Here is a 56,899-nt window from a genome sequence, read left to right as displayed (position 1 = left end):
TCGATGGTGAACGGCACGTACCGGAACACCCGCCGGGTCACCGCGCCGCCCCCCGCTCCCTGCGCGTCACGTCCTTGACGTGCAGAAAGCCACCGGCCTTCTCGATTTCGCGCGCCACCTCGTCGTACTCCTGCGGAACGGACGAGATCATCGAGCGCCACGCCGTGAGCACCGCCCCGGCCTCGCCACTCCTGACGCACTCGACGGCCTGCCCCAGCCCGGCACGCCCGTACGGCGGGAGCAGCCCCGCGCGTTCCTCGATCACGTCCGTGATCTCCCACCCGAACGCCTCGGCGTACTCCGTGCACTCCTCCCGAGGCGCCGCGAAGTCCGTGCTGGGAGCGCCGCACAGGTAGATCACGCAGCGGAACCGCTCGATCCTCGCGGCCTCGGCCGGCACGTCGGCCTCGCCCGGGAAGACTCCCGCCGCCGCGTCGGCGAGTGCCTGACGCCTCCTCAGGTCACGTTCGGTTCGACGGACTCCGGTCCGTCCCTGCCTCTGTCCGCCCTCAGTGCTGACCATGCATCAATCGTGCCCGTGCGATCACACACAGTGAAGTGACGATGAGTGACATCGGTCGAGGTCGCGCGACACGCGCTCGTACGTTCCGTACGACTCACACCGTTCCGTACGACACACACCGTTCCGTACGACACACACCGTTCCGTACGACACACACCGTTCCGCACGACTCACGCGATCAACGGCATGCCGATCACTTCGCCGATCCTGCGGACGCGCGCCGTCGAGACCTTCGCGAGACGCTTCCCGATGACACCGGGCAACGCCTGATGCCTGACCCACTCCGGGGCGTCGAGGCCCACCTCGATCAGCGTGTCCCCCGCCTGATCGTGGAGTCCGGCCGCGCACTGGGCGAGGGCGACGTCGAGTTTGTAGCGGTTGCGGGCCACCTTCGACATGGACTTGGGGAGCTTCTTCATGTCGGGGTGGCTCGCGAGCTTGAGTGCGCGCCCGTAGTTCTTGAGCGCGACGTGAATTCCAACGGCTTCGGTCTTTGCCGCCGTTGGGCCGAAGCTGGTCCCGTACAGCTTCTCGTCCCGGCCGAGCCTCGCCGCCGCCGCGTGTGCCTGGGAAATGTAGTCGTCGGCCGCGTTCTCGTCCTCACGCCTCGACGCCGCCACGGCAGCGGAGATCATCAGGCGTCCGTACGCAAGCAGCTGCGGTCGCGACCCGTTGCTGAACGACGGTTCGATCGCCGTCGCCGCTCGCTCGGCCACGGCCACGGCACGGGGCAGTTTGGCTCCGCGGAGGTAGATCCACGACAGCGTGGACTCCAGCAGCGCGGTCAGCACAGGGTCGTCGACTTCCTTCGCCAGTTGCTTCGCGGAGGTGAGCGCGCTCAACGCAAGGTCACGTTGCCCGAATCCGTTGGAGCACGAGGCGGCCACCCGATACGTGCTCGCCAGAACCGATCCCAAACGCAGCCGCTCGCTGCCGGTGGCACCTGCGTACCTGACCTGTCCTTCCATGAGGACCTTCGAGGCGTAACTGCTCACCGTCGCCGTGTCGCTCGCCCAGTAGGCGTCCCACGCGCGGTTGCGGGCCTCGCTCAGTTCGTCGACGGTACTCGGGTCTTCGACGCCTTCCCACTCGCCGAGGGCGCTCTCGTGCACGGCATCGGACAGCCGGCGCAGCGCGGCACGGTCACCCTGGTCCATGCCCCGCCTCGGCGCCTGCTGACCCAGGATCACGGACACGTCCGTATTCAACGCATGGGCGAGTTTGAGCAGCGAACCGACGGACAGTTCACCCCGGCCCTGCTCGGCCTTCTGCACCAACGCGAGGGACAGCCCCGCAACATCGGCAAGACCCTGCTGTGTCAGATCAGAACCCCGCAGGTGCTTGATGCGCTCACCGTTCGTCAGGTCTGCCCAGTTGCTCACGGTCACCTACCCCAGTGCGAATGCTCAGGCTGCAGTACTTCGATGGTAGGTCCCGGCGGGCGGGACTCCGGAGGGAACGGAACAGACGCAGGGCCCTGGCGGACTCCGGCCAGCCTTCAGGGTGAACCTTCCTGCCTCACGTCGACGACAACGCACCCGAAGCCCCCTGCACCTTCATGTCGCCGCCCTAAACTCCAAGCCCCGTACGCGGAAATCGGTGACCGCTGGCCGGGACAGCCGTGTGGCTGAACTGGGCGCCGAGATCGACGCCCTGTGCACGACGTGACGAGAGGCGTTGGCATGTCGGTGACCGATGGGGCCCGGGTTTTCCGGGAGGCATGGATCGCGGGAGTGCGAAAGTACTTCCCCGGGGAACCGAAGCCGAGCTACGTGACCCCGTGGGACGACACTCCTCCCTGGGAGCGGGAAGCCGCGGCTGCCGTGTACGAGCAGGTTCGTCAGTTCCTCGACCTGAGCGGGCGCCATGCCGCGCGGCTGACGCGCGAGCAGAAAGGGCGCTTCGTCGCCACGTGCTGGACGGCCCAGATGTACAGGCACTTCGAGAACCCGAAGCCGGGCTACGTCGCCGACTGGCAGGATCTGCCGGACTGGCAGAAGGAGACCGACTCGGACATCTTCGCGGCCGTCGAGGACGCCACGAGCTGATCGGCCGGCCCGGCCCGCACCAGGTGCGCCGACGAGAGCGAGGCAGTCGCGGGCTTCGCCTCGTTGCACCGCGGGACCCTGACTCCGCTGCTCGACGGCGGGAGCGCTGGTTCTTGTTCGACGAGTGGGGGCGGGCGCTCCGGTGGTTCAGGAGGAGTGAGCAGTGACGGAGGCCTCGCCGAAGAAGCCGATCAGTTCCCGGCTCAGCTCCTCCGGGCGTTCCTCCGCCAAATAGTGGCCGGCTCCGGGGAATTTAACGAACCGGATGTCCCTGGCCCGGTGCTCGTTCGACGCGCGGGAGATGTCCAGGAACTCTCCGCCCGGTACCAGGACCGGCATGGTCAGCTCGGGAAAACGGGTCGCTTCCTGGATGTCCTGTGAGAGCGTCCGGTACCAGCCGGCGACCGCCCGGATCGCCTCGGGCGAGTCGTACGCCCGCGCGTACACGGCGCGGCTCTCCGCGTCGATGGCCGCCGGATCACCGGCGATCTTCTCGGCGTACCAGTCGATCAGGATGCGGTACCGGCCCGCGAGCAGGCGCTCGGGGAGGCCGTCGAGCTGGTTGAACCCGAAGTGCCATGCGTTGGTCTCCGCCGACGCGGGCAGCACCGGCAGGGCGGCCAGTACCGGGTCGGGTGCTCCCGGGTCCCACATCGCCAGCTTCGCCGTGCTCTGCGGATGGGTGGCGGCGAAGAAATACGCGATCCAGGAACCGACGTCCTCGCCCGCGATGTTGACCCGGTCGTAGCCGAGGTGCCGGACGAGTGCGTAGATGTCCTGGGCCATGTTGGCCTTGCCGTAACCCGACTCGGGTTTCTCCGAGTCGCCCATGCCCCGGTACTCGCAGACGATGACGCGGAAGTGCTCCGAGAGGGCGGGCATCATCTTCCGGTACTGCCACCAGGTGCGGGGCCACCCCGGGAGCAGCACCAGCGGGTCACCCGAACCGCCCGTCACATAGTGCAGCCGCACCCCGTTGACGTGCGCGTAGGCGTGTTCGAAACCGTCGAGCCCGGTCGACACGTTCGCTTCCTTTCTTCACGGCTGGAACCGGCGGCGCCGTGCGGTCGCGGCGCCGTACGGTCGCGGCGCCGTACGGTCGCGGCGCCGCGCGGGCAGGCGAGCAGGCGGGACGTCCCTCAGGACCCGGCAGGATCCGGCAGTTGCTCGGTGGCGTAGCGCACCATCAGCTCCGCCATGGGCGACGGCCGGAGTTCCTGGACGGAGGGGGCCACCCCGGGCGCGGCGGGCGTCGAGGAGGCGACCAGGAGTTCCTCTATGCCGCCGGGGGTGAAGAAGAAGATCATCCGCGCCGCGTGATACCCGCGGTTGATGAAGCGGTGCCTGGTGCCACGGGGCACGAAGAAGAACCCGCCCGCGCCCGCCGTGACCGGCTCGTCGCCGTTGAGGAACTCCAGCTCGCCGGAGAGCAGGTAGAAGGCTTCGTCATGGTCGTTGTGCACGTGCGGGTCCGGTCCGCCGCCCGGCGGGACGGTCGCTTCCAGCAGGGCGAGGGACCCGTTGGTCTCCTCGGCTCCGACCTTGAGGGTGTAGGTGTCCCCGGCGGCCCAGATGTTCCTGCCTCCTCCGGCGGGGACGTAGACGGCGTTCCTCTTCGTGTGGCGCGGGTCGGACGCATGCGGGTCCACCAAGCTCACGGCGCTTCCTCCTCGACGGACGACGAGTTTTGTAGCGATCGCTAGTAAACTATGGGTCGGGTGATGGCCCGTCAAGAGCGCGGGCGGGTGGATCCCCGGAAGGCGCACCGCAGTTGGGCTCGCACCCCCGTGTTACGGTCTGGGAATCCGCTGGAAAGGTAGTGAACCGCCATGCCAGGTGGCCGTCCGCGCAGCTACGACCCGGACAAGGCGCTGGACGCGGCCATGCTGGTCTTCTGGGCCCGGGGCTACGAGGGCACCTCCATGTCCGACCTCACGGCCTCCATGGGAATGAGCGCCCCCAGCGTCTACGGAGCCTTCGGCGACAAGGAAACGCTGTTCAAACGAGTCGTGGAGCACTACCTCGCCGGGCCCGGCGGATATCTGGAGGCAGCCCTGGAAGCGCCGACGGCCCCGGCGGTCGTACGCACCCTCCTGGACGCCGCCATCGACACGGTCGCCGGTGACCGCACCCCGCACGGCTGCCTCACCGTCCACGGCGCCCTCGCGGTGGGCCCTCGCTCGGAACCAGCCCAGCAACTGCTGGCCCGTATCGGCAGGAACAAGATCCGACTGCTCACCGACCGACTACAGGGGTTCCGCGACACGGGCGGCCTTCCCCCGCACTGCGACCCGGCCGCGCTGGCGCAACTCCTGATCACGGTCATCCAGGGGCTGGCCGTCCAGGCGGCCTCGGGAGCACCGCGGGAAGCGCTGCACCGCATCGCCGACCAGATGATGGCCCTGTTTCCCCACGAGGGCTGATCGGCCGACGGCGACCCGCGCCGTTCCGATGACCACGCCGTTCCGATGACCGCGCCGTTCCGATGACCGCGCCGTTCCGATGACCGCGCCGTTCCGATGACCGCGCCGTTCCGATGACCGGGCTCCCGATGACCGCGCCGTTCCGATGACCGGGCTGTCCCGGTGACCGGGCCGTCCCGGGCGGGCCGGTCCGAGAGCCCCGCGCCCGCACCCCGGCTCAGCGCCGAGGGGCCTCCACCAGCGCACCGTACCCGTCGAGCACCCGCAGCACCTCCGCCTCCCCCGCCGGCGGCAACTGCACCACCGTCTCCTCGATGCCGAGTTCCGCGTAGTGGGCGAGCTTGCCGGGGGTGGGCAGGACGGCGGACGGCACCACCTGGAGGGCGGCCGGGTCGCGTCCTGCGTCCGCCCACACCGCGCGCAGCACGGGCAGCGACTCGGCGAGGCCGCGCCCGCCGATCGGCAGCCAGCCGTCGGCGTACTCGGCGATGTGCGCGAACAGCTTGGGTCCCGCGGCCCCGCCGACCAGGGTGCGCGGGCCGGTCACCGGGCCGCGTGGCTTCTGCGCCGGTTTGGGGTGGGCGTGGCTGGCCCGGACGCCGGCGAACTCCCCCTCGTAGGCGGTGGGTTCGTCGGCCCACAGCGCCTGCATGAGCCGTACCCGGTCGCGGGCCAGTTCCCTGCGGGTGCGCCACTGCACGCCGTGGTCGGCGGCCTCCTCCACGTTCCAGCCGAAGCCGACGCCCAGGGTGAACCGGCCGCCGGAGAGGTGGTCCAGGGTCGCGATCTGCTTCGCGAGGCCGATCGGGTCGTGCTGCGCGACGAGCGTGATGCCGGTGCCGAGGCCCAGCCGGTCGGTCACCGCGGCGGCCTGCCCGAGCGCGACGAAGGGGTCGAGGGTGCGGCCGTACTCACGGGGCAGGTCGCCGCCCATCGGGTACGGGGTCGTGCGCTCGGTGGGGATGTGGGTGTGCTCGGGCAGATACAGCCCGGCGAAGCCGCGCTCCTCCAGTTCCCGGGCGAGGCGGACGGGCGCGATGGTCTCGTCCGTGAGGAAGATCGTGACGGCGATACGCATCCCCCATCTGTACCCGGACTGCCGTCAACTGTCCATACCGACCGGTCGGCATTCCGTCGCCCCCGTACCGGCACCGTCCACCTCGGAATGGCAGGGGCCCGACAACGATCGCTTCCCTTCCCTTGTCCCGTGGTTCACGACCGTGTACGAGAGTGACGCACACCCCCCATGTGCACGGTCCGATGTGGGTCCGATGTGCACGCCCCATGTGCACGGTCCGATGTGCACCCCCCATGTGCACGGTCCCACCCCCATGTGCACGACCCCGCACCACCACCCACGGCAGCCACCCGCGACACGAGCACGAGGGAGAGCAGCATGTGCGATGAGGACCACGGCGGCGGACACGGTCTGGGCCGGCGCGCCCTGTTCGTGACGGGAGCCGCGGCGGCGCTTACGTTGGGGAGCGTGAGTTTCGCCGCAGCGGACGGACAGCAGGAAGAGATCAGGACCGTGCGCGGCACCCTGCCGCCCGGCGCCCCCGACTTCGTCTACGTACCCGTCGAGGTGCCCTCGGGGGTGCGGGAGCTGAAGGTCTCCTACACCTACGAGAGACCGTCGGTGCCGGCCGGTGTCCAGGGCAACGCGCTCGACATCGGCCTGTTCGACCAGCGCGGCACCGACCTGGGGGGCGAGGGCTTCCGGGGTTGGTCGGGCGGCGCCCGCACGGAGTTCTTCGTCCGGGCGGACGACGCGACCCCGGGCTATCTCCCGGGCCCGGTCGGCAAGGGCACCTGGTACGTCGTCCTCGGCCCCTACACGGTGGCGCCGCAGGGCCTGGCCTACGAACTCACCGTCACGCTGACCTACGGCCCGCAGGGGCAGGCCGTGCGGCCGGTGTATCCGCCCGAGCGGGCCAAGGGGCGCGGCCGGGCCTGGTACCGGGGCGACTGCCATCTGCACTCCTGGTACTCCGACGGCCGCCGCACGCCCGCCGAGATCGCGGCGCTGGCCCGGTCCGCGGGCCTGGACTTCATCAACTCCTCGGACCACAACACGCACTCGGCGCACGCGCACTGGGCGGACGCGGCGGGCGACGACCTCCTGATCATGCTGGGCGAGGAGATCACCACGCGCAACGGCCACGTGGTGGCCCTCGGCACGGACCCGGGCACCTTCGTCGACTGGCGCTACCGGGCCAGGGAGAACCGGTTCGGCCGGTTCGCCCGGCAGATCCGCAAGTCCGGCGGCCTGGTCGTGCCGGCCCATCCGCACGCCACCTGCGTCGGCTGCGGCTGGAAGTTCGGCTTCGGCGAGGCGGACGCGGTGGAGGTGTGGAACGGCCCCTACACCCCCGACGACGAGGTCACGCTCGCCGAGTGGGACAACCAGTTGGTGGCGTCGGTGCGGGAGAACCGGCCGTGGCTGCCGGCGATGGGCAACAGCGACGCGCACCGCGACCCGGACCCGGTCGGCTCGCCCCAGACGGTCGTCCTCGCCGACGACCTGACCCGCGAGGCCATCCAGGAGGGCATCCGCGCGGGCCGCTCCTACGTCGCCGAGTCCAAGGCCGTCACGATGACGTTCACCGCCACCGGCGGACGGGCCCGGCAGGCGGGCATCGGCGAGCGGCTTGAGGTGGACCCGGACACGCCGGTGACGGTCCGTCTGGAGGTCTCCGGCGCACCGCGCTGCACGGTCCGCCTCGTCACCGACGAGGGTGTCCTGCTGACCAGCGACCCGCTGCCGGTGAGCGGTTCGGGGGTCGTGGAGTGGCGGACGACACCGTCGTACGCGGCGTACGTACGGGCCGAGTTGCGGCACGAGACGGCGGCGGGCCCGGTGCCCGGTGCGCTCGCGGGCTTCACGAACCCGATCTTCCTCGGCCGCCGCTGAGGTCATGGACCGGATGGCCCCGGGCCGCCGAGGTCACACGGGCCCGAGGGTCCCGGGCCGGCCGCCGCCGAGGTCACGGGTCCGACGGTCCCGGGCCGCCGCCGAGGTCGCGGGTCCAGCGCACCTCGCCGTCCTGCCGCTCGTCGGTCGGTTCCAGACCGGCGGCGGCAGCGACGGCGGCGGACGCGTGGTGCCCGGGGTGCACATGCGCGACGATCCTGCGCACCGGCCGCCCGGCGAGCCGGTCGACGAGTGCGCGGGCCGCCTCGGTGGCGATGCCCCGCCCCTGCCACGGCGTGCCCACCACCCAGGCGACCTCGGCGACCGCTCCCCCGTCGGCCGCAGCGGCGATCGTCGCCTGGACGGTGCCGGTGAGCCGGTCCTCGTCGCACAGCAGGACCACCCAGTTCAGCCAGGTGACGGCGGGGTCGGGGGAGCCGGCCGCCAGCCGCCGGTAGCGTGCGCGCAGCTCCGGCGGGGTGAGCGGGGTGCCGCCGGTGAAGGTGTGCAGGGCGGGGTCGGACAGCACCTCGGCCATCTCCCGCGCGTGTTCGACGAGCAGGGGACGCAACTCCAGCCGACGGGTGCGGATGGTCTCGGCCTCGACTCTCATGGGCGTACCTTCGCATGAGCGGTCGACGGCGCACCGTCCCCCGGCGCTCGCGGGCGTACCGTCCCTCCCACCACACCGATTCCGCAATCCCGCCGCCCTATCCGCCCTATCCGCCCTATCCGTCCCGCCGTCCCGCCGTCCCGCCGTCCCGCCGTCGTCAGGAGACCCCGATGTCCAGCCGTCCCGAGCTGAAGCACCGCATCGTCACCCGCTTCCAGCGTCATCTGGCCAATCCGCTCACCCGGCGACTTCCGTTGCAGACGGTGCTGGAGACGACGGGCCGCACCTCGGGCCTGCCCCGGCGGACGCCGGTGGGCGGGCGGCGCGTCGGCGACGCCTTCTGGCTGGTGTCGGAGTTCGGCCTGAAGTCCCAGTACGTGCGCAACATCCAGGCCGATCCCCGGGTCCGGGTCCGGATCAGGGGCCGCTGGCACACCGGCACCGCGTACCTCCTCCCGGACGACGACGCCCTGGCCCGGCTGCGCCGGCTGCCCCTGCTGAACAGCACCGCGGTCCGGGCCTTCGGCACCGATCTGCTCACCGTCCGGGTGGACCTGACGGCGTGAGCGGGCCGTACGCGAAGGGCCGTACGCGAAGGGCCGTACGCGAAGGGCCGTACGCGAAGGGCCGTACGCGAAGGGCCGTACGCGAAGGGCCGTACGCGAAGGGCCGTACGTGGGGCGGCCGGGCGTGCGCCGGTGGTTCACCCCGGCCAGACCAGCGCCTGGACCTCGCTGTAGGCGTGCAGGGCGTAGGAACCGACGTCCCGGCCCACTCCGCTCCGCTTGAAGCCCCCGAACGGCGCCTCCATGTTGCGGCCGACGGTGTTGATGCCGACCCCGCCGGCCCGCAGCCGCCGCGCCACCCGGAAGGCACGGGCCACATCGCCGGACCAGACGTAGTCGAGCAGGCCGTAGTCACTGTCGTTGGCCAGCCGGACGCCCTCCTCCTCGTCGTCGAAGGGGATCACGGACACCACCGGGCCGAAGATCTCCTCGCGGGCCGACCGCATGTCGTTCGTGCAGTCGGCCAGCAGGGTCGGCGCCACGTAGAAACCGTGCTCCAGCGGCGGCCGTTCGCCGCCCGCCACCACCGTCGCGCCCTCCTTGCGGGCCAGTTCGACATACGCCTCGACCCGGTCCCGGTGCGCGGCCGAGATCACCGGTCCCACCACCGTGTCCGGCGCCGCGGGGTCGCCCACCTTCAGCCGTGCCGCGTACGCCGCGAGCCCGGCGACCAGCCGGTCGTACACCCCGCGCTGCGCCAGTACCCGGGTCGGCGCGGTGCAGATCTGCCCGCTGTAGAAGGAGAACGTGGTGCCGATCCCGGCGACCGCCAAGGCGAGGTCCGCGTCGTCGAAGACGAGCGCCGCGCCCTTGCCGCCCAGCTCCATCAGCTGGCGTTTCATCGTGCGTCCGCACACCTCGGCGATGCGCTGCCCGACCGCGGTGGACCCGGTGAAGCTGACCATGTCGACGTCGGGCGACTCCACGACCGCCTCGCCGACGCCCACCGCGCGCCCCGAGACGACGTTCACCACTCCCGGCGGGGCGCCCGCCTCCTGGAGCGCGCGGGCCATCCGGTACACCGACAGCGGGTCCTGCGGGGCCGGTTTCACGACCACCGTGTTGCCCATCGCAAGCGCCGGGGCGACCTTTCCGGCCGGGTTCGCCCACGGGTTGTTGTAGGAGGTGATGCAGGCGACGACCCCGACCGGCTGCCGTACCGCGAGGGCGCCCAGCACGGCGGCGGGACCCATCGGGCCCGCCTCGTTGATCTGCGGTTCGATCGCCCACTCGGCCGGTTCGACGCGTGCGTAGCGGCGGAACCGGGCCGTCGCCACCGCGACCTGCATGCCGCGCGCCGTCCCGGTCGTGGCGCCGGTCTCCGCGCGGGCCAGGTCGGCGTACGGGACCAGCCGGCCGCGGATGAGGTCGGCGGCCCGCGCGAGCACGGCGGCCCGTTCCCGCGGCGGCGTCCGCGACCAGGGGCCGGCCGCCTCGCGGGCCGCCGCGCAGGCCGCCCGCGCCTGGTCCGCCGACGCCTCCGGGGCGAGGCCCACGGTCCGTTCCGTCGCCGGGTCGGTCACCGGGTAGTGGCCGGCGGCCGGTTCGGCCCACTCGCCGCCGACGAACAGCGGCTGCCGCTCGTCCGGGCCGCTCGTGCCGTGCCCACCGTCGCGGCTCACGACGTACTCACCGTCCCCTGCCCACCATCGCGGCCCACCGCGTACCCACCGTCCCGCTCCACGCCGTACTCACCGTCCCGGCTCACCGCGTACTCACCGTCCCGCCCCACGACACACCCGTCCCGACCCACCACGTGCGCACCGTCCCACCCCACGACGCACCCGTCCCGGCTCACCGCGTGCTCACCGTCTCGGTGTCGCGGCCCGAGCGCAGCACCCGGCCGGGCACCGCCCCGCTCACCGCGTCGTCGCGGATCGCCTCGACGCCGTTGACCCACACCGCGCGGATCCCGATCGCCCGGGAGTCCAGCCGCGGGCTGTCACCCGGCAGGTCGTGCACCAGGGTGGCCTGGCCCGCGTCGATCCGCTCCGGGTCGAACAGGACCAGGTCCGCGTGCCAGCCCTCGCGGATCCGGCCGCGCTCGCGCAGCCCGAACAGCCGCGCCGGGTCGTCCGTCAGCATCTTCACCGCCGTCTCCAGGCCGACCAGCCCGCGACCGCGCAGGCAGTCGCCGAGGAAGCGGGTGGTGTACGGGGCCCCGCACATGCGGTCCAGGTGGGCGCCCGCGTCGGAGCCGCCGAGCAGTACGTCCTCGTGCTGCCAGGTCTGTGCCCTGAGCGTCCAGGAGGCCGGGTCGTTGTCGGTGGGCATCGGCCACAGGACCGTCCGCAGGTCGTCGGCCGCGCAGATCTCCACCAGGCACTCGAAGGGTTCCTGGTCCCGTTCCCGGGCCAGGTCCTGGACCACCCGGCCGGTCAGCCCGCGGTTGTGTTCGCTGTAGGTGTCGCCGATGACGTACCGCCCGAAGTCCGTCAGCCGCCGGAAGACGCCCGCTTCCTTGGACCGGGCGCGGCGCAGCAGTTCCGCCCGCACCCCGGGGTCACGCAGCTTCGCGATCCGTTCGGGCACCGGCAGGCCGAGGATCCCGCCCCAGCCGGGGATCAGGTTCAGGGCGCAGAAGGTGCCCAGGGACATGTTCATCGGCGTGAGGATCGGCATGGTCAGCGCGACCACCCGGCCGCCCGCCTTCCGGGCCCGTTCGCTCGCGCTCAGCTGCCGCGGCACCCGTTCCGGGACGGCCGCGTCGATGGTCAGGACGTTCCAGTTCAGGGGCCGCCCGGCGGTCGCGCTCAGCTCCACGAACAGATCGATCTCGGCATCGCTGAACTGGTCGAGGCAGCCGGCCACGATCGCCTCGATCTGGGTGCCCTCGTGCTCCCCCACCGCCCGTGCCAGCGCGAGCAGTTCGGCGGGCCGGGCGTGCCGGGACGCCACCGGCCGGCCGTCGCCGTCGGAGTGCGAGGAGGACTGGGTGGTGGAGAAGCCCCAGGCGCCGGCGTCCATGGCCTCGTGGCACAGCCGGACCATCGCGGCCAGTTGGTCGTCGGTGGGCTGTCCGCCGACGGCGTCCGGGCCCATGACGTGGCGCCGCAGTGCGCAGTGGCCGACCATGAACCCGGCGTTGACCGCGATGCGGCCCTCCAGGGCGTCCAGGTACTCCCCGAAGGAGTGCCAGCTCCAGGGCGCGCCCTCCTCCAGCGCCACCAGGGACATGCCCTCCACCCGGGACATCATCCGCCGGGTGTAGTCGGCGTCCTTAGGGCGTCCGGGGTTCAGCGGCGCCAGGGTGAACCCGCAGTTGCCGGCGGCCACGGTGGTCACCCCGTGGTTCAGGGAGGGGGTCGCGTACGGGTCCCAGAAGAGTTGGGCGTCGTAGTGGGTGTGGGGGTCGACGAAGCCGGGGGTGAGGACCAGGCCGGTGGCGTCCTCGGTGCTGCGGGACTCCTCGGTGACGGTGCCGACGGCGGCGATCCGGCCGTCCCGTATGCCGACGTCGGCGGTGAATCCGGGCGCACCGGTCCCGTCCACGACGGTCGCGCCCTTGATGACGTGATCAAGCATGGGACCCTGCCTCCTTGATCTCCCGTGCGGCGGACACGCCCCCGTGGGGGCGCGGGGAACTGCGCGAGCAGCCACGACCCGCCCACAGCCCGGCGACGACACTCACCCGGCACCCCGAACCCGCACATCCATAGGGGCGCGGCGAACTGCGCGAGCAGCCACGACCCGCCCACAGCCCGGCGCCGACGCTCACCCGGCACCCCGATCCCGCGCATCCGACGTACCGGTCACCGCCCGGACCCCGGCGCACCGGCCCGCCCGAGCGGCGCGGAGAACTCCGGCCCGAGCAGCGCGGAGAACTACCGCCCGAGTGACGCGGAGAACTACCGCCCGACCGGCGCGGAGAACTCCGCGGGGAGAGGAACAGCGCGGGCACCCGCACCACCCCGCCGCCCGCGGCAGCGATCACGCCGCCGCCCGGAACCGCGACGTCCGGTGCACCGGGTCCGTGTCGATCTTCGGGATCACGTGCTCCCCGATCAGCCGGATCGTCTGGAGCGTCTCCTCCTTCGGCACCCCCACCGGCAGCCCGAAGCTGATCTGGTCCGCCCCCGCCTGCTCCCAGCGCTTGCACTGGCGCAGCACCTCGTCGGGGTCGCCGCAGATGAGCAGTTCCTCCTCGATGAGGACCTCGACGAGCTCGGCGGTGTACTCCGGCAGCGTCTGTGGCCACTCCGGGAAGCCCTCGGGCCGCGGGAAGGTGTCGTGGTAGCGGAAGACCAGTGAGGGCAGGTAGTGCAGCCCGCCGTGCACGGCGATCTCGATCGCCTCCGCGTGCGTGGGCGCGCAGATGGCGGTGGTCGTCACCATCACGTTGTCGTTCACGAAGTCCCCGACGGGTTCCGCGTTCACGATCGCCGTCTTGTACTGGTCCAGCACCCACTCCATGTCGGAGACCTTCTGGACGCTGAACCCGAGGACGCCGAGGCCCTTCTTCGCGGCCATGGCGTACGAGGGCGGGGAGCCGGCCGCGTACCACATCGCCGGGTGCGACTTCCCGTACGGCTTGGGGAGCACCTTCCTGGGCGGCAGCGACCAGTGTTTGCCCTGGAAGCCCTGGTACTCGTCCTGGAGCCACATCTTCGGGAACTCGGCGATGGTCTCCTCCCAGATCTCCTTCGTGTAGTTCATGTCGGTGATGCCGGGGATGAAGCCGAGGATCTCGTGGCTGCCGGCGCCCCGGCCGCTGCCGAACTCGAAGCGGTTGCCGGTGAGGTGGTCGAGCATGGCGACCTTCTCGGCCACCTTGACCGGATGGTTGACCTGGGCGAGCGGGTTGAAGATGCCCGAGCCGAGGTGGATGCGTTCGGTGGCGTGGGCCAGGTAGCCGAGGTAGACGTCGTTGGCGGACAGGTGCGAGTACTCCTCCAGGAAGTGGTGCTCGGACGCCCAGGCGTACTTGAAGCCGGACTTGTCCGCCTGGATGACGTACTCGGTCTCCTCCATCAGCGCCTTGTGCTCGGCGAGCGGGTCGGTCTCGGCGCGTTTGCCCACGTATCCCTGTACAAAGAGCCCGAATTCCAAGGAGGTTCACCGTCCCCTGTCGTCGTCCCTGTCATCCATTTCTGACGACCATTTCTGACGCGCCGTCAGATACGGCTTGCCGCCGACTGTGGCACCGGCGGCCCGGACCGTCAAGAGCTGACGGTCAGTCAGCCACGGCCGCAGGCGGGTGCTCAGATGACCGAGACCCCCGCCAGCCAGCCGCCGTCGACCACGAACGGCTGCCCGGTGACGTACGAGGAGTCCGCGGAGGTCAGGAACAGCGCCAGCCGCGCCACCTCCTCCGGGCGTCCGATCCGCCCCAGCGGCACGAGCTTGCGGTACAGCTCGTCCAGCGCCCGGCTCATCTGCTCCGCGTCGGCCGTCGGATCCAACTGCGCCGGGTTGGACATCGCCGTGTCGATCGCCCCGGGGCACACCGCGTTGACCCGGATCCCCCGGTGCGCCAGCTCCAGCGCCGCCACCCGGGTGAGCCCGAGGATGGCGTGCTTGGTGGCGGTGTACGTGCCCACCCCCGCCATCCCGGTCAGCGCCGCGTAGGACGCGGTGTTCACGATCGTGCCCCCGTCGTCCAGCACGGGCGCGACCGTCTTGATCCCGAGGAAGCAGCCGACCTGGTTGACCCGCAGGACCTGGAGGAACTCCTCAAGCGGCGTGTCCACCAGGGCGTTGAAGCGCAGGATGCCGGCGTTGTTGACCAGCCCGTCGAGGTGCCCGTACGCCTCCTTGGCCGCGGCCACCGCCGCCCGCCAGCCGTCCTCCTCGGCCACGTCCAGGTGGACGTACAGCGCGCCCAGTTCCTCGGCCACCGCCCGCCCCTGGTCGTCGAGGACGTCGGCGACGACGACCTGGGCGCCCTCCGCCCGGAAGAGACGGGCCTCCTGCTCGCCCTGCCCGCGTGCCGCGCCCGTGACGATGACGACACGCCCGTCCAGCTTGCCCATGCCTGCTCCTCCTGCTGTTAGAGGTGGGGGGCCACGTCCGCGCCGAACGCGGCCATCTGGTCGGTCAGTTCGGTACGGCTGCGGCAGCGGAACCGCACCTGGATCTGGTCCACGCCGATCGCCCGGTAGGCCCGCAGCGACTCGGCGAGGGCGTCCGGGGAGCCGCTGAGGGTACGGCGGCCGACCTTCCAGGCGGGCCGGCCGACGTACAGCGGTTCGGTGATGGCGCCGACGGTCAGCGGCGCCTCGATGCCCGCCTCGGCGCGCATCCGCCTGAGGCCGGCGATCAGGCCGGGCAGCCGGTCGCGCGGATCGCCCTGCGGCAGCCAGCCGTCGCCCTTGAGGGCGGCCCGGCGCACGGCGGGCGGCGAGGACCCGCCGACCCACAGGGGCACCCGTTCCTGGGCGGGCCGGGGCCGCTGCCCGAGCCCCTCGAAGTCGTAGAACTTCCCGTGGTGCACGGGGAACTCCTCGGGCCCGAGGGCGGCCCGCAGGGCGTCCACGCACTCGTCGAGCACGGCGCCCCGGCGCCGGAAGTCCGCGCCCAGCACCGCGAACTCCTCCGCCACGTGCCCGGCGCCGACGCCGAGGACCAGCCGTCCGCCGGAGAGGTGGTCGAGGGTCGCGTACTGCTTCGCGGTCAGCAGCGGGTGGCGCAGCCCCACGATCGCGACATGGCTGAGCAGCCGGGTGCGGGTGGTGACGGCGGCGAGGTGGGCGAGCGTGGCCACCGGGTCGTACCAGACCGTGCTCATCGCCGGGGCGAGTCGGCGCGGGATGGCGACGTGGTCGCAGGAGGCGATGTAGTCGAAGCCGGCCCGGTCCGCGGTGCGGGCGATCTCGACTAGGTCGGCGGGCCCGGCCCCGGCCTCCCAGCTCTCCGCGTAGAGGGTGCTCTGCGACTGCACGGGCAGTTGGATGCCGTAGGCGAGGCGTGCGGCGCTCACCGGGAACCCGCCCAGCGGCCGTCCGCCGTGAGCCCCAGCAGTTCGATGGCGTTGCCCCGTACGATCCGTTCGACGACGTCGGCCGACAGGTGCCCCATCTGGGCCTCGCCGACCTCGCGGGACTTCGGCCAGGTGGAGTCGGAGTGCGGGTAGTCGGTCTCGTACAGGACGTTGCCGACGCCGATCGAGTCGAGGTTGCGCAGCCCGAAGGCGTCGTCGAAGAAGCAGCCGTGGACGTGCTCGGCGAACAGCTCGGACGGCGGCCGGTGCACCTTGTCCGCCACCCCGCCCCAGCCGCGGTTCTCCTCCCACACCACGTCGGCGCGTTCCAGGATGTACGGGATCCAGCCGATCTGCCCCTCCGCGTACATCACCTTCAGGTTCGGGAAGCGCTCGAACTTGCCGCTCATCAGCCAGTCGACCATCGAGAAGCAGCAGTTGGCGAAGGTGATCGTGGAGCCGACGGCGGGCGGGGCGTCGGCGGAGGTGGACGGCATCCGGCTGCTGGAACCGATGTGCATCGCCACCACGGTGCCGGTCTCGTCGCAGGCGGCGAAGAACGGGTCCCAGTCCTCGGTGTGCACCGAGGGCAGGCCCAGGTGCGGGGGTATCTCGGAGAAGGCGACGGCCCGCACCCCGCGGGCCGCGTTGCGCCGCACCTCGTCGGCGGCGAGCCGGGCGTCCCACAGCGGGACGATGACGAGCGGGATCAACCGGCCGCGGGCGTCGGGCCCGCACCACTCCTCCACCATCCAGTCGTTGTAGGCGCGCACGCACAGCAGCGCGAGGTCCCGGTCGGCGGCCTCGGTGAAGGTCTGCCCGCAGAAGCGGGGGAAGGTGGGGAAGCAGAGCGCGGACTGGACGTGGTTGACGTCCATGTCGTCGAGCCGCTGCGGCACGTCGAACGAGCCCGCGCGCATCTGCTGGTACGTGATCACCTCCAGCTTGATGTCGTCCCTGCTGTAGCCGACGGCGGTGTCCAGGCGGGTCAGCGGCCGGTGCAGGTCCTCGTACACCCACCAGTCGCCGACCGGGCCCTCGTCGCCCGGGACGCCCATGACGGGCTTGAACCGGCCGCCGAGGAACGACATCTCCTTCAGCGGCGCGCGCACGATCCGCGGACCGGTGTCCAGGTACTTCCTGGGGAGCCGGTCCTGCCAGACACGGGCCGGCTCCACGGTGTGGTCGTCGACGGAGATGATCTCCGGGAAGGGGGCTGCGGCTTGGGTCTCCATGGGGTCACGGTAGCGCCGATCTGACGGTCCGTCAGCTATCGGGAGGGGACTACGGGGACTTCCGGCGGGCCGCCCTGAGGGGCCGCCCCGGCGGGGGCCACCCCGGCGGGGGGCCACCCCGGCGGAGCGGCGTGGCCGTCAGGGAGCCGGAGGAGCCGACGGAGACGGAGGAGACGGAGGAGACGGAGGAGCCGAGGGAACCGGAGGAGCCGAGGGAACCGATGCGTCCGCCGAGGCCGGGTCCAGGGGCCGTGCCGCTCGCGCGGTTTCGAGGATCTCGGCCAGTCTGAGAGTGTCGGCGAGGTACCGGTCGTAGGGGAAGTCCTGCCCCTGCAAGCCGCGCCGGAGGGTCTCGGCCAGGGGTTTCCCGCTGGAGTGGAAGAGGTCGCGGCCGGTGGCGGTGAGTTCGACGAGACGGCGCCGCGCGTGCTGCGGGTCACGGGTGATGCGGACCAGTCCGTCCTGTTCCAGCGGTCGCAGCGCCCGGCTGATCGCCGGATCGGAGACCCCCAGCGCCTGTGCGAGCCGGTGCTGCGTGGCCGGTTCCACGTCTTCCAGCGCGCCCAGCAGTCTGATCTGGCTGTAGGTGAGGCCGCCGTCCGGGGCGGTGTGCCGGCGGGCGAGATCGCCCAGCAGGGAGACCACCCGGTGCAGCAGATCTGAGAGTCCGTCGTCCATATGTGCAGCGTACCTCAATGTTGCGCGGTTAATATTAACCATGCAAGACTCTGAGTCATGGACACCACGACCACGACCACGACCATGACGACGGCCATGACCTCGACCGCCTACCTCGCACAGTCCGCCTTCCCCATGTTCTGGCTGCTGGTGGCAGCCGTCGGCGCACTGATCCGCACCCGGCACAGCCCCTCCCGCCGAGCCACGCTGGAGACCTGGCAGCGGTGGTGGGCGATCGGCGCGCTGGGATGCGGCAGCCTGTGGATGACGATCTCCTTCGTCACGATCCCGGACACGATGGCCACCGCGATCGGCTTCGGCCGGACGCCGTTCGAGTTCGAGATCGCCTTCGCCAACCTCGGGCTCGCCGTCATGGGCTGGCGCGCCGCCTCACCCTCGGCCTCGGCGAGGGAACGCATCACCATCGGCCTGGGGGCCGGAATGTTCCTCTGGGGCGCGGTGATCGGCCACGTCTTCCAGTGGTTCGCCCACGGTGACCACGCCCCGGGCAACACCGGGGGAGTCCTGGTCTACGACACGCTCATCCCGGCAGTCATGATCATCCTGGCCTGGCGCTCCCAGCGGGCCTCCGCGGTCGAGCGGGCCGCGGTCGCCGAGCCGGCCGCGGCACCCGCCCTCGGCTGAGCACGCCGGTTCCGCACTGCAAAGCCACGGGCCGCCGGCCTGCTCGTCGCGGCCGGCGCCGTGCCGCGGCTCACCGGCAGCGGCCCGCGCAGCGCCTACGACGCCTCCCCCGCTCCCCGGCCCACTGCCCACTGCCCACTGCCCACTGCCCCGACAACCCCGGCCAGTTGGCGGGCTGTTGCCCCGTTCGCCGATCCAGCTTTTTGAACCGGGTGGGCGGCTGATCCGTAGTAAAGGTGGAAGACCCGCCCGCCGAGGAGGCCCCATGCCGCGCCAACAGCCCGAGAACGTCGGCGCTCATTCCGATCAGCAGCGTGCGCTACTGCGTGATTACCCCCATCTGCAACAGGTATGGGAACAGTCTGTTGAGGCCGGGAAATCTGGTCACCACAGCGAAGTTGACGAAAACTACGTTCGCGAGCACGCATCGTATCTGGCGTCAATAACGGGCCAGATCCCCCATGAGCATTACGCCGATGTGAAAATTATACATGCGGCCGGCCTGCGTTTCGGCAGCCGTATGAATACCCAGTCTCCACAGAATGGCGCGGCGGCACAGCTCGCAGGAGAAATGGTGAATTACCCGCAGTCGAATCATTCGTCCGGCACGTCGGCATACTCGGCGGCACAAGCAGCACGGATGCCATCCTCCGCACCTCGCCCTCCGGCCCGTTAGCCAAAGCAATCAGACAGGACCCAACAGGGGCCCTCCTATCTGTCCCATCTGTCCTATCTGTGTGCAGGTCAGCGTACAGGTCCGAAAATTCCATATTGGAACTGTTTGTTCCCCGACTGCACCTGCTGCCGAGGCGTCCGGCGTGTCCGTAGCGACCACATGCGCGCCTTGGGACGCGCGGCAGCCGGGCAGGAGCCGTGCACAGTGCACCGGCTACCCGTGCGCCGGCTACCCGTGCGCCTGCCGGCCGTGCCTCGGCAGGAGGCCCACCAGGAGCAGCGTCAGGACGTCGAGGCAGGCGACGATGGCGAAGACCAGTTCCGCGGCGGCGAAGTGGGAATGGACCGTCGGGTGCCCGACCCGGGCGAAGAACACCGTGCCGAGGGCGGCGACACCGATGGCGCCGGCGAACTGCTGGACGGCGTTGAGCAGGCCCGCGCCGGTCCCGACCTCTTCCGCGGTGGCGTCGCCGATGATGAAGTCGGTCAGCGGGACGAACACCAGCCCGGAGCCGAAGCCGGTGAGCAGCAGCGCGGGCGCCAGCCTCCAGACGGTGATGTCGGTGCCCCAGTGGGCGACGGACCACCACAGGACCAGCAGGCCGACGACGGCGAGGGACAACCCCAGGTGCAGGGTGGCCCGGCCCAGTTTTCCGGCGAGTACGGCGCCCGCGAGCAGGACGGCGCCGGCGGTGCCGAGGGCCCAGGGGATCAACGTGAGGCCGGTACGCAACGGCGTCCAGTGCAGGCCCTGTTGCAGCAGCAGGTTGATGACGAGGACGAACGCGCTGAGCGACGCGTAGAACCCGGCCACGATCACCAGGCCGACGACGAAGCTGCGCTTGCGGAACAGCGTCGGTGCGATGACCGGGTGCCTGCTGCGCCGTTGGGAGACGACGAACAGGGCGAGCAGGACGGCCGAGGCGGCCATCATGACGTAGGTCCAGGCGGGCCAGCCGAGGTCGCGGCCCTGGATGAGCGGGACGATGAGCAGCGCGGAGGCCGCGGTGAGCAGGCCGACGCCGGTGAGGTCGAGGCGCGCGTCCGGGTCCTCGCCGCCGCGGCGGGGCAGGACGTACCGACCGAGGACGAGGGCGGCCACGCCGAACGGGACGTTGATCAGGAAGATGGAGCGCCACTGGCTGCCGAACAGGTTCAGGTGGAGCAGCCAGCCGGCCAGGATCGGCCCGGCCACCATGGTCAGGCCCATCAGCGGGCCGATCGGGGTCAGTGCCCTGCGCAGGTGCTGGGGCGGGAAGACGACCTTCACCAGGGCCAGCCCCTGCGGGATCATGACCGACCCGCACAGGCCCTGCACCGTGCGGGCGACGATCAGGAAGACCGCGTCGGGGGCGAGGCCGCAGGCCAGCGAGGCCAGGGTGAAGCCGGTCATGCCGAGCAGGAACAGCCGTCGGCGGCCTAGCAGATCGCCGAGCCGCCCCGAGGTGACCAGGCCGAGCGCGAAGGCCGCGGTGTAGGCGCTCAGCACCCACTGGACGGTCACCTCGCCGCCGCCGAGGTCGGCGCGGATGGACGGGCCGGCGAGGTTGGCGATGCTGGAGTCGATCAGATCCATGAGGTCGGCCAGGACCACGACGCAGAGGACGAGCCACGCGGAACGCGGCGGCCGTGCGCTGGATGGGCCGGATGGGCTGGACGGGCTGGACGGGCTGGACGGGCTGGACGGGCTGGTGGGCGCTTGTGAGGAGCGCTGGTCAATGGACACGAACACTGTTCTATGACAGATCACAGTTCTGAACAATGCGAACAGTGTTCGGTGTGAGCTAGAACACTGTTCGTCACTTCGCTAGACTGCCCGCATGTCACCGACTCCGCAGGAACGGCGCGCAGCGCGACACCAGCTCGGCACCGGTCCGGGCGGTCCGGGCACCTCCGCGGCCCGGCGTGGACCGTCCGGCGGGCGCAAGAAGCCGATCACGGTCGACGCCATCATCGGCGCGGCGTTCGGCATCGTGGCGAGCGAGGGGTACGAGGCCCTGACGATGCGGCGGGTGGCCACCGCGCTGGAGACCGGGCCCTCGTCGCTCTACGCCCATGTGGTCAACAAGGAGGACCTGGACGAACTGCTCATCGGCCGGCTGTGCGCCGAGATCGACCTGCCCGAGCCGGACCCCGCGCACTGGCGCCGGCAGGTCACCGGCGTCTGCACGCAGTTGCGCGACCAGTACCTGCGGTACCCGGGCATCTCCCGGGCCGCCTTCGCCGCCGCTCCGTCCAATCTGGACACGCTGCGCGTCGGCGAGGGGATGCTCGCCATCCTGCTCGCCGGGGGCGTCGGCCCGCAGGCCGCCGCCTGGGCGATCGACTCGCTGATGCTCTACGTCAACGCCTACAGCCTCGAAGCCTCCCTGGCGAACGAACGGCTCAGCCGCGAGGACGACGTGTGGGTCGTCGGCCGCGACGAACTGCTGCGCCGGTTCGCCGCGCTGCCCGACACCTTCCCCCACACCAAGCGCCACGCCGCCGAACTCACCGCCGGAACCACCCACGACCGCTTCGACTTCACCATCGGCCTGATGATCGACGGGCTGGGATGAGCCCACGCCCCAAACCCCGCACTGCCCGGACCCCACCCACGCCCCACCCACCGCCTCACCCGCGCCCCACCCGCGCAAAGAGAACGTGAAGAGATTGTGGACTCCCGCGCGCCCGCTGTGATCGCCGTCTCGCACGGCTGACGCATCCGCCCTGTACAAGGCAGACTGACGTAGTTGTTCGGGATGCCTAGGGGGACGAACGGATGGACGGTGGACCGCGGGTACCGGAGCAGCGGCGTCCCGGCTCCTTGGGTCAGGAGTCGGCGGTGCTGCGCTTCAGTGTGCTCGGTCCGGTGCGCGCCTGGCGCGAGGAGGAGCCGGTCAACACCGGCTCCCCGCAGCAGCGCGCCCTGCTCGCCGCCCTGTTGCTGCGCGAGGGCAGGACGGCGACCGCGCCGGAGCTGATCGACGCGCTCTGGGGCACCGAGCCGCCGCTCCAGGCGCTCGCCGCGGTGCGGACGTACGCCTCGCGGCTGCGCAAGGTGCTGGACCCCGGTGTCCTGATCAGCGAGTCCGGCGGCTACGCGGTGCGCGGCCTGCGCGCGGGCGCGCTGGACCTGGCGGTCGCCCAGGACCTGGTGGCTCAGGCGGAGAAGGCGCGCAACGCCGGTGACCTCGGCCCCGCGCGGAACCTGCTCAAGCAGGCCCTCGCGCTGTGGGACGGCGAGCCGCTGGCGGGCGTGCCGGGGCCGTACGCCGACGCGCAGCGGGTACGGCTCGACGAGTGGCGGCTGCAACTCCTCGAAACCCGCCTCGACCTGGACCTGGAACAGGGCGGCCACGCGGAGGCGGTGTCGGAGCTGACGGCGCTCACGGCGGCGCAGCCGCTGCGCGAACGCCTGCGCGAGCTGCTGATGCTGGCGCTCTACCGCAGCGGCCGGCAGGCGGAGGCGCTCGCCGTGTACGCCGACACCCGGCGCCTGCTCGCGGAGGAACTCGGCGTCGACCCGCGCCCCGGTCTGCGCGACCTCCAGCAGCGCATCCTCCAGGCGGACCCGGCCCTCGCGGAGCCCTCCGCGCCCCTCGCCGAGCCCGCGCCCGTACCGGTCCGCCCGGCCCAGCTCCCGGCGTCCGTGCCCGACTTCACCGGCCGCGCCTCCTTCGTCACCGAGTTGAGCCAGATCCTCGCCTCCGCCTCGGAGGCGGAGGGCCGGGTGATGGCCGTCTCGGCGCTCGCCGGGATCGGCGGCGTCGGAAAGACCACCCTGGCCGTGCACGTGGCACACCGTGCCCGAGCCGCCTTCCCGGACGGGCAGTTGTACGTCGACCTCCAGGGCGCCGGACCGCGGGCCGCGGAACCGGAGACGGTCCTCGGCTCGTTCCTGCGGGCGCTCGGCACGCCGGACACGGCCATCCCCGACTCGCTGGAGGAACGGGCCGCGCTGTACCGGTCGGTGCTGGACGGCCGACGGGTCCTGGTCCTCCTCGACAACGCCCGCGACGCAGCCCAGGTACGCCCGCTGCTGCCCGGCACGGAGGGCTGCGCCGCGCTGGTCACCGCCCGGGTGCGGATGGTCGACCTGGCCGGTGCCCACCTGGTCGACCTGGACGTGATGTCCCCCGACGAGGCGCTGTCGCTGTTCACGAAGATTGTCGGCGCGGAGCGGGTGGCCGCGGAACGCGAGGCCGCGCTGGACGTCGTGGCGGCCTGCGGCTTCCTGCCGCTGGCGATCCGGATCGCCGCGTCCCGGCTGGCCGCCCGGCGCACCTGGACGGTGTCCGTCCTCGCGGCCAAGCTGGCGGACGAGCGGCGCAGGCTGGACGAGTTGCAGGCCGGCGACCTCGCGGTCAAGGCGACGTTCGAGCTGGGCTACGGCCAGTTGGAGCCGGCCCAGGCCCGCGCGTTCCGGCTGCTGGGCCTGGCCGACGGTCCTGACGTCTCGCTGGCCGCGGCGGCGGCCGTGCTGGACCTGCCGCCGGACGCCACCGAGGATCTGCTGGAGTCCCTGGTGGACACGTCCCTGCTGGAGTCCGCGGCCCCCGGCCGCTACCGGCTGCACGACCTGGTCCGGCTCTACGCCCGATCCTGCGCGGAACGCGACGAGCAGCCGCCGGGCGAGCGGGCGGCGGCGATGTCGCGACTGCTGGACTTCTACCTGGCCACCACCGCGGGCGTCTACGCGATCGAACGGCCCGGCGACCGCCTCGTCGACGACCTCGCCCCCACCGAGTACCCGGGCCTGCGCTTCACCGAGGGCACGGCGGCCCTGGACTGGCTGTACACGGAGGCGGCGCCGCTGCTGGCCTGCGTACGCCAGTCCGCCGGGACCGAGCGGCTGCGGCGCGGGGTGGACCTGCTGTGGGCGGCCAAGGACCTGACCGAGTCGGGCGCCAACTCGCACCAGTACGAGACGACCGCGCGGGCGATGTGCGAGGCGACGGCGGCGGCCGGGGACGCGCGGGCGGAGGGGCGGGCACGCACCGTCCTCACGGACGTCCTGCTGGTCTCGGGCCGTATCCAGCAGGCCGAGGAGGAGGCCCGGGTCGCGATGGAACTCGCGGAGGCCGAACAGGACTCCACGGCGGTGAGCTGGGTGGCGAACAACCGGGGCCTGATCTGTCTGCACCAGGGCCGGTTCGCGGACGGCAAGGTGTTCTTCGACCGGGCCATCGCGGGTTTCCGCGCGAACCGCAACAGGCCGGGTGAAGCATCCGCCCTGTCCAACCTCTCCCGTGCGCAACTGGGCCTGGGCCGTGTCACGGACGCCGTGGAGATCGCCCAGCGCGGACTCGCGGTCTATGTCGAGCTGGGCCGGACCATGCGTCTGGCCAACGGGCATTTCGCCGTGGGCGTCGCTCTGACGAGCGCCGGCAGGTACAGGGAAGCGCTCGGGCAGTTCTCCGAGGCCCTGGGCATCTTCGGTGACCACCGCCAGCGGCTCTGGCAGGGGGCGACCAACTTCCGGATCGCCGAGGTGCACATGGCCGCCCGCCATCCGGCCCAGGCGGCCTCGCACGCCGAACAGGCCCTCGCCCTGGGCTGCATCGGCGGAGACCGGATGCGGGGCAATGTCCTGGCCCTCCTCGGACATGCGCTGACCGCGCTGGGACAGGTGGACCGGGCGAAGGCGTGCTGGCGCGAGGCCCTCAACCTCTACGAGCAGAACGCGGCGCCGGAGGCCGACGAGGTACGGGCCCTCCTCAACTCGGCGGCGGCCGCCTAGTAGCAGTAGAGAAGAGGTGCCCGCACGGCCGCCCTGCCCACAGCAGGAAGCACCACCCTTCCGCAGGGGCCCGGAGGACGGGGCAGCTTCTGCGGCGGATCAAGGTGTCCGACCGGGGTTCTCATAGGGCATCTCGCCGGTCACTGGGTGATCGCCGGCCAGGAGGAGGGCCAGTGGTCCGGCGGGCAGGAGGAATCGCCCTTCGTGTGCGGCCTGCGTGGCGTCTGCCATCGGCCACCACATGAGCTTGAAGTCCTGCTCCGTCTCGGTGAGGTCTTGGGCACCGAGGGTGAGTTCGCATGCTTCGAAGAGATGGACTCGTGCCGCCGAGCTGAGAGTGATCGCGTACGAGCCGAGTGCGCGCCATCGCCCGGCGGTGACTCCTGCTTCCTCGCGAAGTTCGCGACGGGCGCAGTCGAGCGGGGACTCGCCGGGTTCGAAGCGTCCTCCGGGGAGGAAGAGGAATTCGCCCCCGTGGTCGGGGAAGTCGGCGCTGAGCAGGGCCACCAGGCCCTGCTCAGCGCGGGCCACAACCACGGAGGCGTCACGCATCGCTTCAGTGCTCATGCCCGGTGAGCGTAACGGTCAGGCGTGCACCCAGACGGCGAAAGGCACGTTGAACACGACGGGGTGGGCAATGCCGCGGCCGTGATAGCCGTCGTCGCCGTAGGCGTCGCCGTGGTCGGCGCACATGATGACCAGCCAGTCGCCGTGCTGCGCGAGTCCGTCCAGCAGCCGTCCCAGATGGGCGTCGGCGTAGGAGAGGGCAGCCGCTTGTGAGGCAGCCGAATCTTCGCTCGACCCCAGGTAGTGACCGTGTGGAACGTGGGTTGCGCTGACGTTGACGAACAGGAACAGCGGTCGTCGGCCGGCGTAGTTGTCGGCCACGGTAAGGGCCTCGTCGACCTGGTGGCGGGTGGAGTCGGCTTCGGGCGAGCAGAATTCTGGCCGCCAGTAGTCCTCGTCGAAGAGGTCGGGCAGTACCGTGCCGAGCGGGGTTTCCCGGGAGAAGTAGGTGACCCCTCTGATGCAGACGGTCCGGTATCCCTCGTAGGCCAGGCCGTCGAGGATGTTGCCGGCGTCGAACTGGAAGGTCTCGGGCGGCACTTTCTTGAAGGCCGGCGGTCGGCATTCCCACAGCCGTGGCGGCTGGACAGGCCGGGGCAGTTTTGGCAGGAACCCGGAGAAGAACGCCATGTGGGCAGGCAGGGTGAAGGTTCCGGGCGTCTGTCGTCGTTCCCAGGCGCGGCCGGGCAGCGCCTTCGCCAGGCGCGGGGTCATACCCTGGTCCAGAGCGGTTGCGGCAACGTCGTAGCGCAGGGAGTCCAGGGTCACGAACAGGATGTTCGTACCGGACCGGATGATCGCGGGTGCGGCGATCACGGGCGGCCTCCGTCGGCAAGGGCGTCATGCCAGGGCACGATCCGGCCCTTGGACCGGTCGTTGACCGGGATGGGGATACGGTCCTCAGCAATCAGCCGGCGGATCTCCGCCAAGCCGTTGGTTTCGTCGAGCAGCACGCCGTGGTGGTCGAACAGTTCGATCCTCACGACCGCGGTCCCGCATCCACCTGAAGTGCTCGTTCTTCGTTGCGAACGGCACCTCGTCCGGGATGCCGGCCGCGCGGCAGCGCTCGCGGTCGTCGGTCCAGGACTTCGGGATATACAGCTCGCGGTCGATCAGCGCGCGGCCCTTTGAGGAGGCGTAGGCCAGGAAAGTCCCGATCTGGGAGTTCTCCGTCCTGCCCGCGGTGCCGGTGTACTGGCGCTGGACACCGGCTGAGCGGGTGCCCCTCTTCAAGAACCCGGTGTCATCCCCGATCAGGATCCCGTCCTTGGTGCCTATGGTCTCCACCACGTAGGCGCATACGTCGTCGCGGACCGCGTCCTCGTCCCACTCGGAGTGGTTGATGAAGGCGCTGGACCGAGTCGGGCCGCACCGCGCTCTCCCTGCGACACCCCGACTTGGCGTGCGCTGGCTCAAGGCCATCAACCAGGCCCAGACAGTGGCCCTCACTGCGAAGCTGGACGTCACCTTCGGTGAAAACCTCAACGACCGGTAGTACCAAAATCACCTCGGGAGGGTCGACTACCCGCATAGAGCCCTGTTTGGCTCAGATCAGTCCCTGCCGCAGCGCATACGCCACGGCGTGCGTGCGGTTGCGTAGATTCAAACGGGTCAACAGGCGGTGAATGATGTTTTTGATGGTTCGTTCGGAATAGGAGAGTTTTTGGGCGATGTAGGAGGTGTCGTACCCCTCGGCCGCCAGTCTCAAGACCTCAATCTCGCGTGCCGAAAGTCTGGTGAAGAGCTGGTGCTGTGCGATCAATTCGCCTTGGACCCGTCCGACCTGTTCGAGAAGGCTCCCGAGCAGGTCGGACGGGACCTGGCCCTCTCCTCTCGTCACTGATCGGATCACCTGTACCAGGCGTTCCGGAGTGGCCTCGGAGCGTCGTACGACGCCGATGAACCCGCATTCGGCGGCGTTCACCAACTGCTGTTCGTCGATATGTGTGGTGACCAGTACGCCCCGCGCTGTACTGGTGCGGTGGATCCGCCGCAGCAGGCGCAGTGCGTCGTCGTCGACTCGGTCACGGACGACGACCACCACCTGCGGTGCGTCGTCCGCGGCCTCGTTCCATTCGACGAATGTGATCTCGGGTCTGGGACGCAGTTGGCTGGAAATTCCAGCCTGCGTGACGGGGTCCTGGGCGCGCAGTGCCACCGTGATGGGTTCGTCAGGGTGCTGCACGGCGTCTCCTCCCTAAGACCAGGTGGCCGTGGTCAGTGGGCGGTAGTTGGGGCTTGTGGCGTTCGCAATTTTGCTGTCGCCGGTCGCGGGAGTGTTGCTAATACCAGCCGTGTTCTGTGAGAGGTCCCTGCTCGTACAGGTAGCCACGCAAGCCGGCCTGCGGGTATTCGATGATGTCCTCGGGTAGGTCATGCACCGTGAACCACGCCAGTCTGAGGCATTTCTCCGGCTCTTTATTGACGGGCTGCCCTTCCCATTCGGTGGCCTCGAAGAAGAGGCCGATGCGTTCTGTCTGGGGGTCTTGCCGGTGGTGCACGGTGTGGACCAGGCGGAGGTGGGTCGGGTCGACGGTGATACCGGTCTCCTCGTACAACTCGCGGGCGGCGCCATCGGTCAGGGGCTCGCCCCGGTCGAGCTTGCCGGACGGCATGTGCCACCGGCCGTGACCGTAGGGTCCGCCACGCTGCGAGAAGAGAATCTTGTCGCCGTCGCGGAGGATGACGTGGGTGTCGATGACGGGCTGTGCCGGTTGTCCGCTCATGGTTCCTGGGGGGTCGGGTGGGTGGGTGAGGTGATCGACGCTATCGGCAGAGCCGGAATGGCATCGGCGATTCTGCGTGCTACGTCCGATGGGGTGGCGTGGCTCGTCTCAAGGAGCAGCACCTCGACTCCTCTGCTCATCAGGTGGGCCGCGGCGTCGCCGTAGAGGTCGACTTCGCGGCTGGGAGCTGTGGGGTCGAGGTGGAAGCGGTGCGTGGCGCCGCGGGTGGCTATGCGCTCGGCGATCAGTCCGGGGTCTGCGGTGAGGACCACTGCCAGGTCCGGAAGGACAACTCGGTCGTTGAGGGCGAGGAGGAAGTCCAGCGGAACGCCGTCGAGCTGTTGCAGGACGAGCGTGGAGGGCAGGTAGCGGTCGCTGATGATCAGCTCGCCGGCGTGAAGTGCTGGGTCGATCACGGTGTCGATGTGCTCGTAGCGGTTGGCGGCCACGAGGCAGGCCAGGGCCAGGCCGTGTATCCGGTTGGCGTGACTGCGTGTGAACTGGCCCAGGTCGCTGGTGGTGGGCTCGACGGTCCGCCGGGCGGGACGGCCCTGGGCGGCGAGGTGGTCGTGGAGGGCCTGCACGGTCGTGGACTTGCCGACGCCGCTGGGGCCGTCGATGGTCACGAACCAGCCGGTGCGCTCGCCGGTCACGCCGTGGCCTTCCGGGCGCTCTGGTTCCGGTCGTGCTGCTCGCGGGTGAGCATCGCCAGTGTCGACCGGATCTGCTGGAGGGGCACGTCGCCGAACTGGATACCGACGGAGAAGTTGAATTCGTCGCGCTGGCGCATCGACTCGTCGGCGCCGTCGCCGGTGAGGTCCACGTCGCCGTAGGCCAGAAGTTCGTCAGGGTTGTATCCGGCGTCTGTGAGGGTCTTCCATACCGGTGTGCCGGGGTAGGGGCGGAACTCGAACACGCTGGCGCGCACGTCCCCGGGGTGGTGGTCGGCGATGTCCCACAGGGTGCGGATGTGGCGCACTGTCGCGTCGAGGTCGTTTTGGTCTTCTCCCGGGTAGCCGAGGATGAAGTAGCCCTTGACGCTGATGCCGTGGGCGACGAGGCGGCGGGTGACGCGCTCGGTCATCGCGACGTTGATCCGTTTGTCCATCGCGGTCAGGATGCGGTCGCTGCCGGACTCGATCCCGAGGGCGACTTCTCGCAGGCCGTTGGCGATGAGGCGGTCGAGGTCCTGGTCAGGGAGCCGGTCCAGGACGTTGATGCGGCCGGTGGCGTCCCACACGTACCGGTCGCCGATGCGGTGCCGGGTGAAGGCTTCCATCTGTTCGGTGATGACGCGGCCGTAGCCGAGGAACAGGTCGTCGACGAACCGGAATGCGGTTACGCCGTATTCGTCGTGGAGTTGGTCGAGTTCGCCGATGATGTCCTCCGGAGTGCGGACCCGGATGGTGACGTCGGGGTTGGCGCTCACAGCGGCGCCGCAGTAGGTGCAGTTGTAAGGGCATCCGCGGCTGCCGACGATGTTGGCTTCCATGTGGCCGTGATGGGCGGCTGTGGTGAGCTGTTCGGTTTCACGGCTCGCGGCGAGGCGCCGGTCGGCCGCCGTGGGCGTCGCCTGGTAGGGGTCTTGTGGCAGGAAGGCGCGGTTGACGTAGGGCAGTGCGTTGATGTCGGGGCCGAGCATCCCTGCACTCGTCCTGGGGTTCGCGATGCCGGCCGCGCGGGTGCCGAGCAGCGGGTCACGCCACAGCACGCCGGGCAGTTCCCGGCGGCGCCGCTCGTCCTCCAGGAGTGCGGCGACGCGTAGTTCGCCTTCGCCGAGGACGAGAGCCCGCAGGTTGGCCATGCGCGGGTCGGCCAGTACGCGGTCGGGCATGGCCTTGGCGTGGTGACCGCCGACCATCACGGCGATGCCCGGGTCCAGCTTGGCCGCGATCCGCGCGGACATCTCGTAAGTGGGTGCCAGCAGGTTCATCGCGGCCCAGCGGGGCACGGCGGAGTTGACGATCTCGGCTGTCTCGTCGATGCCCAGACCGTGGGCCTCCGCGTCGAGAAGCCCGACGTTGAACCCTGCCTGTTGGGCGTAGGTGGCGATGTAGGCCATGCCCAGGACCGGCAGGGTGTAGTCGTTGGTGCGCGGCCGAAGGGTGTAGTCGCGCAGCGGCGCGTTGATGAACAGAGCGTCGAGCGTGTGCCTGTCGTCGACGCCCGAGATCAGGTCTAACTGCGCCATAATTCCTCCAGGTCATCGGGCATGTGAGCCCCAGGTGAGGGTGGAGAGGGTCAGGGTGTGCAGGGCGGTGCGGTCGGTGCCGGCCCATCCCGTCCACATCGGGCCGAAGGCGCTGTTCCTCTTGTCGGGCCACGGGTAGTCAGGTGCGATCTGAGCTGCCCAGGTCCGTACGGCGAGGTCGTCGTGCGGGTAGATGCTGAAGTCGCCGGTGTAGTCGGCGGCGGCCGCGGCGGCGGTCCACGGTCCGATGCGGGGAATGCCCTGGAGCGCAGTGACCAGATCGGCGGCGTCCAGGCGTTCCCATTCAGTGTGGTGCTGCTGGTAGTCGGCGGCGGCTGCTTGCAGGGCAGTGCGGTGGAATTTCGCTCCCACGCTGGCGAACTGCTGGTCATCCAGGGCCAGGACGCCCGCGGGTGTGGGCGCGACGGCCAGCTCACCGAACGGGCCCGGAACGGTCGTTCCGACCGTTCGGCACCAGAGGCGGTAGAGCCTGCGAGCCTGGTCGGCGCGTACGACCTGCCGCAGGATCGCGGTGCTGATCGCGTCCCACAGCCACGGGTTCGCCAGCCGCTGGGTGACCCCCAGTTCGGACAGTCCGGCGCGCAGCTCGGCGGGGGCCGCGGCGGGCAGACAAGCGGGGTCTGTGGGGACGAATGCGGGCTTGACGTCCTCGGTGCCGGACACACATTCCACGTGCAGGCCATCGCGGTCGTGGACGAGGATCCAGAGGCCGGAGGCCGTAGTTACCGCACGTGCGCGAGAGCCGTCCTCGTGGGCGTGCCAGGCAGGGTGATCGGTCGTCAGAACGCCGGTCATGGGTTGCTCCTCACGTTGTGCTCTTGGGCTCGCCGTAGCCTCTCGCGTCACGAGGGCCCGGTGTGCGGCAGCCACGGAGATCGAGGGCATCAGTTGATGAGGCGGCGTCGAATGAGGTAGTCGCGCATCATCATGTACTCGTCGACCGTGGCCGGCCGGGACTCGACGGCCTGGTCACGTGGCTCGGCGGGGGCAGGCCAGGTCTCCATGGGCGGCATCAGTTCTTCTGCCGCATGGGAGAGCTTCTTGCGGCGCGGGCCGCGCACGAACAGGGTGACGGTGTCCGGTTCCATCACTGCCTGGTGCACCATCGTGTGATCCAGCGTGTACGCTTCCGGCCCGCTCGATCGTCACGATGCCGGGTCTGAGATCGGAACCGGTGAACGGGCCGTCCCGTCCGTTGGTGCGGCGACGTACGACGTGGACGTAGCCGCCGGTGAGAATGCGGGTGGCGAACGCGTAGCAGTGATCGTGAGGGACACGCTGATTGTCCGGCCGGGGGTTCATGTTCAGGCGGATCTCGAAGCCACGGTCAGGCGCTTGGTACAGCGAGAGCCGGTTGAGCAGGAGCGTGACGCGGCTCTCGGCCAGCCGCTCGGGGTCGTGCCGGACTTCGCCGACGAGCCGGGTCAGCAGACCTTGGTCGGTCGCGAGCCGGTTGAGCAAGGCGTGGCTGATGCGCTGTACTTCGCGCAGGTCCGGGATGTCCAGGGACGGCACGCCCGCCAGCCATGCGGACGCGGCCTTCATGAGCGGTCACCTGCCGGAGTGCCATGCCTGAGCCCTTCAAGCGTCCGATAGACCCGATACACGGCGGCCGCGTACTCGTCTTCGGTCAGCGGTTCCCCAGACCGCGGAGTGGGCAGCACGGTGGTGAGGACCTGCACACCGTCGGGACTGCTCTGTGTCGCGCAAAGCGTGTCCGGGTGCACTGCGAAGACCTGCTCGGGGCCGAAGCTGCGCGCGTACTGGGGGCGGCCGGCCAACGAATCATCGACCTCCTGATACATCTCCACCGCCACAGTGCCCGCGATGGTCAGGACAACGGAGGTGGTCAGTACCGGCCACGGTTCCATGGCGGAATGGGAGGCCACGCGAAGGTAGACGCCGCGGCCGTCGGGCGCGGGAAGAGGCAGGTAGACGTAGCCGTGGGCAAGGAATGCCTGTACACGCTGGTCCGTGATCGTCTCCACAACGCTCAGCACCCGCGTGGCGAGGGGCCCCAGCCAGCCAGCGGTGGCGGAGACGGGGATCTCGGGGATCTCGCACGGATCAGGCCCTTGACCGAGTAGCCGGTCCACGAAGGCGGGAAGTAAGGCGTCCACGAGTTCGCTCCTTGGGCGACGTAATGGCTCCTGGTGGTCCAGACCTTGCAGGTCCCGGCGCGGGGCGATACCTCTTCGTGGGGGAACGCGAATCGGATGCTCGTCCCCGCGCCGGGGGTTGTGCCTGCCCAAGGGCCTGGGACGGATGTCACCGGGCCACCGGGCAGGGGTCTATGCGGTGCCGGTCGGAATCGACTGGGTCAGCTGTTGCACTGGATGCAGGGCCACGTTTTCCCCTGGGGGTCCGTCACCTGGCATGAGCTGCTGCCGCACCACGAGCAATTGGTGCACGACAACTGAGCCGATTTCGTGATCAGATTCTTCATTTAATTTCCTCTTCCTTTTCTTGTTGCTGTGGTGCTGGACCCGGTCGGCTGTCTACCGTCACGTAAACAGCCAATCGGGGGCGTGCCCGCCCCTACCAGGATTCTGAATCGCCATGGGGGATGGATTCTCGGTGACGTCCAGCAGGGACGGAGTCTCAGCGACTCTTCGACGTTAGGCTGTCCCCAGTAGAGACTCCGAAGTCAATACCTGATTCAGTCGTGCCTGGTAGAATCGGAGGATCAACAGGGAGTGATCGCCTACTTTACGGGTTTCGGTGGTATCGACTACCTCGATATCTTTAACCGCGCTGGCTATACCACCCGCCCCGTACGGCCGGTCAATACGCTGCGGCCCACCCTGCTCAGGCTTCTCATGTCCGGCGGTGGCGGCTAGTGCTACCTGTGCATCGATTCCCGGGATGTGGTCGGCGGTATGGCGAGCGAGATCGACATACCCGGCATCGATAAGGGTGCCGTCGGGGCGGGTGTCGGAGTGCCGCTGTCCGTACTCCAGGAAGGTGCGATGCACCATGTGTGCCCGGTCGTTGAGCTTCGGCCAGTCCGGCAGGCTGATCCACTCGGATTGCCTCGGGTAGCTGTTGGTATCGCCGGCGGCGATGGTGACCATGCCCGGTGCTGCCAGCCTTGTGAGCCACTGAGCTTCTCTGAGTCGCTGGTCCGCGTCGTCGAAGCAAAGATGGAAGGAGACGAGATTGAGAGGCACCGGACAGCCCCTCAAAAAGACCTTCACGTGGCATGGGTGCAGATACCAAGGGTTTCTGACAGGCCGTTCCTCTGCTATCTCGAACAGGTCGGGGCGTACATACACGGCAGTGGCAATGTCGGCATCGAGATCCGGATTCGGCTCGGACAGAAATCCGTGCAGCTTCAGGCGTCTCGCAGTGGAGTTCTTAAGGCGCTGGCCGCGTTCGCGGCTGTGCTTGGCTTCCTGCTGCAAGAAAATGTCCGGCTCATAGGGAGCGAGGATATCAAGGGCCCGCTCCCTGTTTTCTTGATGTCGGCCACCATCTGCCTCGATGTTCCATACGGCGATGGTGACGGTGTCGGCGTTTAACATGCAACCTCTGCCCTAGACGAAGCTGGGTAATTATTTCTGGGTCCCCTTGCCCGGAATTGAACCGGGTGCCTGTGCCGACGCGGCCGTTCGGATGATCGCGAGAAAGCACTGCTCTACCAGTGAGCTACAAGGGGTTCGGTCTTAAGTTGTCAAGCTGCTCGGGCTGTGCCTGATTGGGCTATAGGGGGTAGTTGGCGCCAATGCAAAGTCTGCTTCCCTCCCCCGTGTGACGGGAGTAGCGCAGGGCGAGCGCGCTCTACACAGGGGAGGGAATTTGCCCTACTCCACCAGGAGGTTTCCTTGGGCGAGGAACCAGAATGGTCATCCGACGGAGCAGGTGTCTTATGTTTGACTCATCCACGTAGCGCCAAGGCAGAAGCAGAAAAATCCACCAATCGCCACCACCAGCAAAATACCGACGATGTCTTGGATAACCCTGAACACTGCGAAACTCCTTCGGGTCTTCCTGTGTCGGTGGTCCGGCCGAGGTCTTCAGGGCCACCGGCACAGGTATCTATGTGATACCGACCGGGGTGCGATTCTTGTGCGGTTTTCACCGCTCTGTTGCCGATGTGCTGAAAGGTCCAGGAACCGGGCGGGTCTGGGCTACTCCTCGTCGAACTGCCAGGAGTGCAGGCAGTCGTGGCCGAGGAACAGGGTGCAGGGCTCGCTCTCCTTGCCGTCCGGCCGCGTCGGTTCGCAGTCCTGACAGTTCTTCAGCTCGACGAACTCGCACGATCCGTCGTCGCGCCAGCGAATCCACAGGCTGGTCGCGTCGTCGATCTCGTCGATGTAGTCGGCGTGGTCCCCGGAGATGTGCGCTTCCAGCTCGCAGCCGGCGGGCGAGAGCAAGTACATCGACCACTCCCCATCAGCACCGGGGATTCGTTCCAACTGGCGTTCGAGCTCGTCGCGCGGGACACGCGTGGCTGCGCGGCACCTCATGGGCCACATCACGCCGGCTCTTTCAGACAGCCGACGACGACAAGGAGCTCCAGCAGCCCGTTGACGCACCGCGCCATCCGACGCACGTGCCCCACCGCGGTCCAGCGGTCGTCGGCCATTCCCTCGGCGCACAGGACACGGGCCCGCCCAATCAGGCAGTCAGCCGTCTGGTCCTTGTGACCGGGCTCGGTGGCGACGGCGATGTCCACGAGCCGCAACAGGTGGCCGCGAAGCCGCCGGGTGAGTTCTTCGATGTCTTCCTTACCCGGTACGACATCGACCAGGACCGCGCCGACGTCATCGAGGACCGCTCCGCCATCGAACGGCGCCCACTGCCGCACTTTCTCCAAGACGCCGGCCAGGGACTCCGCGTCCAGGGGCGGCGTCCACGCCGGGACGGGCCGCGTCCACCGGGGGACGATGGCCGCGGCAGTCACGACTGATCCCGGGCGGACCGGTCGTCCAGCACCTGGCGCAGGCGGCGCGGATCGACGTACCTGAAGGCGACGACGTCCGGAGCTGCCAGCCAGTACGGACCCGGCGGCTCAGTACGGTCGAGCACGGGGACCCCGACGTAGTGGCCCAGCCGACCGTTCCTGCCGAGGCATTCCACCCCGGCATCAACGAGGCGGGAGGGCCATCCCCGGTCGGTTCCTGGCGGCACCATCACGTACAGGCAGTCTCGGTAAGGATCGCAGAACACCGGACCCGCCAGCCGTAGCCGCTTGAGCGTCACGCGCATCGCGTCGGGAGGCGTGCCGACATCAGCATCAGGGTCCAGCACGGTGTACGGCAACCGCACGGCATCCCAGGCAATCCCGGCAGTCAGCAGCACCACATCGTGAGCCCAGTCATCGTCAATCACCGTGGTCGCCGACCGGTGCAGCCAAGCTTCCGCAGCGGCGCGGCGTTCCTGAGGAGTGCCGAACGGCGTCTGCACGCTGAGCGACGTGCCGGTGGCGGTCACCGAACGCGTCCTTCGTCAGGGCCTGTCTCCTCAGCGAGGAACGCGCGGTGCTCGCTCAACCAGTCGTCCAGGCTCAAACCGCTGGGCGTGCTGATGCAGTCGAGGCGCGACGTGGTCACGAGCCCCTGGGCCTGTCCGCTGGTGATGAGCTGTTGGGCCTGAGGCCAGTTGGGGCGGTCGCTGAGCGGGACGTCGGCTGCCGTGCGGTCGATGACTACACCCGCGACCGCCCAGTCCCTTACGTGAGCGTAGCGACGGAGCCGGGCGATGACGCTCTCCGGGTCCTCGCTGGGCCCGAGGCGCGCGTAGAGCGCGACCGCCGCTCTCCGTGTGAAGCCGGCGGCTAAGTCGGCGATGGTGCGACGCCTGAAGGAATCTTCGGGGGTCCTGGTCATAGCCGTAACAGTGCCGCTACACAGCGTGCCGGTACAGAAAGGGGGCGGACGACTTTGAAAGCCCGTCAGACTCCAAGTCATCCGCGCAAGAGGAGCGTTGGGGTCATTCTCAAGGTAAGTCGTCTGTCACGGACGACTTCACTCAACGCACTGCTCCAGGTCGTCTGTCACATACCAATGTGAACGGTCATAGTGCTGTCCGCCTCGTGGCTGGCAAGAACTCCTGTGCCCCGGTTGGTGATACGCCGATCAACTCCGACACCCGCCGAAGGCGGGCCGTCGACGCTTTGCCGATCTTCTGGACGATCACGCCGGGCAAGGTCTGATGACGGGCCCAGTCCGGGTTCTCGCGCAGCGTCGTCTCAAGCGTGTCCAGTGAGGCATCCCACATCTTCGCGTCGGCCTGCGCCATCGCCTTGTCCATGGCGTAGCGGTTACGGGCTGCCTCGGTCAGCGTAGACACGTCTTGAATGGATCCGATGAGGGCGAGCGCCTTGCCAGTCTGTCCCAACGCTACGTTGACGCCCACGGCCTGAGTCGTCGCGCTGACCGGTCCGAACAGGGTGCCATGCGCACGTACTTCACGGCCCATGCGTGCGCCGGTGGCATGCGACTGCGACAGGAAGTCCCCGGCCCGTTCCTTGTCCCCCATTCGGCTCGCCACGACCGCAGCGAAATTCACGTGCGACCCGTATGCGGTCAGCTCCTCCGATGTCGCCTGGGAGAAACGTGGCTCGATGTCCACCGCCGACTTCTCCGCCAGCGCCAGGGCCTCCGGCAATCGGGCGTCCCTCAGATACACCCACGCCCGGCCCGAGCCGACCAGGGCCACCCGCATGTCGTCCGCAGCCCGCTCGGCCGCCTGCTGGGCGTGCCCGATTGCCGCGTACGCCAAGTCGCGGGCACCCATCAAATTCGCCACGTACGCGGCAACGCGGTAGGCGTCAGACAGCACCCCCCACCCCTGGGCCTGTTCGTCGGCGGTTTGTTCGTGCAGGCGAACGGCTGCCGCGGTGAGGAACGGCGCGGCGAGGGCGCCAGCCTGTACGTACTGCCCCTTCCAGTACAGCTCCCAGCACCGGTCAGTTGTCTCTTGCAGTTCTTCGAACGTGGCTGCTTCGCCCGCGTCGGGGAGTATGCCGGCGGCAGTGTCGTGAACCACCCGCGACAGGTCACGGATCACCGAACGGTCCCCTTGAGCAAGCGCCCGGCGCGGTGCTTGCTGGCCGAGGATGACCGAGGTATCCACGCTGAGGGCGTCGGCGATAGCGAGGAGAGTGGGCAGAGACAGCGCCTTGTCCTGTTCTGCTTTCTGGATGGTCACCACCGACAGCCCTGTCATCTCGGCAAGATCGGACTGCCGGATGTCGCGGCCTCGGAGGATCTTGATTCGTTCGCCCGTGCTGTAGTCGCTCCACTGGGGCATACTCGACTCCGTTTCTAGCGTCCACTAGGAACGGTACCCCTGCCCATCCGGTGGGAGACCTGGAAAAGCTCTTACGTCACTGTGACGTGAGGGGCTTTCAGCACAGCTCCCTCGGTGACATCCAGACGCAGCCCGAAGGCTTGACGACAACGCGGGGCAGGAACGCGGCTGGGCTGCGGGCCGCTCAGGAGGTCAGATAGGCGAGAGCTGCCATGGCCAGGGTGATGTGCCGGTACCACGCGCGGTAGAGCCTGACCTGGTAGTGGTCCAGGCCGCACTCGTTTCGTTACGCGCGAACGGCTCGAACACCTCCGCCGCGAACGCCTCCAACTCACCACGCACCACAGCTATCTCGTCAGGAGCCACAACTCCTCAACGCCACACAGAACCCGAAAGACACGCAACACCACAGCCCACCTGACCAAGCACTACTAGTTGTCCGACCGCCCCCCTGGCTAGGGAACCCTTCCCCGCAGACCGTTCCGGTCGTTCAGCATTCGTTTATCCCGACCCGGCACCCTCGTACCTGTCAGACCGTCGCGTCGGGGGGCAGACGGTCCGGTCCGGAGCCAGAGCGGTTATCGTGCGGCTTCGAACGCCCGTCCGGCAGCCCTCGGGGGAGCTTCCGGGCGGGCGTTGTTCACTCCTGACCACAGCAGAGGACGCAAGCGCATGAGCGACACGAAGAAGAACGCGGACGCCGCTCCAGCGGACAACCACATGCCGAGCGAGCCGAAGTCCGACGCGACCGTCACCACGCTCGACAACCACATGCCGAGCGAGCCCAAGCCGGACGCGACCGTCACCACGCTCGACAACCACATGCCGGCCGAACCGGCCAAGGACGTCATCAAGTCCATGGACAACCACATGCCCGCCCCGCCCGCCCTGGACCTGGACGGCAAGTAGACCTTCTCCACACGGGGATCGGCCGCGGCGGCGCGGAGGGGAGCCGCCGCGGCCGAAGTGTGTCCGGGAGCGGCGGGCGGTCTCCGCGTGGTCGGCGGCCACGACGGCGACCGGCTCGCCGTGGCGCCGCCGCACCGGGCCGCGCCGCGCCGCACCGGGCCGCGCCGGGCCGCGTCACCGCCCCCGCAACTCCCCCTTCACCACCTTCCCGCTCGCGTTCCGCGGCAGTTCCGTCACGAACTCCACCGACCTCGGCACCTTGTAGTTGGCCATCTCGCGGCGGGACCAGGCGATCAGGTCGTCGGCGGTGAGCCGGGCGCCCGCGCGGCGTACCACGAACGCCCTGCCGACCTCACCGAGCCGTGCGTCGGGGACGCCGATCACCGCCGCGTCGGCCACGTCCGGGTGCAGGCCGAGGAGTTGTTCGATCTCCGCCGGGTACGCGTTGAAGCCGCCGACTATGAACATGTCCTTGATCCGGTCGGTGATCCGGAGGTTGCCGGCGGCGTCGAGGACGCCCACGTCCCCGGTGCGCAGCCAGCCGTCCGGCGTCAGCGCCTCGGCCGTGGCCGCCGGGTCCCGGTAGTAGCCGCGCATCACGGTGAAGCCGTCGACCAGCACCTCGCCGGCTGTGCCCGCGGGTACCGGCGTGCCCGCCGGGCCGGCGACCCGGACCCGGGTGCCGGGGATCGCCCGGCCCGACGTCGAGGCGATCACCGCCGGTTCGTCGCCGCGGCGGCACATCGTCACCATGCCGCTCGCCTCCGACAGCCCGTACGCCGTCAGGACCGTCGCCACGCCGAGTTCGCCCCGCAGCCGTTCCACCAGCCGCAGCGGCACGACCGCCGCGCCGGTCACCACCAGGCGCAGCGCCGACAGGTCGTGGGTGTCGCGGGCCGGGTGGTCGAGCAGGGACTGGAGCAGGGTGGGCGGGCCGGGCAGGACGGTGATCCGTTCCGCGGCGAGGTTCGCCAGCGCCGTGTCCACGTTGAACACGGGCTGCGGGATCATCGTCGCGCCCCGGGTCAGACAGGCGATCACGCCCGCCTTGTAGCCGAAGGTGTGGAAGAAGGGGTTCACGATGAGGTAGCGGTCGCCGGTGCGCAGGCCCGCGAGGTCGGCCCAGATCTCGTAGGTCCGCAGCGTCTGGGCGTGGCTGATCATCGCGCCCTTGGGGTGGCCGGTGGTGCCCGAGGTGAAGATGATGTCGGAGAGGCTGCTGCCGTCCAGGTGCGCGGCGCGGGCGTGCAGTTCGGCCCGGCCCACGCCCTCCCCGCCCGCCAGGAAGTCCTTCCAGGTCCAAAAGTCGGCGGGGGCGTCGTCGGCGAGGACCACGACCTCCTCCAGCGCGGGCAGGCCGGGCAGCGGGCCCGTGCTCCCGGTGCCCTCGGCCGCCGCCCGGCGCAGCGACGCCACGTACGAGGTGCCGAGGAACGTGCCGGTCACGAACAGCAGCCGGGCCCCGCTTCTCCGTAGTACGTCCGCCGCCTCCGCCCCTTTGAAGCGCGTGTTGAGCGGGACGAGGACCGCTCCGGCGGACACCGCGCCGAGCGCGGCGACGATCCAGTCGAGGGAGTTGGGCGCCCAGAGCGCCACCCGGTCGCCGGGCCCGATGCCACGGGCCACGCAGGCCGCCGCCGCGCGATCGACGCGGGCACCGAGTTCCGCGTACGAGACGCGGGTGCGGCCGTCGACCACGGCCTCGGTGTCCGCGTACCGCCGCGCCGCCGCGCGCACCAGGTCCGGGATGCTGCTCCACTCCATGTCACCGCGCACGACCGCCTCCACGGGCCTCCCGACACATAGCTGACTGTCCGTCAGATTAGCTGTAGCCTGACGGACTGTCAGCAGAGCGGCAGCGCGGCGACGGTCCGGCACTCCGGGCCGCCGCCGGGCGACCAGCGTGCGGAGGTGCGTGCACCAATGACAGGAAACGGCCTGAAGGACGCCACCGCGATCGTCGGCATCGGGCAGACGCCGTTCGCCAAGCACCTGCCCGAGGACGAGAAGACCCTCGCCTGCCGGGCCGTCCTCGCCGCCCTCGACGACGCCGGGATCGCACCCGGCGAGGTCGACGCGCTCGCCTCCTACACCATGGAGGAGACCGACGAGGTCGAACTCGCCAAGGCGGTCGGCTTCGGCGACCTCACCTATTTCAGCAAGGTCGGCTACGGCGGCGGCGGTTCCTGCGCCACCGTCGCCCAGCTCGCCGCCGCCATCGCCGCCGGGCAGGCCACCGTCGGGGTCGCCTGGCGCTCCCGCAAGCGCGGCAGCGGCCCCCGGCCCTGGACCGACACCACGGTCCAACTCCCCACCCCCGCCCAGTGGACCCGCCCCTACGGGCTGCTGCGCCCGGCCGACGAGATCGCCATGCTCACCCGCCGCTACCTGCACGAGTACGGCGCGAGTCGCGACCACCTCTTCAACGTCGCCCTGGCCTGCCGCAACCGCGCCAACCAGAACCCGGACGCGGTGATGTACGAACGGCCGCTGACCCGCGAGATGTACATGACCTCCCGCTGGATCAGCGAACCGCTCTGCCTCTTCGACAACTGCCTGGAGACCGACGGCGCGCTGGCCTGCGTCGTGGTCTCCCGGGAACGCGCCCGGGACTGCCCGCGCACCCCCGTCTACGTCCATTCCGCCGCCCAGGGCCTGCCCGCCCAGCACCACGGCATGGTCAACTACTGGAACGACGACCCGCTCACCGGCCCGGCCTGGACCGCCGCCCGGCACCTGTGGAAGCACGCCGACCTCACCCCCGACGACGTCGACGTCGCCCAGATCTACGACGCGTTCACCGCGCTCATCCCGCTCTCCCTTGAGGGGTACGGCTTCTGCGGGCGGGGCGAGGGCGGCGCGTTCACCGAGGGCGGCGCGCTGGAGACCGGCGGACGGCTGCCCCTCAACACCGGCGGCGGCGGCCTTTCGGAGGCGTACGTCCACGGCTTCAACCTGATCACCGAGGGCGTGAAGCAACTGCGCGGCACCAGCACCGCCCAGGTACCGGGCGCCGCCACCTGCCTGGTCACGGCGGGCGAGGGCGTGCCGACCTCCGCCCTCCTTCTGACGAACAGGAGTTGAGACCGACGTGCTTTCCCCCGTCATCGACGCCGACGGCGCCCCCTTCTGGGAGTACGCCGCCCAGGGCGAACTCCGCGTCCAGACCTGCGCCGGCTGCGACGAACCCCGCTTCCCGCCCCGCCCCTGCTGCCCGCACTGCCAGTCCTTCGCCCACGAGTGGCGGGCGACCTCGGGCCGCGGCCGGATCTGGTCGTACGTCCTGCCCCATCCGCCGCTGCTGCCCGACTACGCCGCCCTGGCGCCGTACAACGTGATCGTCGTCGAACTCGACGACGCGCCCCGGATCCGGCTCGTCGGCAACCTGGTCACCGGTCCGGGGGCGCCGATCGACTCCGTACCGCCGGACCGGATCCGGATCGGGGCCCGGGTGCAGGTCGTCTTCAGCACCCTCGACGACGGCACCTGCCTGCCCCGGTGGACCCTGGAGCGCCCGTGACCGCGGTCCGGGTCACCACCGACGCGGACACCGGCGTCGCCGTCGTCACCCTCGACCGGCCGGACCGGCTCAACGCCGTCGACCTCGCCATGGCGGACGAACTCGGCGCCGCCTGGCGGGCGCTGCGGTTCGACGACACGGTGCGCGCCGTCGTCCTCACCGGGGCCGGTGAGCGGGCCTTCAGCACCGGCATCGACCGGGACGTCGTCGTGCCGCAGCCCTCCTCGCCGTACATGCAGGACGATCCGCTGCTGAGGATCGGGCCGAAGGCGAACGACCTGTGGAAGCCCGTCGTCGCCGCCGTGGCGGGCATGGCCTGCGGCGGCGCCTTCTACCTGCTCGGGGAGGCGGACTTCATCGTCGCGGACAGCACCGCCGTCTTCTTCGACCCGCACACCTCCTACGGCATGGTCTGCGCCTACGAGTCGGTGCTGATGGCCCAGCGGATGCCGTACGGGGAGGCCGCCCGGATGATGCTGATGGGGACCGCCGAGCGGCTCTCGGCCCGGCGGGCGTACGAGATCGGCCTGGTCTCCGAGGTGACCGAGCCCGGCGGGGCGACGGCCGCCGCGCGGGACCGCGCCGCCGTCATGGCCGGCCATCCGGCACAGGCCGTGCAGGGGACGGTACGCGCCCTGTGGGCGACCAGGGAGGCGGCCCTGGCCCAGGGGTTCGCCCAGGCCCCGCACCTGGTGACGCTCGGCAACCTGCCCGCCGACCGCCAGGCGGAACTGTTCGCCGACCGCCGCCCGGACGGCTTCCGCACCCGCTGAGGTCGCCCGGCCGTCACCCCCTTCCGGCCGTCACCCCCTTCCGGCCGTCATCCCTGCTGCCCCTGGCCGGCGCAGCCGCCGCCGCGCCCGCCGAAGCCGCCGGAGGGCATGCCCGAGGGAAAACCGCTCGGCCTGCCGGACGGGAACCCGCTCGGGCGCCCGGAGGGGAAGCCGCTGGGCCGCCCGGAGGGGAACCCGCTCGGCCTGCCGGAGGGAAAGCCGCTCGGCCGCCGGCAGGCCGACTGCGACTGTCCCCCGCCACCGCCGCCACCACCACCGGACGTCGAACTCCCCGAGGAACTCCCCGACCCGCAGGCCGCGAGCAGCAGAGGTGCGACGGCCAGCAGGGCGGCGGCAGGAATGACTCGGGCACGCTTCATGACGGGCAACTTCCGCGGGAGTCAGAGGGGCAGGAGCAGGAATCACATCAGCGCTCGCTGTGCCCGGCCTGGGCGGCGGGCAAAGGGAGACCCAGGAAAAGACCAGCCCGACCCCTTGTTTCCGACCCCTCCCGGATCACCGTGCGAACTTCTCGACGGCCGCCGGGGTGACGGGGGTGAAGAAGTTGACGAGGTTGCCGTCGGGGTCGCGCAGCAGCAGCGACCGGTTGCCCCAGGGCATCGTGGTCGGCTCGGTGACGAAGCTGTCGACGAATTCGGCCAGCTGCCGGTACACCCGGTCCACGTCGTCCACGAGGAATTCGGTGATCACGCTGTGGTTCTCCGCCGGGCGGGCGGAACCCGGGGCGAACAGCGGGACGGTGCGGGTGCCGGCGATGGCGAGGGTGGCGTGCGGGGTCCTGAGTTCGGCGAAGTCCTCGGTGGACCAGGCCGCCCGCACCCCCGTGGCCAGCTCGTAGAACTCGACGAGGCGGGCGACGTCGCCGGTGATGACGCGGATCGAGACGAAGTCCATGGTGCTCATGGCGCTGATCTCCTTGACTGAGGGAACCGATCGGCCGATCGGCCGATCGGGCGTCTCGAAGGCTAGGAGAAATAGCGGACAGATTCGGTCCAGTATGCGCGCTAGGGTGAAGACATGTCCCGTCCCGCAGGCCGCGTACTGACCCTCCTGGAACTGCTCCAGTCGGGCGGCACCCGGACCGTGGCGGAACTCGCCGACCGGCTCGGCGTCGAGGGACGCACCGTGCGGCGGTACGTGGACCAGCTGATCGACCTCGACGTGCCCGTGGAGTCGGTGCGCGGCCGCTACGGCGGGTACCGGCTCGGCCCCGGCTACCGGCTGCCCCCGCTCATGTTCAGCGACGAGGAGGCGGTGGCCGTGCTGCTCGGCCTGCTCGCGGGCCGCCGGGCGGGGCTGATGACCGCGCAGGACACGGCGAGCGAGACGGCGGCGGCCAAGATCCGGCGGGTGCTGCCGAAGCATGTCGCCCGCCGGCTCGACACCCTGCTGGAGTCCCTGGCCTTCACGGACCGGCCCGGCCCGTTCGCCGCGCCGGACGCCGGGGTCCTGCTCACCGTCGCCGACGCGGTACGCCACCGCCGGCCGGTCTCGATCAGATACGCCGACCGCGACGGCCGGCGCAGCGAGCGCACGCTGCACGCGTACGGGATCGTCGCCCACGCGGGCCACTGGTACGTCACGGGCGCGGACGCCGGGATCGGCGAGGAGCGGACCTTCCGGCTCGACCGCATCGCGGACGCGCGGACCCTGCCCGGCTCGTTCGAGGAGCCCGCGGGCCCCTCACCGGCACAGCGCGTCCTGTCCGGGTTCGCCACCGCCGCGTACCGGCACGAGGTGACCCTGCGCATCCACGCGACGACGGCCCAGATCCGCGCCCACCTGCCCGCCACGGTCGCCACCCTGACGGAACACCAACCCGCGACGACCGAGAACCAGGAGGCGGACGAAGACCGGGCGGCGGACGAGGACCGGGCGGACGCGCGCTGGCTGCGCGTCGAGCTACGGGTGGAACGGCTCGACTGGCTTCCCGCGGTACTCGCCGCACTCGACCGCCCGTTCGCGATCGAACGCCCCGAGGAACTACGCCCCCTGGTAACCGCACTGGCCAACCGCCTCACAACAAACGCCCAACCCGGTTGACCCCAAAGCCACACAAGAAACCGCCCACAAGGCACACGAAAAACCGCACGCTCAACCCCACCCCACCCCACCCCCACAAGGGCCGCAGGGAACTACGCAAACCCCCCACCACCCCATAAGGGGCGCGGGGAACTGCGCGAAAACCCCCCACCACCCCGCACCCAAAAAACAACCCCACCCCACCCAGGGGCGCGGGGAACTGCGCACCCCCCCCACCCCACCCGCACCCGACAAACAACCCCACAAAGGGGCGCGGGGAACTGCGCAAAAACCCCCCACCCACCCGCACCCAAAAAACCACCCAATCCGCCCAACCCAGCGGAGCGAACCGTCACGCAGTCCGAGCCGTCCCCGTCCCCTTCTCCGCGTCCAACGCATACACGCACCGGTCCTTGCTGCACGCGTAGACCACGCCGTCCGTCACCACCGGGGAGCCGGTGATCTCACCCCCGGTGGCCAGCTTCCAGCGCAGTCGGCCGTCGTCGGCCTTGAGCGTGTACAGCAGATGGTCGGTGGAGCCGAAGTGGATCCGGCCCTCGGCGACCGTCGGGGAGCCGACGATGTCGCCGCCCGACTGGAAACGCCACTTGGGCGTGCCGGTGACCGCGTCCAGCGTGTACAGCCCCTTGCCGCTGCCGACGTGCACGTGGCCCCCGGCGACCAGCACCGGCTCGATGGACGACCGGGCCTCGGTGGCGATGCGCCAGCGGTCGCGGCCGTCGGCGGCGTCGAGGGCGTAGACCGTGCCCAGGTAGTCGGCCAGGTAGATGCCGCCGCCGGTGACGGCGGGGCCGGGCACGAAGGCCGGCGGGCAGAGGAAGACCGCCGGGGCCTCGAAGTGCCAGCGGACCATGCCGCTCGCCACGTCGATCGCGAGGACACGGGAGCCCGCGGAGACGTACACACTGCCGTCGGGGGCGTGTGTCAGCCGTACCGGGACCCCGCCGCAGGAGGCGGCGTCGCCGATCGGGTACGACCAGCGCTCCTCGCCGGTACGCGCCTGAAGCGCACGCAGCCGGGCGTCCTGCCAGACGAACACGGTGCCGTCGTGGACGGCGGGTCCGGCCTCCGCCTCGGGCGACTCGAAGTCGGTCTGGCAGCCGCTGGTCTCCCACAGTTTCCGGCCGTCGGTGGCCTCCCACGCCTGGACGCCGCCACCGCGGGTGCCGGTGACGACCGTGCCCCGGTCGACCTTCAGCGAGTACACCCAGGCGTCCGTGGACAGCCGCCACAGGTCGGCGCCCTCGCGGGCGTCCAGGGCGAACAGGGTGGGGCCGTCGGAGGCGTGGATACGGCCGTCGGCGACCGCCATCGCCCAGGCCACGTCCCGGGTCTTGAAACGGCGACGGCCGGTGGCCACGTCGAGCGCGTGCACCTCGAAGGAGGTGACGTAGACGAGGTCGCCGGCCACGGACGGGGTGCCCCAGACGTCGTTGGACATGCGGAAGCGCCAGGGCCGCCAGCCCGCCGCGGTCTCCGGCGGTGCGGGCGGCGCCGCCGGTACGGCGGGGTCGGCGCCCGTGACACCGGTGCGGGGGCGGGACCAGTGGGCGGTCAGGCCGGCCTCCGGCGGGGGCGCCTTGACCGCGGCGGCGCGGGCGTCGACGACCCGCGGGCCAGGGCCGATCGGCACCTGACCGCCGGCCAGCCGGACCGGACCGGCGTCGGGGGCGGGTGCGGGGCCGGGGAGTGCGGGGCCGGGGAGTGCGGGGCCGGGCACGCCGGTGGGGCCGGGGGCCGCCGGGACGACCGGGTCGTACGAGGGCAGGGGCGGGGGCGGCATCTGGGGCACCGCGGGCCGGCCGCCGCTGCGCGGACCGGCGGGCGCGGGCTTGACCGCGGGCCGCCCGCCGCGCCGGGACTCGATGAGGGCCACGGCCTTCTCGGGCAGCCACGCGGACGCGGTCCCGCTGTCGTCGGAGCCCGAGCCGAACAGGTGCGGGGCGAGCTGGGCCTGGAGGTCGGCCGGGTTGGGCCGGCCGGTGGCCTCCATCTGCATGCAGGACTCGATCAGCGGGCGCAGCTCGTCCGGCAGGCCCTCCAGGTCGGGGCCCTCGCGCAGCAGCATGAAGACGGTCTCGACCGGGTTGGCGCCGTGGAAGGGCGGATGCCCGGTGGCGGCGAAGACGAGCATGGACCCGAGGGAGAACACGTCGCTGGCGCCCGTGACGCTGCGCGAGTCCTTGGCCTGCTCGGGGGACATGTAGGCGGGCGTGCCGACCGCGACGTTCGTCATGGTCAGACGGGTGTTCGACACGCCGGAGGCGATGCCGAAGTCGATGACGCGGGGGCCGTCCTCGACGACGAGCACGTTGGACGGTTTGAGGTCGCGGTGGACGAGACCCGCCCCGTGGATGGACTGGAGCGCCTCGGCGACGCCCGCCGCGAGCCAGCGGACGGCCTGGGCCGGCAGCGGCCCGCAGTCGTTCACTATTTCTTCCAGGGAGGGCGCGGGCACGTACGCCGTGGCCAGCCAGGGCACCGCGGCCCGCGGGTCGGCGTCGACGACCGCGGCGGTGTAGAAGCCGGACACCGCGCGGGCCGCCTCCACCTCGCGCGTGAACCGCACCCGGAACAGCTGGTCCTCGGCCAGTTCCGTGCGGACCGTCTTGATCGCCACCCGGCGCCCGGACGCCGAGCGGGCGAGATAGACCAGCCCCATGCCGCCGGCACCCAGCCGCCCCAGCACTTCGAACGGCCCGATCCGCCGTGGGTCGTGCTGTGTCAGCTGATCCACCACTTGCCTGCCACCTCCCCGTACGGGCCGCGCAGCCTCCATGTGTGTACGCGACCCCGTGCAGCGTCTCACCACCGCACCGCTGTGGCGGCACGCACCCCGATTCTTCCTGGCGCGGGCACAGGTTGCGAACCCGGCGACATCCGGGGTGTCACGTAACAAGTAAGACATTCCGTCGATATGCCAGTGCTCCAGCGGGCTGTCGGCGCTCCGGCAGGGCAGGGATGTCAGCGCTCCAGCAGCGCGAAGGACGCCCCTTGGTTGTCCGTGACGACGGCCACCCGACCGTACGACGCGTCGAAGACCGGCGCCTGCACCCGGCCGCCCAGCCGTTGCACCGCGCCGAGGGCCGCCGCGCAGTCCGCCACCCGGAAGTGGACGAGGAAGTGGGGCGGCATCTCGGCGGGGAAGACGTCGGAGACGGGGGCGCGGCCGAAGTCCGGCTCGGCGTCGGCACCGAAGAGGGCGTCGTGGAAGAGGCCGCCGTAGAAGGCGTTCGCGGCCTCGGTGTCCCGGGTGTACAGCTCGGCCCAGACGAACGTGCCGGTCTCGTGCCGGCGCCCGAATCCGCGGTGGCGGCGGGTCTGCCACAGGCCGAAGACGGCGCCGTCCGGGTCGGCGGCGAGGGCGGCCGTGCCGAGGTCGCCGACCGGCTCCGGGGGCGTCACGACCTGCCCGCCGACCGCGATGATCCGTCCGCAGAGCCGCTGTGCGTCGGGGGTCGCGAAGTACAGCGTCCACACCGTGGGCATCCGCCCGTCCGCCTTGTATGTGAGCCCGGCGACCGGCGAGCCGTCCTTGCACCCCCACACCGTGGACTCGGACGCGGGTGTGACCTCGTCGAAGGTCCATCCGAACAGCTCACCGTAGAACCGCCTGCCCGCCGCCAGGTCGGGGAGCTGTGCGTCCACCCAGCACGGGACGCCCTCTGCGTACACCGATGCCCTGTTTTCGGCCATGCCGTCAAAGTAACCGCGTCCCGCGCACCCCGCAGACCAGGCAGACCACTCTCCGTACTCGCATGCACCCCATTTGCAGTCGGCCGAATCGCGCTCCGATCACCCCTCGGTAAGCTGACGGCATGACAGGACAAGTGCGTACCGTCGACGGCCGCGTGGCCGGTCGGCGTGGGCAGGCGACCCGGCAGAAGCTGCTCGACTGCCTCAGCGAGATGCTCAGCTCCTCCCCGTACCGGGACGTCAAGGTCATCGATGTCGCCCGGAAGGCGGGCACTTCGCCCGCGACCTTCTACCAGTACTTCCCGGACGTCGAAGGTGCCGTCCTGGAGATCGCCGATCAAATGGCCGCCGAGGGAGCCGGGTTGACCGAGCTGCTGGCGGGGCGGTCCTGGGCCGGCAAGGCCGGTTGGCAGACCGCGCAGGAACTCGTGGACGGGTTCCTGGACTTCTGGCGCAAGAACGACGCGATCCTGCGGGTCGTGGACCTCGGCGCGGCCGAAGGGGACAAACGGTTCTACAAGATCCGTATGAAGATCCTCAACTCGGTGAACAACTCCCTCTCCGAGTCCATCGCCGAGCTCAAGGCGAAGGGCCGGGTCGACAAGGACGTCAACCCCGCGGCGGTCGCGGGCTCGCTGGTCGCGATGCTCGCCGCGGTGGCCTCGCACCAGAAGGGCTTCCAGTCCTGGGGCGTCAAGCAGGCCGAGCTGAAGCCGAACCTGGCGCTGCTGATCCATCTGGGCGTGACCGGCAAGAAGCCCACGAGGTAGGCCGCTTCTCCGGCACGTTCTCTTATCGGGCGCCCCAAGTCCTGTCTGGCGGGCGGTGGTTCACTCGACTCGGGTGGACCACCGCCCGTCGTGCCATGCGGAACCGCCCGCCGCGGTTCCAGAGACGGCCCGCCGCGGTTCCCGAGAGGCAAGAGACCGAGGGATCACCTCTTGGGTGCCGCCCTCGTGGCCCGGGGAGCGGCTGCCGCTCCCCCCGCCGGACCCGCCGGACCCGCCTGGGGCGGGGTGGTCCGGGGCTGTTGCCAGGTCGGGGTGAGAGCCAGCACCGTGGCGGCGTCCACCGGTGGGACAGGGCCGCGGTCGGATCCCCGACCGGACTGCGTCTGTCCTGTTCCGGGAGAAGTCTTTCCTGTTCCGGGAGAAAATCGAGCCGGGCCGTGGAGCGCGGCGTCGATACTGTTCGAGAGGCTCGGCCCAGCATCGACGGCAGGCAATTCGCCATAGCCGGAAACAGGGCCGGGGACACGGCCGGGGACATGACCGGAGACATGACCGGAGACATGGCCGGAGACTGGCTGACGCCCGGTTCCGGGTACGCGGCGGTCGGCTGGAATTCCCACGGACTCCCCCGAGCCCGGCAGGGCCGTGGAGTCACGTACTGCACCGTTCCGCATGGGCAGCAGCGGCACTCCCGCATGACGTTCCGCCGCAACGCGCTCCGTCACCTCGGATCCAATGATCACGCCGTACGAGATCGCTTCCACTGTCGCGGACGCCGCACGAACGATATCGATGGACTTGTGAGTGAGTACGCCATCGAGCACACCGGAACTCCCCACGGCATAGCCGACCGCTCCTGCCATGTTGAGGATTCCGCCGAACATCTTGCCGTAGTTCGGTTTCGGTAGGTTCTCGTCCGGATTTTTGTATGCCCGCACGCATACCCGGAGTTCGTCGAAGAATGCTTGCGCCCCGACGAGCCCGTTGATCGCAAGCCCCGCCGCATACCATGGCTTGCTCTGTATGCCGGTGCCATAACCCTGAAGCATGTAGGAGTATCCCTCGCGCCCGGCGTCCATCGCCCGTCTGGCGATGGAAACCCTGGCTCGTTCCGGGTCCCCGGAGGATCCCTCTATGACCAGATAGGCTCCGCCCGCGATTTGCGCGCCGGCTCCGGCCCACGCCGGACCGACCGCCCCCACGTTGGACGCGGCATATACACCGAGCCCCGCCATATTGGCAATACCGGCACCGATTTTATAGTAATTAAGATTCGAGTTCTCCTCGTCCTGCGCCCACCGTACGACCTCTTCCAGGACGGCCTTGGCTCCCACGTCCCCGTTCACGCCGACGCCGATGGCGTACACCATGGGACTCTGCGCAAAAATACCGGCCGCCTGTATCGCATGCGGAGCCCCCTCAAGACCGGATTTCCCCACGATCTCGGCGATGGTTTTCCAGGGTAGCTCCGCAATGGTCTTCCGAGTCAGCTCGATGCTGGATTTCCAAGGCGATGCGAGATAACGGAACACATCCGAACCCGCCACGACGACCGTCCTCCCCTACCTGATCTTCATTCCGGTGAGTCACCTCACCCCAGAAGACGTGGAAGCTTGCGCGCACGGCTCATGCCCTTGCGGCTTCCATACACGGAAGGGATTTTTATTAACGGCTTCCGAACACGAAGCCCGAGCAGCGCCGACCCGCTGGTGCCACTTCCGGACGGCCTCCGGGAACGCGCGTGCAGCCGGACGGGCCCGCGTGGGCGTCGGCCCGCCGGGGATTGGCCGACGGGACGGGTCAACGAACCGGGTCGGCTGCCTCGTTCACGACCCCGAGGGTGTCAGCCGTACCAGGAAGGGGGAGAAAGCTGAACCGACCGCAACTGCCCACCGTTGAGTCGACAACGAACAGCAACGCTCCCCAGACCACACCAGCACCTAAAAGGAGAAACCATGCCCCGGGAAAGACGCAAGAAATCCACCCCCAACTACGTCCAGGCCATCACAGAGGCATACCGACTTCCCGGACACACCGGAACCGCGCAACCACCTATCCTCCACGGCCAGATCCCAAACCAGAAGTACCAAGTACTGGGAACGAAACTCGGCCAACGAATGCACAACCTTGCGGCACCGGACACGAATTCCCGTGTGGGGCCGCAGGAAGCGACGGCCCTGATCAACGCAGGTATCACACTGCACCAACACAGCAACGGCACCTGGTCCATCGACCCCACCACACCAAGAACATCACAACTGGACAAACAGATGGCGGACTACCTCAACGCCATAGCTGTCATAGAGGCATACGGTCTTCTCGGACACACCGGAACCGCACAACCGCCCATCCCCCACGGCCACCTCCCAAGCAGCAGGTACGAGGTACTGAAAACGAAACTCGGCCAACGAATGCACCACCTCGCGAGAAAGGAAACGAAAGCCCGTGTGGGGCCGCAGGAAGCGGCGGCCCTGATCAACGCGGGGATCACACTGCGCGCACACAACGACGGCAACTGGTCCATCCACCCCGATGTGAACCGGTTGAACCCCCGACGGGAACCACGCCCCGCACAGAACGCGACCATCGGACCAGCAGTGACCGAGACCGCAGCAGCCGACCCCAGCACTCAGCCCACCCTCGTCACCCCCTACGCCGGCACCGCCTGGGCCCACCTCCCCGAACTGCACCAGAACCACACCCCCTCACCCCAGCCGGCAATACCCACACACACCACCGCCAACTCCACAAGCACCCACAGCAGGCGCTGACCTCAATACCAGTAACCAACCTCAAATACACCGGCGACAGCCGCACACACCAGTGAGAAAGATGAACAGACCGCGACGGCCCACCACCGATTCGACAACGAACAGCAATACCCCCCAGACCACACCAGCACCCAAAAGGAGAAACCTTGCCCCGGGAAAGACGCCAGAAATCCACCCCCGACTACGTCCGGGCCATCACAGAGGCATACCAACTTCCCGGACACACCGGAAAGGCACAACCACCCATCCCCCACGGCCAGATCCCAAGCAGCAAGTACGAGGTGCTGGGAACGAAACTCGGCCAACGAATGTACAACCTTATGAGGACGAACACGAAGATCCGTGTGGGAGAGCAGGAGGCCGCGGCACTGATCAGCGCGGGGATCACACTGCACCAACACAGCAACGGCACCCTGTCCATCGACCCCACCACACCCAAAGCATCACAACTGGACAAGCAGAAGGCGGACTCCGCCAACGCCAGAGCCATCACAGAGGCATACCAACTTCCCGGACACACCGGAACCGCACAACCACCCATCTCCCACGGCCAGATCCCCAGTCAGACGTATCAGGTGCTGGGAACGAACCTCGGCCAACGAATGCACCACCTCGCGGCAAAGGACGCGGATTCCCGTGTGGGGCCGCAGGAAGCAGCGGCCCTGATCAACGCGGGGATCACACTGCGCCAACACAGCAACGGCACGCTGTCCATCGAACCCACCACACCCAAAGCATCACAACTGGACAAGCAGATAGCGGACTACGCCAACGCCAATGTTGTCATCGAGGCATACCAACTTCCCGGAAACACCGGAACCGCACAACCACCCATCCTCCCCGGCCACCTCCCGAGCTACAGGTACGAGGTGCTGGGAACGAAGCTCGGCCAACGAATGCACCACCTTGCGAAAAATGACACGAAATCCCGTGTGGGGCCGCAGGAAGCAGCGGCCCTGATCAACGCGGGGATCACACTGCGCCAACACAACGACGGCACCCGGTCCATCGAACCCACCACGCCAAGAGCATCGCAACTGGACAAGCAGCTAGCGGACTACGCCATCGCCAGGGTTGTCATCGAGGCATACGGTCTCCCCGGACACACCCGAACCGCACAGCCACCCATCCCCCACGGCCACCTCCCGAGCCGGACGTACGAGTTACTGGAAACGAAACTCGGCCAACGAATGCACCACCTCGCGGCAACTGACACGGAATCCCGTGTGGGGCCGCAGGAAGCGACGGCCCTGATCAACGCGGGGATCACACTGCGCCAACACAACGACGGCACCTGGTCCATCCACCCCGATGCGGACCGGTTGAACCCCCGACGGGAACCACGCGCCGCACAGAGCGCAACCACCGGACCAGCAGTGACCGAGACCGCAACAACCGACCCCAGCACTCAGCCCACCCTCGTCACCCCCTACGCCGGCACCGCCTGGGCCCACCTCCCCGAACTCCACCAGAACCACACCCCCTCACCCCAGCCGGCAATACCCACACACACCACCGCCAACTCCACAAGCACCCACAGCAGGCGCTGACCTCAATACCAGTAACCAACCTCAAATACACCGGTGACAGCCGCACACACCAGTGAGAAAGATGAACAGACCGCAACCGCCCACCGTCGAATCGACAACGAACAGCAATACCCCCCAGACCACACCAACACCTAAAAGGAGAAACCATGCCCCGGGAAAGACGCCAGAAATCCACCCCCGACTACGTCCGGGCCATCACAGAGGCATACCAACTTCCCGGACACACCGGAAAGGCACAACCACCCATCCCCCACGGCCACCTCCCCAGCAAAAGGTACAGGGTGCTGGGAGTGAACCTAGGCCAGCGGATGACCTACCTTGCGGGAACGGACACGACATCCCGTGTGGGGCCGCAGGAGGCGGTGGCCCTGGTCAAGGCGGGGATCATGCTGCGCCAACACGACGACGGCACCCGATCCATCCGCCCCGACACGCCAAGAGCGTCGCAAATGGTCAAAAATACTGTGGACCAGATTAATTCCATGGCCATCATAGAGGCGTACGGTCTTCCCGGAAACACCGGAACTGCACAACCACTCATCCCCCGCGGCCACCTCCCCAGCAGCATCTACGAGGTGCTGGAAACGAAATTCGGCCAACGGATGACCGACCTTGCGAGAAAGGACACAAAATCCCGTGTGGGGCCGCGGGAAGCGGCGGCCCTGATCAACGCAGGGATCACACTGCACCAACACAACGACGGCACCCTGTCCATCGACCCCACCACGCCAAGAGCATCACAACTGGACAAGCAGAAGGCGGACTCCGCCAACGCCAGAGCCATCACAGAGGCATATCAACTTCCCGGACACACCGGAACCACACAACTACCCATCCTCCACGGCCACCTCCCGAGCCAGACGTACCTGGTGCTGGGAACGAAACTCGGCCAACGACTGCACGCCCTTGCGAAAGATGACACAGAATCCCGTATGGGACCGGAGGAAGCGGCGGCCCTGATCAACGCAGGTATCAAATTGCGCCAACACAGCAACGGCACCTGGTCCATCGACCCGACCACACCCAAAGCATCGCAACTGGACAAGCAGATTACGGACTACGCCAAGGCCAATGTTGTCATCGAGGCATACCAACTTCCCGGAAACACCGGAACCGCACAACCACCCATCCCCTACGGCCACCTCCCAAACGCCGCGTACGAGGTGCTGGGAACGAAACTCGGCCAACGAATGCACCACCTCGCGGCAAAGGACACGGAATCCCGTGTGGGCCCGCAGGAAGCGGCGGCCCTGATCAACGCGGGTATCACACTGCGCGCACACAGCGACGGCACCTGGTCCATCCACCCCGATGTGGACCGGTTGAACCCCCGACGGGGACCACGCGCCGCGCTGAGCGCGACCACCGGACCGGCAGTGGCCGAGATCGCAACAACCGACCCCAGCACCCAGCCCACCCTCGACAACCCCTACGCCGGCACCGCCTGGGCTCTCCTCCCCGAACTGCACCAGAACCACACCCCCTCACCCCAGCCGGCAATACCCACACACACCACCGCCAACTCCACAAGCACCCACAGCAGGCGCTGACCTCAATACCAGTAACCAACCTCAAATACACCGGTGAAAACCGCACACCACACCGGTGAGAAGATGAGCTGGCTGCAACCGCCTATCATCGAATCGACAACGAACAACAATGCCCCCCAGACCACACCAGCACCTAAAAGAAGAAACCATGCCCCCGAAAAGACCTCAGAAAACTAGAACTGACTACACCCGAGCCATCATAGAGGCATACGAACTCCTCGGACACACCGGAACCGCACAACCACCCATTCTCCGCGGCTACCGCCCAAACGTCGTCTACAAGGTGCTGGGAACGAAACTCGGCAGACGGATGGCCGACCTTTCGGAAAAGGAAACGAAAAGCCGTGCAGGGAAGCAGGAGGCGGCGGCGCTGGCTGCCGCGGGTATCCCACTGCGCGACCACGGCGACGGCACCCTGTCTATCCACCCCGACACACCAAAAACATCACAACTAGGCCAACAGGGTGTGGACAACTTCAACGCCATGGCCGTCATAGAGGCATATCAACTTCTTGGACACACCGGAACCGCACAACCACCCATCACCTACGGCCACCTCCCTAGCAACAGCTATCAAGTGCTGGGACTGAACCTCGGCCAACGGATGCACAGTCTTGCGAAAAAGGACACGCAACACCGTGTGGGGCCGCAAGAGGCGGCGGCGCTGGCTGCCGCGGGTATCCCACTGCGCGACCACGGCAACGGCACCCTGTCCATCCACCCCGACACACCAAAAATGGCGGACTACTTCAACGCCAGGGCCGTCACGGAGGCATACCAACTTCCCGGACACACCGGAAAGGCACAACCGCCCATCCCCCACGGCCACCTCCCAAAAAGCACCTACCAGGTACTGGGAACGAACCTCGGCAAACGGATGCACAACCTTGCGAAAAAGGACACGGACTCCCGTGTGGGGCCGAAGGAGGCGGTAGCCCTGGTCAACGCGGGTATCAAACTGCGCGACCACGGCAACGGCACCTGGTCCATCCACCCCGACACACCAAGAGCATCACAACTGGACAAACAAATGGCGGACTACTTCAACGCCAGGGCCATCACAGAGGCATACCAACTTCCCGGACACACCGGAACCGCACAACCACCCATCCCCCTCAGCCACCTCCCAAGCGACAACTACGAGGTGCCGGGAACAAGCGTCGGCCAACTAATGGCCAATCTTATAGAAGAGGACGCGGACGCCCGCGTGGAGGAGCAGGACGCAGCAGCCCCGACTGACGCGGATACCACACTGCTCGAACACAGCAACAGCACCCAGTCCATCCACCCCGACACACCAAAAACATCACAACTGGACCAACAGAGTGCGGACGACTTCAACGCCATTGATGTCTCAGAGGAATACCAACTTCCCGGACACACCGGAACCGCACAACCACCCATCCCCCTCAGCCACCTCCCAAGCAACAACTACGAGGTGCCGGGAACAAGCGTCGGCCAACTAATGGCCAATCTTATAGAAGAGGACGCGGACGCCCGCGTGGAGGAGCAGGACACAGCAGCCCCGACTGACGCGGATACCACACTGCTCGAACACAGCAACAGCACCCAGTCCATCCACCCCGACACACCAAAAACATCACAACTGGAC

General features: G+C 69.2%; 54 protein-coding genes, 1 tRNA gene and 1 pseudogene (1 of these 56 running past the window's edge). 18 read left to right on the top strand and 38 right to left on the bottom strand.

The features are described from left to right. From ACFC09_RS31710 to ACFC09_RS31700, 3 genes are all read right to left on the bottom strand, one after another. Window positions 1-41 carry the 5' portion of a hypothetical protein gene (locus ACFC09_RS31710; RefSeq protein ID WP_376533829.1) on the bottom strand. The gene continues 235 nt to the left of window position 1, outside the view, so 41 of the gene's 276 nt are visible here — the first part of the coding sequence; its start codon is at window positions 39-41; its stop codon lies off the left edge, out of view. Next, complete coding sequence (locus ACFC09_RS31705; protein WP_376533827.1) at window positions 38-523, bottom strand: recombinase family protein; 486 nt, start codon at window positions 521-523, stop codon at window positions 38-40. The genes ACFC09_RS31710 and ACFC09_RS31705 overlap by 4 nt, the downstream gene beginning before the upstream one ends. Window positions 524-693: 170 nt before the next feature. Further along, a complete protein-coding gene (locus tag ACFC09_RS31700; protein ID WP_376533879.1) occupies window positions 694-1,905 on the bottom strand; it encodes a helix-turn-helix domain-containing protein in 1,212 nt (403 codons plus the stop codon). 300 nt (window positions 1,906-2,205) lie between these two features. Between ACFC09_RS31700 and ACFC09_RS31695 the strand changes: the two genes are divergently transcribed. Beyond that, complete coding sequence (locus tag ACFC09_RS31695) at window positions 2,206-2,571, top strand: hypothetical protein (protein ID WP_376533825.1); 366 nt, start codon at window positions 2,206-2,208, stop codon at window positions 2,569-2,571. Window positions 2,572-2,718: 147 nt separating this feature from the next. Here ACFC09_RS31695 and ACFC09_RS31690 read toward each other — a convergent pair whose 3' ends face one another. Then, window positions 2,719-3,594 (bottom strand): alpha/beta fold hydrolase, encoded by an 876-nt coding sequence (locus ACFC09_RS31690; RefSeq protein ID WP_376533823.1) that lies wholly within the window; start codon window positions 3,592-3,594, stop codon window positions 2,719-2,721. Between the two features lie 116 nt (window positions 3,595-3,710). Then, window positions 3,711-4,229 (bottom strand): cupin domain-containing protein, encoded by a 519-nt coding sequence (locus tag ACFC09_RS31685; protein WP_376533821.1) that lies wholly within the window; start codon window positions 4,227-4,229, stop codon window positions 3,711-3,713. Between the two features lie 171 nt (window positions 4,230-4,400). On the opposite strand from ACFC09_RS31685, the gene ACFC09_RS31680 reads away from it, so the two are divergent. Next, window positions 4,401-4,994: a TetR/AcrR family transcriptional regulator gene (locus ACFC09_RS31680; protein WP_376533819.1), complete on the top strand. Its 594-nt coding sequence runs from the start codon at window positions 4,401-4,403 to the stop codon at window positions 4,992-4,994. Window positions 4,995-5,211: 217 nt separating this feature from the next. Here ACFC09_RS31680 and ACFC09_RS31675 read toward each other — a convergent pair whose 3' ends face one another. Next, on the bottom strand, window positions 5,212-6,072 hold the full coding sequence (locus ACFC09_RS31675; protein WP_376533817.1) for an LLM class F420-dependent oxidoreductase: 861 nt from the start codon (window positions 6,070-6,072) through the stop codon (window positions 5,212-5,214). Between the two features lie 318 nt (window positions 6,073-6,390). On the opposite strand from ACFC09_RS31675, the gene ACFC09_RS31670 reads away from it, so the two are divergent. Further along, window positions 6,391-7,908, top strand: coding sequence for a CehA/McbA family metallohydrolase (locus ACFC09_RS31670; protein ID WP_376533815.1), 1,518 nt, complete (start codon window positions 6,391-6,393; stop codon window positions 7,906-7,908). A gap of 73 nt (window positions 7,909-7,981) precedes the next feature. On the opposite strand, the gene ACFC09_RS31665 is transcribed toward ACFC09_RS31670, so the two are convergent. Then, the gene (locus ACFC09_RS31665) at window positions 7,982-8,521 is read right to left on the bottom strand and encodes a GNAT family N-acetyltransferase (protein ID WP_376533813.1); all 540 of its coding nucleotides are present in this window, start codon (window positions 8,519-8,521) and stop codon (window positions 7,982-7,984) included. Between the two features lie 170 nt (window positions 8,522-8,691). On the opposite strand from ACFC09_RS31665, the gene ACFC09_RS31660 reads away from it, so the two are divergent. Beyond that, a complete protein-coding gene (locus tag ACFC09_RS31660) occupies window positions 8,692-9,087 on the top strand; it encodes a nitroreductase/quinone reductase family protein (RefSeq protein ID WP_376533811.1) in 396 nt (131 codons plus the stop codon). Between the two features lie 137 nt (window positions 9,088-9,224). Here ACFC09_RS31660 and ACFC09_RS31655 read toward each other — a convergent pair whose 3' ends face one another. The 7 genes from ACFC09_RS31655 to ACFC09_RS31625 form a co-directional block, all read right to left on the bottom strand. Then, on the bottom strand, window positions 9,225-10,709 hold the full coding sequence (locus ACFC09_RS31655; protein ID WP_376533809.1) for an aldehyde dehydrogenase family protein: 1,485 nt from the start codon (window positions 10,707-10,709) through the stop codon (window positions 9,225-9,227). Window positions 10,710-10,881: 172 nt separating this feature from the next. After that, on the bottom strand, window positions 10,882-12,612 hold the full coding sequence (locus tag ACFC09_RS31650) for an amidohydrolase family protein (protein ID WP_376533807.1): 1,731 nt from the start codon (window positions 12,610-12,612) through the stop codon (window positions 10,882-10,884). Window positions 12,613-13,017: 405 nt separating this feature from the next. Continuing rightward, entirely contained in the window at window positions 13,018-14,136 is a 1,119-nt protein-coding gene (locus ACFC09_RS31645) for an LLM class flavin-dependent oxidoreductase (RefSeq protein WP_376533805.1), read from the bottom strand. A gap of 152 nt (window positions 14,137-14,288) precedes the next feature. Continuing rightward, entirely contained in the window at window positions 14,289-15,059 is a 771-nt protein-coding gene (locus ACFC09_RS31640; protein WP_376533803.1) for an SDR family NAD(P)-dependent oxidoreductase, read from the bottom strand. Between the two features lie 17 nt (window positions 15,060-15,076). Next, complete coding sequence (locus ACFC09_RS31635) at window positions 15,077-16,006, bottom strand: LLM class F420-dependent oxidoreductase (RefSeq protein WP_376533800.1); 930 nt, start codon at window positions 16,004-16,006, stop codon at window positions 15,077-15,079. After that, the gene (locus tag ACFC09_RS31630) at window positions 16,003-17,241 is read right to left on the bottom strand and encodes an amidohydrolase family protein (RefSeq protein ID WP_376533798.1); all 1,239 of its coding nucleotides are present in this window, start codon (window positions 17,239-17,241) and stop codon (window positions 16,003-16,005) included. Before ACFC09_RS31630 ends, ACFC09_RS31635 begins: the two co-directional genes overlap by 4 nt. Window positions 17,242-17,379: 138 nt before the next feature. Continuing rightward, the gene (locus tag ACFC09_RS31625) at window positions 17,380-17,919 is read right to left on the bottom strand and encodes a MarR family winged helix-turn-helix transcriptional regulator (RefSeq protein ID WP_376533796.1); all 540 of its coding nucleotides are present in this window, start codon (window positions 17,917-17,919) and stop codon (window positions 17,380-17,382) included. A 57-nt stretch (window positions 17,920-17,976) separates the two neighbouring features. Here ACFC09_RS31625 and ACFC09_RS31620 point away from each other — a divergent pair, with 57 nt between their 5' ends. Both ACFC09_RS31620 and ACFC09_RS31615 read left to right on the top strand, forming a co-directional pair. After that, a complete protein-coding gene (locus ACFC09_RS31620) occupies window positions 17,977-18,564 on the top strand; it encodes a DUF6790 family protein (protein ID WP_376533794.1) in 588 nt (195 codons plus the stop codon). A gap of 265 nt (window positions 18,565-18,829) precedes the next feature. Beyond that, on the top strand, window positions 18,830-19,240 hold the full coding sequence (locus tag ACFC09_RS31615; RefSeq protein WP_376533792.1) for a hypothetical protein: 411 nt from the start codon (window positions 18,830-18,832) through the stop codon (window positions 19,238-19,240). Window positions 19,241-19,468: 228 nt separating this feature from the next. On the opposite strand, the gene ACFC09_RS31610 is transcribed toward ACFC09_RS31615, so the two are convergent. Next, window positions 19,469-20,965, bottom strand: a complete 1,497-nt coding sequence (locus tag ACFC09_RS31610) for a DHA2 family efflux MFS transporter permease subunit (RefSeq protein ID WP_376533790.1) — start codon at window positions 20,963-20,965, stop codon at window positions 19,469-19,471. A 94-nt stretch (window positions 20,966-21,059) separates the two neighbouring features. Between ACFC09_RS31610 and ACFC09_RS31605 the strand changes: the two genes are divergently transcribed. Beyond that, the gene (locus tag ACFC09_RS31605; RefSeq protein ID WP_376533788.1) at window positions 21,060-21,797 is read left to right on the top strand and encodes a TetR/AcrR family transcriptional regulator; all 738 of its coding nucleotides are present in this window, start codon (window positions 21,060-21,062) and stop codon (window positions 21,795-21,797) included. Between the two features lie 203 nt (window positions 21,798-22,000). Further along, the gene (locus ACFC09_RS31600) at window positions 22,001-24,961 is read left to right on the top strand and encodes a BTAD domain-containing putative transcriptional regulator (protein ID WP_376533786.1); all 2,961 of its coding nucleotides are present in this window, start codon (window positions 22,001-22,003) and stop codon (window positions 24,959-24,961) included. 99 nt (window positions 24,962-25,060) lie between these two features. On the opposite strand, the gene ACFC09_RS31595 is transcribed toward ACFC09_RS31600, so the two are convergent. The 18 genes and pseudogenes from ACFC09_RS31595 to ACFC09_RS31510 all read right to left on the bottom strand — a co-directional run bounded on the left by ACFC09_RS31595 (window position 25,061) and on the right by ACFC09_RS31510 (window position 37,723). Beyond that, on the bottom strand, window positions 25,061-25,528 hold the full coding sequence (locus ACFC09_RS31595; RefSeq protein ID WP_376533784.1) for an NUDIX hydrolase: 468 nt from the start codon (window positions 25,526-25,528) through the stop codon (window positions 25,061-25,063). 18 nt (window positions 25,529-25,546) lie between these two features. Next, complete coding sequence (locus tag ACFC09_RS31590) at window positions 25,547-26,344, bottom strand: STM4013/SEN3800 family hydrolase (RefSeq protein ID WP_376533782.1); 798 nt, start codon at window positions 26,342-26,344, stop codon at window positions 25,547-25,549. Then, window positions 26,341-26,511 (bottom strand): hypothetical protein, encoded by a 171-nt coding sequence (locus tag ACFC09_RS31585; protein ID WP_376533885.1) that lies wholly within the window; start codon window positions 26,509-26,511, stop codon window positions 26,341-26,343. The genes ACFC09_RS31590 and ACFC09_RS31585 overlap by 4 nt, the downstream gene beginning before the upstream one ends. A gap of 4 nt (window positions 26,512-26,515) precedes the next feature. Continuing rightward, window positions 26,516-26,896: pseudogene (locus tag ACFC09_RS31580) on the bottom strand (transposase); the annotation flags it as partial. A gap of 178 nt (window positions 26,897-27,074) precedes the next feature. After that, entirely contained in the window at window positions 27,075-27,647 is a 573-nt protein-coding gene (locus tag ACFC09_RS31575) for a response regulator transcription factor (RefSeq protein ID WP_376533877.1), read from the bottom strand. Between the two features lie 163 nt (window positions 27,648-27,810). Beyond that, a complete protein-coding gene (locus ACFC09_RS31570) occupies window positions 27,811-28,254 on the bottom strand; it encodes an NUDIX domain-containing protein (RefSeq protein WP_376533780.1) in 444 nt (147 codons plus the stop codon). After that, entirely contained in the window at window positions 28,251-28,907 is a 657-nt protein-coding gene (gene tmk, locus ACFC09_RS31565; protein ID WP_376533778.1) for a dTMP kinase, read from the bottom strand. The genes ACFC09_RS31570 and tmk overlap by 4 nt, the downstream gene beginning before the upstream one ends. Continuing rightward, window positions 28,904-30,445 carry a B12-binding domain-containing radical SAM protein gene (locus ACFC09_RS31560; RefSeq protein WP_376533776.1) on the bottom strand — a complete coding sequence of 514 codons (1,542 nt, stop codon included), beginning with the start codon at window positions 30,443-30,445 and terminating at the stop codon, window positions 28,904-28,906. The genes tmk and ACFC09_RS31560 overlap by 4 nt, the downstream gene beginning before the upstream one ends. A gap of 12 nt (window positions 30,446-30,457) precedes the next feature. Next, window positions 30,458-31,261 (bottom strand): hypothetical protein, encoded by an 804-nt coding sequence (locus ACFC09_RS31555; protein ID WP_376533774.1) that lies wholly within the window; start codon window positions 31,259-31,261, stop codon window positions 30,458-30,460. Between the two features lie 174 nt (window positions 31,262-31,435). After that, window positions 31,436-32,011: a hypothetical protein gene (locus ACFC09_RS31550; RefSeq protein ID WP_376533772.1), complete on the bottom strand. Its 576-nt coding sequence runs from the start codon at window positions 32,009-32,011 to the stop codon at window positions 31,436-31,438. Continuing rightward, window positions 32,008-32,586 carry a hypothetical protein gene (locus ACFC09_RS31545; protein ID WP_376533770.1) on the bottom strand — a complete coding sequence of 193 codons (579 nt, stop codon included), beginning with the start codon at window positions 32,584-32,586 and terminating at the stop codon, window positions 32,008-32,010. Before ACFC09_RS31545 ends, ACFC09_RS31550 begins: the two co-directional genes overlap by 4 nt. Before the next feature lie 498 nt (window positions 32,587-33,084). Then, entirely contained in the window at window positions 33,085-33,990 is a 906-nt protein-coding gene (locus ACFC09_RS31540; protein ID WP_376533768.1) for an endonuclease/exonuclease/phosphatase family protein, read from the bottom strand. A 41-nt stretch (window positions 33,991-34,031) separates the two neighbouring features. Beyond that, window positions 34,032-34,124: transfer RNA gene (locus ACFC09_RS31535), tRNA-OTHER, on the bottom strand. Window positions 34,125-34,596: 472 nt separating this feature from the next. After that, window positions 34,597-34,848, bottom strand: coding sequence for a hypothetical protein (locus ACFC09_RS31530; RefSeq protein ID WP_376533766.1), 252 nt, complete (start codon window positions 34,846-34,848; stop codon window positions 34,597-34,599). A gap of 95 nt (window positions 34,849-34,943) precedes the next feature. Then, the gene (locus tag ACFC09_RS31525; RefSeq protein WP_376533875.1) at window positions 34,944-35,276 is read right to left on the bottom strand and encodes a DUF6415 family natural product biosynthesis protein; all 333 of its coding nucleotides are present in this window, start codon (window positions 35,274-35,276) and stop codon (window positions 34,944-34,946) included. Between the two features lie 92 nt (window positions 35,277-35,368). After that, complete coding sequence (locus ACFC09_RS31520) at window positions 35,369-35,902, bottom strand: hypothetical protein (RefSeq protein WP_376533764.1); 534 nt, start codon at window positions 35,900-35,902, stop codon at window positions 35,369-35,371. Continuing rightward, window positions 35,899-36,297, bottom strand: a complete 399-nt coding sequence (locus tag ACFC09_RS31515) for a hypothetical protein (RefSeq protein ID WP_376533762.1) — start codon at window positions 36,295-36,297, stop codon at window positions 35,899-35,901. Before ACFC09_RS31515 ends, ACFC09_RS31520 begins: the two co-directional genes overlap by 4 nt. Before the next feature lie 187 nt (window positions 36,298-36,484). Beyond that, window positions 36,485-37,723: a helix-turn-helix domain-containing protein gene (locus ACFC09_RS31510; protein WP_376533761.1), complete on the bottom strand. Its 1,239-nt coding sequence runs from the start codon at window positions 37,721-37,723 to the stop codon at window positions 36,485-36,487. A 672-nt stretch (window positions 37,724-38,395) separates the two neighbouring features. Between ACFC09_RS31510 and ACFC09_RS31505 the strand changes: the two genes are divergently transcribed. Beyond that, window positions 38,396-38,632, top strand: a complete 237-nt coding sequence (locus tag ACFC09_RS31505; RefSeq protein WP_376533760.1) for a hypothetical protein — start codon at window positions 38,396-38,398, stop codon at window positions 38,630-38,632. A 174-nt stretch (window positions 38,633-38,806) separates the two neighbouring features. Here the strand turns inward: ACFC09_RS31505 and ACFC09_RS31500 are convergent, their stop codons facing one another. After that, a complete protein-coding gene (locus tag ACFC09_RS31500) occupies window positions 38,807-40,408 on the bottom strand; it encodes a FadD3 family acyl-CoA ligase (RefSeq protein ID WP_376533759.1) in 1,602 nt (533 codons plus the stop codon). Window positions 40,409-40,555: 147 nt separating this feature from the next. Here ACFC09_RS31500 and ACFC09_RS31495 point away from each other — a divergent pair, with 147 nt between their 5' ends. Genes ACFC09_RS31495 through ACFC09_RS31485 form a run of 3 tightly spaced genes read left to right on the top strand, consistent with a single transcriptional unit; the run spans window position 40,556 to window position 42,925 of the window. Further along, window positions 40,556-41,716 carry a lipid-transfer protein gene (locus ACFC09_RS31495; RefSeq protein ID WP_376533758.1) on the top strand — a complete coding sequence of 387 codons (1,161 nt, stop codon included), beginning with the start codon at window positions 40,556-40,558 and terminating at the stop codon, window positions 41,714-41,716. A 7-nt stretch (window positions 41,717-41,723) separates the two neighbouring features. Next, window positions 41,724-42,152, top strand: coding sequence for a Zn-ribbon domain-containing OB-fold protein (locus ACFC09_RS31490; protein WP_376533757.1), 429 nt, complete (start codon window positions 41,724-41,726; stop codon window positions 42,150-42,152). Beyond that, on the top strand, window positions 42,149-42,925 hold the full coding sequence (locus tag ACFC09_RS31485; protein WP_376533756.1) for an enoyl-CoA hydratase/isomerase family protein: 777 nt from the start codon (window positions 42,149-42,151) through the stop codon (window positions 42,923-42,925). The genes ACFC09_RS31490 and ACFC09_RS31485 overlap by 4 nt, the downstream gene beginning before the upstream one ends. A gap of 516 nt (window positions 42,926-43,441) precedes the next feature. Here ACFC09_RS31485 and ACFC09_RS31480 read toward each other — a convergent pair. Beyond that, window positions 43,442-43,840, bottom strand: a complete 399-nt coding sequence (locus tag ACFC09_RS31480; RefSeq protein WP_376533873.1) for a VOC family protein — start codon at window positions 43,838-43,840, stop codon at window positions 43,442-43,444. A gap of 123 nt (window positions 43,841-43,963) precedes the next feature. On the opposite strand from ACFC09_RS31480, the gene ACFC09_RS31475 reads away from it, so the two are divergent. After that, window positions 43,964-44,989, top strand: a complete 1,026-nt coding sequence (locus tag ACFC09_RS31475; protein WP_376533755.1) for a helix-turn-helix transcriptional regulator — start codon at window positions 43,964-43,966, stop codon at window positions 44,987-44,989. 331 nt (window positions 44,990-45,320) lie between these two features. Here the strand turns inward: ACFC09_RS31475 and ACFC09_RS31470 are convergent, their stop codons facing one another. Together ACFC09_RS31470 and ACFC09_RS31465 are read right to left on the bottom strand one after the other, a co-directional pair. Next, entirely contained in the window at window positions 45,321-47,729 is a 2,409-nt protein-coding gene (locus ACFC09_RS31470) for a PQQ-binding-like beta-propeller repeat protein (RefSeq protein WP_376533754.1), read from the bottom strand. Between the two features lie 224 nt (window positions 47,730-47,953). Then, the gene (locus ACFC09_RS31465; protein WP_376533753.1) at window positions 47,954-48,685 is read right to left on the bottom strand and encodes a VOC family protein; all 732 of its coding nucleotides are present in this window, start codon (window positions 48,683-48,685) and stop codon (window positions 47,954-47,956) included. A gap of 134 nt (window positions 48,686-48,819) precedes the next feature. Between ACFC09_RS31465 and ACFC09_RS31460 the strand changes: the two genes are divergently transcribed. Next, on the top strand, window positions 48,820-49,455 hold the full coding sequence (locus ACFC09_RS31460) for a TetR family transcriptional regulator (protein ID WP_376533871.1): 636 nt from the start codon (window positions 48,820-48,822) through the stop codon (window positions 49,453-49,455). 164 nt (window positions 49,456-49,619) lie between these two features. Here ACFC09_RS31460 and ACFC09_RS31455 read toward each other — a convergent pair whose 3' ends face one another. Next, window positions 49,620-50,963 (bottom strand): hypothetical protein, encoded by a 1,344-nt coding sequence (locus ACFC09_RS31455; protein WP_376533752.1) that lies wholly within the window; start codon window positions 50,961-50,963, stop codon window positions 49,620-49,622. 408 nt (window positions 50,964-51,371) lie between these two features. Between ACFC09_RS31455 and ACFC09_RS31450 the strand changes: the two genes are divergently transcribed. The 4 genes from ACFC09_RS31450 to ACFC09_RS31435 all read left to right on the top strand — a co-directional run. Beyond that, entirely contained in the window at window positions 51,372-52,187 is an 816-nt protein-coding gene (locus ACFC09_RS31450; protein ID WP_376533751.1) for a hypothetical protein, read from the top strand. A gap of 146 nt (window positions 52,188-52,333) precedes the next feature. Beyond that, window positions 52,334-53,737 carry a hypothetical protein gene (locus tag ACFC09_RS31445; protein ID WP_376533750.1) on the top strand — a complete coding sequence of 468 codons (1,404 nt, stop codon included), beginning with the start codon at window positions 52,334-52,336 and terminating at the stop codon, window positions 53,735-53,737. Window positions 53,738-54,099: 362 nt separating this feature from the next. Next, window positions 54,100-55,287, top strand: a complete 1,188-nt coding sequence (locus tag ACFC09_RS31440) for a hypothetical protein (RefSeq protein WP_376533749.1) — start codon at window positions 54,100-54,102, stop codon at window positions 55,285-55,287. 148 nt (window positions 55,288-55,435) lie between these two features. Beyond that, window positions 55,436-56,899, top strand: a 1,464-nt coding sequence (locus ACFC09_RS31435) for a hypothetical protein (RefSeq protein WP_376533748.1), incomplete at its 3' end; no start/stop codon positions are given.

It is taken from the genome of Streptomyces sp. NPDC056161 (assembly GCF_042268025.1).
Classification (GTDB): domain Bacteria; phylum Actinomycetota; class Actinomycetes; order Streptomycetales; family Streptomycetaceae; genus Streptomyces.
Note: the sequence above shows the minus strand (reverse complement) of the source record. Positions and strands in the feature narration are given on the sequence as shown.

Excerpts from the sequence above, each read along its gene's own strand:
- ACFC09_RS31705 (WP_376533827.1), bottom strand. The coding sequence starts at position 523 with ATGGTCAGCACTGAGGGCGGACAGAGGCAGGGACGGACCGGAGTCCGT.
- ACFC09_RS31695 (WP_376533825.1), top strand. The coding sequence starts at position 2,206 with ATGTCGGTGACCGATGGGGCCCGGGTTTTCCGGGAGGCATGGATCGCG.
- ACFC09_RS31680 (WP_376533819.1), top strand. The coding sequence starts at position 4,401 with ATGCCAGGTGGCCGTCCGCGCAGCTACGACCCGGACAAGGCGCTGGAC.
- ACFC09_RS31675 (WP_376533817.1), bottom strand. The coding sequence starts at position 6,072 with ATGCGTATCGCCGTCACGATCTTCCTCACGGACGAGACCATCGCGCCC.
- ACFC09_RS31670 (WP_376533815.1), top strand. The coding sequence starts at position 6,391 with ATGTGCGATGAGGACCACGGCGGCGGACACGGTCTGGGCCGGCGCGCC.
- ACFC09_RS31665 (WP_376533813.1), bottom strand. The coding sequence starts at position 8,521 with ATGAGAGTCGAGGCCGAGACCATCCGCACCCGTCGGCTGGAGTTGCGT.
- ACFC09_RS31660 (WP_376533811.1), top strand. The coding sequence starts at position 8,692 with ATGTCCAGCCGTCCCGAGCTGAAGCACCGCATCGTCACCCGCTTCCAG.
- ACFC09_RS31650 (WP_376533807.1), bottom strand. The coding sequence starts at position 12,612 with ATGCTTGATCACGTCATCAAGGGCGCGACCGTCGTGGACGGGACCGGT.
- ACFC09_RS31640 (WP_376533803.1), bottom strand. The coding sequence starts at position 15,059 with ATGGGCAAGCTGGACGGGCGTGTCGTCATCGTCACGGGCGCGGCACGC.
- ACFC09_RS31630 (WP_376533798.1), bottom strand. The coding sequence starts at position 17,241 with ATGGAGACCCAAGCCGCAGCCCCCTTCCCGGAGATCATCTCCGTCGAC.
- ACFC09_RS31625 (WP_376533796.1), bottom strand. The coding sequence starts at position 17,919 with ATGGACGACGGACTCTCAGATCTGCTGCACCGGGTGGTCTCCCTGCTG.
- ACFC09_RS31620 (WP_376533794.1), top strand. The coding sequence starts at position 17,977 with ATGGACACCACGACCACGACCACGACCATGACGACGGCCATGACCTCG.
- ACFC09_RS31615 (WP_376533792.1), top strand. The coding sequence starts at position 18,830 with ATGCCGCGCCAACAGCCCGAGAACGTCGGCGCTCATTCCGATCAGCAG.
- ACFC09_RS31605 (WP_376533788.1), top strand. The coding sequence starts at position 21,060 with ATGTCACCGACTCCGCAGGAACGGCGCGCAGCGCGACACCAGCTCGGC.
- ACFC09_RS31600 (WP_376533786.1), top strand. The coding sequence starts at position 22,001 with ATGGACGGTGGACCGCGGGTACCGGAGCAGCGGCGTCCCGGCTCCTTG.
- ACFC09_RS31595 (WP_376533784.1), bottom strand. The coding sequence starts at position 25,528 with ATGAGCACTGAAGCGATGCGTGACGCCTCCGTGGTTGTGGCCCGCGCT.
- ACFC09_RS31570 (WP_376533780.1), bottom strand. The coding sequence starts at position 28,254 with ATGAGCGGACAACCGGCACAGCCCGTCATCGACACCCACGTCATCCTC.
- ACFC09_RS31560 (WP_376533776.1), bottom strand. The coding sequence starts at position 30,445 with ATGGCGCAGTTAGACCTGATCTCGGGCGTCGACGACAGGCACACGCTC.
- ACFC09_RS31555 (WP_376533774.1), bottom strand. The coding sequence starts at position 31,261 with ATGACCGGCGTTCTGACGACCGATCACCCTGCCTGGCACGCCCACGAG.
- ACFC09_RS31550 (WP_376533772.1), bottom strand. The coding sequence starts at position 32,011 with ATGAAGGCCGCGTCCGCATGGCTGGCGGGCGTGCCGTCCCTGGACATC.
- ACFC09_RS31540 (WP_376533768.1), bottom strand. The coding sequence starts at position 33,990 with ATGTTAAACGCCGACACCGTCACCATCGCCGTATGGAACATCGAGGCA.
- ACFC09_RS31530 (WP_376533766.1), bottom strand. The coding sequence starts at position 34,848 with ATGTACTTGCTCTCGCCCGCCGGCTGCGAGCTGGAAGCGCACATCTCC.
- ACFC09_RS31515 (WP_376533762.1), bottom strand. The coding sequence starts at position 36,297 with ATGACCAGGACCCCCGAAGATTCCTTCAGGCGTCGCACCATCGCCGAC.
- ACFC09_RS31510 (WP_376533761.1), bottom strand. The coding sequence starts at position 37,723 with ATGCCCCAGTGGAGCGACTACAGCACGGGCGAACGAATCAAGATCCTC.
- ACFC09_RS31505 (WP_376533760.1), top strand. The coding sequence starts at position 38,396 with ATGAGCGACACGAAGAAGAACGCGGACGCCGCTCCAGCGGACAACCAC.
- ACFC09_RS31495 (WP_376533758.1), top strand. The coding sequence starts at position 40,556 with ATGACAGGAAACGGCCTGAAGGACGCCACCGCGATCGTCGGCATCGGG.
- ACFC09_RS31480 (WP_376533873.1), bottom strand. The coding sequence starts at position 43,840 with ATGGACTTCGTCTCGATCCGCGTCATCACCGGCGACGTCGCCCGCCTC.
- ACFC09_RS31475 (WP_376533755.1), top strand. The coding sequence starts at position 43,964 with ATGTCCCGTCCCGCAGGCCGCGTACTGACCCTCCTGGAACTGCTCCAG.
- ACFC09_RS31465 (WP_376533753.1), bottom strand. The coding sequence starts at position 48,685 with ATGGCCGAAAACAGGGCATCGGTGTACGCAGAGGGCGTCCCGTGCTGG.
- ACFC09_RS31450 (WP_376533751.1), top strand. The coding sequence starts at position 51,372 with ATGCCCCGGGAAAGACGCAAGAAATCCACCCCCAACTACGTCCAGGCC.